Genomic DNA, 54427 nt, shown 5'->3' with positions numbered 1-54427 from the left:
CGACGCCCCACCGGAACCCCGGTGGGAACAGCAGGTCCGGGTCGGTCATCCCCGGCCCGCCGGGTGCCAGGAGGCGACGCTCGGGAACGGCTGCCCGGGCACCGGGTCCACGCCCACGGTGTCGCGGTAGAACAGCAGGCCCGGGCTCAGGCACACCGGCAGGAACCAGCCCAGTTCGACGACGCGCCGGATGATCTGCCGGTCGAGCGCGGGGCGGGCGGCGTCGTCGGCCGCGGCGGCGCGCCGGTCGAGGCTTTCCAGCTCGGGATCGCTGCTGCGGAACGGGTTCATCCCGATCGCGTCCTTCAGCCAGAGCCCGCGGCCCATGAAGTACGCGGGCAGCACACCCCAGCCCATGCTGGAGGCGGGGAACCGGGTGAGCTCGGTGTTGGCGGACGCGGGGTCCTTGGCCGTGATCCGCAGGGTGACGCCGACCTGCTGCAGGTCCGACGCGATCGCCTGGGCCAGGTCGCCGGGGAAGGCGGGGGTCGACGGGATGACCACCGGCAGCGCGAACCCGCCGGCGTGCCCGGCCGCGGTCAGCAGCTGCCGCGCCTTGCCGGGATCGTGGGTGTAGAAGGGTTGTTCGAGGTAGCCGTCCTCACCGGGCGCCGAGGGCTGGTCGACGGGGATGCCGTACTCGCCGAGCAGGGCGCCGGTGATCTTGGCCCGGTCGACGGCGAAGTTCAGCGCCTGCCGCACCCGCACGTCGGCCAGTGGCGGACACAGGGTGCCCTCCCGGTCGTTGAGCTGCAGGCCCATCACGATCGCCGGGCTGGACGCGATCTCGAACCCCGCGGCCTTCGCGCCGCCGGCGATGGCGTAGCTGCCGGCGACGACGTCGACCTGGCCCGTCTTGAGCGCGGCGAGGGCGGTGTTCTCGTTGGGCAGCACCTTGACGGTGATCTTGTCGTAGAACCGGCCGGCCGCGTTCCAGTACCTCGGGTTGGGGCCGTAGGTGTAGTGGTCTCCGGTGACGGTCTCGCCGGGCAGCAGGACGTAGGGCCCGGCGCCCGCGGTGCCGGTCGCGAGCCCGGCCGGGGAGGCCGTCCCGGCCGGGCTGATCACGTCGCCGGCGAGGAAGTCCTGGGTGAACAGCGACGGCAGCAGCGGGTGCGGCTGGTTCAGCGTCAGCCGCAGCACGAGTGGTCCCTGGACGGTCATCGTCGCGATCGGGGCGAGGAAGGCGGCCGCCTGCCCCGCGGCCCGGCGGAAGTGCTCGATGCTCGCCTTGAGCCCTTCGGCGGTCAGCGGGCTGCCGTCGCTGAAGGTCACGCCCTCGCGCAGGGTGATTTCGAAGGCGGTGTTGCCGGTGCCCAGGTAGCGCCACGCCGTGGCGAGCCGCGGCTGGTAGCTGCCGTCGGCCGCCCGGTAGATGAGCGGGTCGTAGGCGGGTTGCAGGAAGAACTGCGACTCCCCGCCCGCTTTCGCCGGGTCGAGGCTGGTCGGTGGCCAGTACTGGCCGATGCGCAGCGTGCGGTCCGCGGCCGGGGCGCCGGACGGCCCGCCGCACGCGGCGGCGGCCAGACCGGCGGCGAACAGCAGGCCGCCGACGGTGAAGTCGCGGCGGGAAAGGACGGCTGGGGAGGACATGGGAGACCTTTCGCTGGGGCCGGGGCGGTTCAGCCGCGCCAGTGCCGGTCGAGCAGGAAAACACCGTCCTGGGCAACTTTTCCGTAGGCGTCGAGGGTGTTCGCGGTCGCGGTGACCGTGACGTCGACGGTGATGTGGGCGCCGGTCGCGGTGTCGACGGTGCCGGTGATGTGGCCGGTGACGGTGGACGCGGCCGGGTCGAGCCGGTGCGCGGTGGCGGTGAGCTCCTGGTCGACGGCCAGGGTGTGCCGCCCGCCGGGCACGTCCTCCGGGCGGATCCGGTGGCGGCCGGCCAGGCGCAGCGAAACCGTGTCGTGCAGGAGGTCTTCGGTGACCTCCCAGGACGCGGCCTGCTCGCCGGGCCCGCCGGGGTCGTCGTCGAGCTGCTCTTCGAGGCCGGCGAGCGCGGGCTCGGCCGGTTCCGGGATGGCGCAGGCGTGTCCGCGCGCCGGGTCGGCGTACGGGAGGGTGAGCGTCCGCGCCACCGGCCAGCCCCCGGGCGGCTCCTGTGGCCAGACCCGGGGGAAGTCGCCGGGGGCGACGACGACGCGGAGCCGGTGTCCCGCGGCGACTTCGTAGGCGGTCGGGGTCAGCGGCACGGTGAGCTCTTCCTCGCTGTCGCAGGCGATTCCGGCGCAGATCAGCACCGACCGCCCGGCCGGGTCGACGTCGGTGAGCTTCACCGACACCCGCGGCCACGGCCGGGTCAGCGTCACCGACGGCCGTCCGGCGATCAGCCGCGGCCGGGGCAGCGGCGGCGAGGTGTAGCCGAGGCTGCGGCTGTCGTCGCCGTGCTGGTCCAGCGGCAGCCCGAACTGCCCGGCGGGGGTCGCCCACAACCCGGACTGCAGGCCGGTGGCGGGGTCCGCGGCCGGCGGCGCGGACCGCTGCCAGCCGGTGAGGTCCTCGGTCCGGACGCCGCCTTCCGGCGGCCAGGAATCGAAGGCGAGCCAGCGCGGCCGTTCACCCTGGACGTAGACGCGCACGTCGGGGACGTCGTCGCCGTCGTCCACGCCGAGCAGCCACCGGTCCCACCAGGACCGGGCGATCTCGAGGAAGTCGATCGGCGTGACCGGGCACTCCTGCGGCATGACGTGCATCCACGGCCCGGCGAGCAACGCCTTGGTACCGCGCAGTTCTTCGTACGCGCGGATCGCCCCGTCGACGAACAGGTCCCGCCAGCCCGCGACGCACAGCGCGGGGACTTCGACGGCCGGGACGTCGATCCGCCGCCGGGGCCACACGGGGGAGCCGGGGCCGTTGCGGAACAGGTCCAGCACGTACGGCGCGAACGTCAGGCGCCGGTGCCAGCGGGCCTGCTCGTTCGGGTCGGCGAAGTCGTCCACCGGCGGCAGCAGCTGGTTGAACAGCGTGCTCACCGACCACGACGCCAGCGGGGCGAACGCGCCCCGCGCGCCGCCGGGGTGGACGAATTCGCGGCCGGGGTCGGTCGGGCCTTCCAGTGCGATGATCGCCTTGAGCGCGTCCGGGCGCCGGGCGGCGGCGCGCAGGGTCGTGATGGCCCCGTAGGAACCGCCCCACATGCCGACCGCGCCGGTGCACCAGGACTGGCCGGCGCCCCAGCGGATGGCGTCGAGCGCGTCGTCGGCCTCACTCGCGTCGAACGGCGGCCGCGGGACCCCGTCGGAGGAGCCGGTGCCGAGCAGGTCGACCAGCAGCGACGCGTAGCCGCGCTCGGCGAACCAGCGCTCGGTAGGCGAGCCGTTCAGCGCCGCGATGTCCCGCCGGTACGGCAGGACGGTGACCAGCAGCGGGAACGGCCCCGGCCCGTCGGGCAGGAACAGGTTGGCCGAAAGCGTGACTCCCGGCTCGGGCGTGGGGATCCGGACGTCGCGCCGGAGCACGACTTCGTGGCGCCGGTCAGTGTCCGTGCGTGCAGGCATCGCCGCCTCCGCTTTCGCCGGAATCAGTGGGTACTAGATCGAATACCTCAGTACCGGATTCCGTACGTTAGACACAGACGCCGCGACGACGCAAGCCCTCGTGGAGAGGAGAACGGTTACTGAACGCCCTGGTTGGTCAGCGCGGCGAGCACCAGCGCCCCCAGTTCGGTGTACGCGTCGGCCATCGACAGTCCCGAGCGGTCGAGCAGCTCGCCGTGCTGGATGCCGTCGATGAGCAGGCTGACCGCCGCGCCGACGAAGTCCGCGTTGACCGCCCGGAACGCGCCGGAGGCGACACCGTCCTGAATGGACTCCCGGACGCGGTGCGCGGCGGCGAGCGAATGGCGGGCGTAGAGCTCGGCGGTCGCTTCGAAGGTGAGCAGGTCCGCGTAGCACTCCGGCGACATCCGCCGCAGCTCGGAACCCAGGCCGGCGAGGTATTCGGCAATGCGCTGCGGCGGGTCGGTGATCGGCCCGACCTTCTCTTCGACCCGGGCGGCCGCCTCCTGGAAGAAGTGGCGGACGGCCACCACGACGAGCTGTTCCTTGCTGCCGGCCACCGCGTACAGCGTCGACTTCGAGCACTGCAGCCTGCTGGCCAGGTCGTCGACGGTCAGCCGGGCGAAGCCTTCGTCCAGGAAAAGCCGTTCCAGGCGCAGGATCAGCTCCTCGCGCTTGGCGTCGGACATGCGCCGGCTTCGTGCCGTGCGCGCTCCCGGTGGCGTCATCCAAGGTGGCTTCGCGGTCATGGTTCCGTAGCCTCGCACACGCCCGGGTTCGAAGCGGCGCGCGGTACTACCGTACCGCATCGAGTACCCTCATGGGAGAAGACCGAAGCGGCGGGCGGTGACCACGGCTTCCATCCGGCTGCGGGCGACGAGCTTGCGCATCGCGCTGCGCAGGTAGCTCTTCACCGTTTCCGCGGTGATCCCGAGATCCTCCGCGATCTGGTGGTTGGTCCAGCCGAGGGCGGCGCAGGCGAGCACGTCGAGCTCCCGCGCCGACAGCGCCGGGCCGGTGCCGGTCCGCGCCGGCCGGCCGGCGACGGCGGCGAGCGTTTCGCAGACCGCGCCGACGCGCCCGCGCAAGACCGGGTCGGTGACGTCCTGGGTGAGGATCCGGAGCTCGGCGTAGGCGGCACGGACCAGTTCCCAGTGTGGCCGGTGGCAGTCGGTCGCGTCGTAGCGGTCGAGCCAGGCCAGCCGCCGGGTCACCTCGTCGCGCACGGCGAGGCTCTGCTCGAGCTCCCGCGCGGCCTCCACGACGGACTGGACCACGCGGTCGCCCAGTGGCATCGAGCTGCGCAGCGCGCCGTAGAGCACGCCGCGCACGGTCCGCGTCACCACGACCGGCACGGCCACCATCGCCCGCAGCCCCTCGGCGATGATGATGTGGTCGTAGTGGTGGCTGATCCCGGGGGAGCGCACGTAGTCGTCGACGACGACGGGGCGCCGCTGCGCCACCGCCTTCCCGCCGAGCCCGCGCCCGTACTCGAGGCTGACGCCGCGGAGCGCACCGGTGTTCGGGCCCGCGATCTGGCTCAGCTTCACCTGCCGCCCGGCGCCGACCTCGCCGCCGAAGGTGAGCGGCAGGCCGGTCGCGTCGCGCATCCGGGCGAGTGCGCGGTAGATCTCCGGGCGGTCGTCGGCTGTGGCGTTCGGGTTCACGCCTGCCTCCTCGCACAACGTCGCGAACGCCGGCCCCTCCCCTCAGGCGGGGGTAGCTGGGACCTCGGCGCGATGGGACATTCGTGCCACGGTACGGCACTTCGGCGGCATCGCGTAGGTCCAGGAGGTCCCCATGACGAGCATCCACCGCCATGTCGAGGATCCGGTTTCGCGGTTCGACCGCCGGTGGCCGGCCGGACAGTGCACCCTCGGGATGTCCACATCGGGCACGACCGGGCCGTTCGCGGCACCCGTCTGCCCGTGGCCGGTCTGCCTCCCGCCGGAGCTGCCGATGACACCGGGCGGCGAGCTGCAGCGGTACGCGCAGCGGCGCTCCCGATAGCCCGGCGGTGCCGGCGACCCGGGTGACCCCCGGGTGACTTTCCCCTGCCCGCGCGCGGTTCCCGGCGCGCGGGCCCGCTCCCGGCGTTTCCGGGAGCCCCGTCTCCCGCGCCGGTCCACGTCCGGCGCGGGGGCAGGAGAGCGGTCTGCTCTCCTGCGCACACCTGGCGTCCCCGGGCCGGTCGCACCGGCGCGCCCGAGCACGCCCGGGGACGCCAGGACCTCGCATCCCACACCCCTGGAGGCAACGATGCCCAGGTCCGTCGAAGACCGGCAAACCCAGACCCGCGCCGCGGAACCGCCGCCCGCGCGGGTGTCCCGGCGCAAGTTCGTCCTCGGCGCGGCCGCGGGGCTGTCCGCGCTCGCCGTCGCCCGGCCCTGGACCGCGAACGCGGCCTCGGTGGCCGACAGCGGGGCGCGCGTGATCGCGGAACGGCGGTTGAGCCCGACCATGCTCGACCTGACCGTCGATTCGCCGGCGCTGGCGGCCACGGCGATGGTGCGGCTGCTGCACCCGGCGGACTGGACACCGGGGTCCGCCCGGACCTGGCCGGTCCTGTACCTGCTGCACGGCGCGGGCGACGACTACACGTCGTGGACGCGTTCGACCGACGTCGCCACCTTCACCCGCGGCGCCGAGATGCTGGTGGTGATGCCCTCGGGCGGCCGGGACGGGTTCTACTCGGACTGGTACAACCGGGGCGCGGGCGGCCCGCCGCGCTGGGAGACCTTCCACCTGACCGAATTGCGCCAGATCCTCGAACGCGGCTACGGCGCCGGCCCGGTGCGGTCGATCGCGGGCCTGTCGATGGGCGGCCTGGGCGCGCTGGCCTACGCGGGACGGCACCCGGGCATGTTCGCCGCGGCGGCGTCCTACAGCGGGGTGGTGCACACGAGGTACCAGGGCGCCCGCGGGCCGAGCCTGATCCAGGGCGTGCTCGTCAAGGACGGCTACGACCCCACGGCGCTGTGGGGCGACCCGAACCTGAACGCGGACGTCTGGGCCGCGCACAACCCCTACGACCTGGCCCGCGACCTCACCGGCATTCCGCTGTACCTGGCGTGCGGCAACGGCACGCCCGGCGTCCTCGACCCGCCGGGCACGCCGCCGGACCTGTTCATCGAGCCGCTGTGCGCGGAGATGAACACCGCGCTGGCCCGCCGGCTGCGCGAGGTCGGCGCCACGGTGACGACGGACTTCTACGGCCCGGGCACGCACAACTGGCCGTGGTGGCAGCGTTCCCTGCACCTGTCGTTCCCGTTGCTGACACAACCACTGCGCCTCGGCGGCTGATGCCGGCAGCGCGTTACCCCCTCACCCCCGGGTGAGGGGGTCCGCTCGTCGAGCGGATCTCTGTCTTCGTCGAGTGGATAGCTTGTGTGGCAAGGGATCCCGCACGATCAAAGCCACCTCGCACCCGACCACGGGAGAACGTCATGAAAGCACGGACCGCGCTGGCAACCGCGGTACTGATCGGTGTCCTGCTCCCGGCCGCCCCGGCGGCCGCGGCCCCACCGCCCCGCGCCGGCGTGTCGACGGAGGACCGTGAGTACCTGAACCGCGCCCACCAGAACAACTTGTTCGAGATCATCACGGGCCACCTGACCGACCGCGCGAGTTGTGCGAAGGTACGTCAGCTCGGCCCGCGGTTCGCGGCCCACCACACGGCACTGGACGCCGACCTGGTGGGCGTCGCGACGCGTGAGGGAGTGCCGCTGTATTCGGTCCCGGAGCCGTTGACGCGGATAGCCGACCTGGCGGCGCGTTCCGGCCCGGACTTCGACAAGGCATGGCTGCACGACCAGCTGGCGGCACACGTCTCGGCGATCGAGTCGAGCGAGCGGGAAACGCGCCAGGGGTGGTCACCGGAGGTGAAGGACCTGGCGGCTCGCTCGGTGCCGGTGCTGCGTCATCACCTGGAGGAGGTGGTGTCGGCGCTGGAAGCCTGCCCGTGACGAACTCCGGAGCAGCGGCAGCCGGCCGGCTTGGTGCGCACCAAGCCGGCCGGCCGGCGCCCGGACTGACCGGCCCCCCGCCCCCCCACCACCCGTCCCCTCCCGGCCCCGGGCGGGCCGCCCCCCCCCCCCCCCCCCCGGCCGGCGCCCGGACTGACCGGCCTCCCGGCGCCCGGAGTGATCGACTCGGCGAACGGGGCGTGAACAACCGTCGATCCGGCCCGGCGTGGCGGCTTCGGCCTGGCACGCTGACGGCGGCCGGGCACGGATCCCACCACCGGAGGTTGTCTTGACCACACCCATGTCCCGTCGCCGGGCGCTGGGACTCGGCGGCGCCGGGGCGGCGGCCGTGCTGCTGGGCACCGGCGGCTGGAACGCCGCCGGCGCGTTCGCCGCGCCCCGGGGCGGCGGCCTGTTCACCCTCGGCGTCGCGTCCGGCGACCCGGCACCGGACGGGGTCGTGCTGTGGACGCGGCTCGCCGCCGACCCGTTCGCGGTCGACGGCACGGGCGGCATGCCGGCCACCCCGGTGCGGGTCGAGTACGAGGTCGCGCTGGACGACAGGTTCCGGCGCGTGGTGCGCCGCGGTTCGGTGGTCGCCACCCCGGAGCTGGGCCACTCGGTGCACCCGGAGATCCACGGCCTGGCGCCGAACCACGAGTACTTCTACCGGTTCCGCACGGGCGGGGAGATCTCGCCGGTCGGCCGGACGCGGACCATGCCCCCGGCGTGGTCCGACCCCCGCGAGCTGAACTTCGCCTTCGCGTCGTGCCAGGCGTGGCAGGACGGCTACTTCACGGCGTACGACCACATCGCGGCCGAGGACGTGGCCTTCGTCGTCCACCTGGGCGACTACCTGTACGAGTCCGGGGTGGGCACGAACCGGCGTGGCGTGGTGACCGATTCCCGCTTCCACAGCGAGGCGATGGACCTCGCGCGCTACCGGCTGCAGTACTCGTTGTACAAGACGGAAGCGCCGCTGCGGAACGCCCACGCGGCCCACCCGTTCATCACCACCTTCGACGACCACGAGGTGGAGGACAACTGGGCCGGCGACCTCTCGAAGGCCGACACCGAGCCGGACCAGGACCCGGCGGTGTTCCGCCAACGCCGGGCGGCGGCGTTCCAGGCCATGTACGAGAACCTGCCGCTCCGCCACGCGCAGCTGCCGGACGGCCCGGACATCCACATCTACCGCAGGCTGAACTACGGCCGCCTGGCCGACCTCACGATGGTCGACACCCGCCAGTACCGCGACGACCAGCCCTGTGGTGACGGCAACGGCACCGGCTGCGCCGAGCGGTTCGCCGAGAACCGGACGATCCTCGGCGACCGCCAGCGGAACTGGCTGTTCGACGGCTTCTCCCGATCGAGGGCGCGGTGGCAGATCCTGGGCAACCAGGCCCCGATCGGCCAGACCGACCGGGACCCGGGCCCGGCGGTCGACGTCTGGTACGACCCGTGGGACGGCTATGTCGCCGACCGCAACCGGCTCCTGGCGGCGGTCCAGGACCGGGGCGTGCGCAACCTGGTGGTCATCACGGGTGACCGGCACCAGAACTACGCGTGGGACCTCAAGCGCGACTACGCCGACCCGACCTCCCCCACGGTGGCGTCGGAGTTCGTGGGCACGTCGATCACCAGCGGCGGCGACGGCGCGGACACGACCGAAGAGGCGCAGCGGTTCCTCGCCGCCAACCCGCACATGAAGTTCATCAACACCCAGCGCGGCTACGTACGGGTGAACGTGAACCGGGAGCGCTGGCAGAGCGACTTCCGGGTGCTGCCGTACGTGCAGAAGCCGGGCGCACCGGTCGCCACCCGGGCGAGCTTCGTGGTGGAGGACCGGGTCCCGGGCGTCCAGTACGCGTGAAAGTGACCCGTGACCCGGCTTGGGGTTGCCCCGCTTCGTCGCGACTTGCGCCGGGCTGCTCGGCTTCCGGTCAGCCAAGGGTGATTTCCTTGCCGATGCTCGGGACGCCGTCGGCGTCGAGGGCGTACAGGAGGTAGCGGCCCGGCGGTGCGACGCCGCGGGACGCGGGGACGGTGATCCGGTAACCGGTCGGGCTCACCTTCGCCGGGGTCAGCGGGACGCGTCGCTGGTCGGTGTCGACGGTGTGCGTCGCCGAGCCGACCCGCATGAGCGCGACGGCGGTGATCGCGCGGTCGGTGCCGATGGTCAGCGTCGCGCCGGTTGCCGCCGTCGCGGGTGCGGAGGTGATGGCCGGGCGGGGTCGGGGCGTGCCGTCGGGGTGGAGCAAGTATGGCGGGGTGAACACCTGGCCGTCGAAGTGGTTGGTCGCGCAGTTGCCGCAGAGCCCGCCGCCGCCGGAGAAGACGCGGCCGTCGGGCAGGAGGTTGGCCACCGAGTGGTAGGTGCGCGGCACCGCCATCGGGGCGAGCCGGGTGAACCGGCCGGTGGCCGGGTTCCACAGTTCCGGGGTCAGGACGGCGGTCTGGTCGCTGAAGGGCACCGCGCGGGCTTGGCCGCCGATGACGACGACGGTGCCGTCGGGGAGGACGACGCTGGTGGCGAACGCCCGCGCGAACGCCATGTCGCCCACGCGCGTCACCTTCGGCGTGCCAATGCTGATGTCGATGGTGTGGGCGCGGCTGGTGGCGTCGGAATTCTCGTAGGCGGGGGCGCCGCCGACGGTGAGGATCTTGCCGATGTCGTACATGACGGCGTTGCCGTTCATGGTGTCCGCGCTGTCGCCGCGCGCTCCGGCGTCGGTCACCGCGCCCGGCCCGGTCGTGGCCACCCAGTGCATCTTCCGGCTGGGCCCGGCGTGGAAGACGCGGCCGCCGTCGGCGGCGAACAGCCAGGCGTGGTTGTCGGCGCGGAAGACGCCGCGCGGGTCGGCGGTGAAGAACGGCTCCGGCGCCACTCCGGGCAGCTTGCGCCAGCTGTCGGCGGCGGGGGAGTAGATCTCGCCGGTCTTGCCGCCGCGCCCGCCGCTCCAGGATCCGCCGACGGTGAAGACTTCGCCGGTGGAGAGGGTCACCTGCGACTGGTAGCCGCGGGCGGTGTTCATCGGCGCCGCCGCGGTCCAGGAGTTCGTCGCCGGGTCGTAGATGCTGGCCTGCTTGGCGTCGCTGCCGCCGGTGACCAGGACCCGCCCGTCGGCGAGGATCGAGAGGCCGGGGCAGAACATGTCGTGGCCGGTGTCGTCCACGCGGCGCTGGGTGACCTCGCCGGTGGTCAGGTCCATGATCGCGGTCTGGGTGTAGCCGTGGGCGCCGCCGTAGTTGTCGGCGGCGTAGGCCGACCAGGTCAGCAGCTTGTTGCCGGGCAGCAGCGCGGAGGCGACCGGGACGATCGGGAAGCCGATGGTCGCGCCCCACCGGCCGGTCTTGCCCGCGTCGGGAGCGGCGGCGGCGGACAGGACGTCGATCTCGGCCGCGGCGGTCGAGGGGCCGCGGCCGCCGGCCTCGGTGAGCGCGGTCAGGCGGACGTGGCGGGCCGCCACTTCGGGGAACCGAGCGGTTTTCACCGAGGTGTCGTCGGGCCAGGCCCCCGCGGCCGCGGGGGTGAACGTGGTGCCGTCGGTGCTCGTCTCGACCCGGTACCGGCCGATGGTGCCGTCGGGTTTGTCGCCGGGTGGCCGCACCTGGACGCCCGTGACCACGTTGGTGGCCCGCATGTCCAGGGTGATCGCGTGCGGCAGCGGGGTGGCCGGCTTCGAGCGCCAGGTGGTGCCGGGGTCACCGTCGAGCACGTTCGCGGCCGGGCCCGAGGCGTCCTGGTCCGACGCGGTCGCGGTCCAGCCGGTGCGCGGCAGCGGACCGGCGTTGGCCGGCCCCGGGGCCGGGCCGTAGGCGTGGAACTCCACCGCCGAGGCGGTCTGCGTGGTGGTGACGCGGATGTGGCGGGCGAAGGTGTCCAGCGCGACGGCCTGGGGTGCGCCGTCGTCGGCCCAGGTGCCGGTGGCGGCGGTGGTGAAGGTCGTTCCGTCGGTACTGGTGGCCACGGTGAAGCCGCCGGCGCGCGCGGCGGCAGCCGGGGTGAGGACGACCGCCGTGACCCGGTGTTCCTGCTGGGTGTCGACGGTGAACGAGGTGCCACGCCAGGCGGTGGCGAGGTCGTTGTCCAGCAGCGCGCCCGCGTTCGACGTCCAGCCCAGGCGCGAGAGCGGCGCCGGGGTGCCGGGGAGCGGGCCGAGCAGCGAGATCTCCGCGGCCGAGGTGAACGGGCCACGCGCGCCGGCCTCGGTGAGCGCGGTCAGCCGGACGTAGCGGGCGGTGGCGACGCGGCTGAACGCGGCGTCCTGCACGGCGTTCGTGTCGGGCCAGGCACCGGAGGAGACGTCGGTGAAGTCCGAGCCGTCGGCGGAGACGGCGACCCGGTACTCGCCGATCCGGCCGTTGGCTCCCGTGGGCCGGGGCCGGTAGCGCAGGCCGCCGACCGGGGTGGGCCGCTTGAGGTCGAGGGTGAGGTGGTGCGGGAGCGGGGTCGCGGTGCTGTACCGGGAGTGCCAGATCGTCTTCGGGTCACCGTCCAGGACGTTCGACGCCACATCGCGTCCTCGTACCGTCTCTTCGTCACTGGCGGCCGCGGTCCAGCCGGCGCGGTCCAGCACGGCGACCGGCACCGGCGCGCCGGGGTCGCCGAGCACGTCGAGTTCGGCGACCCCGGCGTGGGTACTGGAGGTGCCGGCCACGGAAAGCACGGTGAGCCGGCCGAAGCGCGTCCCGGTGACGGCGAAGGACATCGTCTTGGGCGTGGCGTCGTCGGCGAGGGTACCGGCGGCCACGGGGGCGCCCCAGGTCGTGCCGTCGAGGCTGAGGTGGACTTCGTAGCGGTCGATCGCGCCACCGGGTCTCGGCGTGGCGACCAGGCCCGAAACCGTGCGGGTGGCGCGCATGTCCACAGTGACCGATTGCGGCAGCGCGCCGGTGGACTCCCAGCCGGTGCCGGTGTCGCCGTCGAGCAGGGAAGCGGGCGAGCCGCTCGTGGCGGCGGCCGTCCAGCCCGCCCGGGGCAGCTTGGCGGCCGCCGCGATCATGGCCTGGGCGCCGGCCACCACGTGCCCACTGTGAGCGTCGTGGCTGCCCGCCTCATCGTGTCTTCCCACCAAAAGCGAGGCGACGACGACGCCTGCCAGAACCGGACCACCGAACCGCCACATCAATCGCACGACGCGGACATCGCCGTCCATGATCAAGGTGTTTCACCGGACCAGGCCACCCGGCGAGGGTTACTCCGAAAGGCGGCGCGCCGCGTCGGCGTTTGTCCGAAGAGGACAAAGCGCGGTCCGCCGGTGCGGCCGAGAGACAGCCGGCGGCAACGCCCACGACGCCGGCCGGGGGTACTTCCGGGGCCTGCCCGTCGGGCGAGTCCGCGGCGGGCTGCCGACCGGCCGGACACGACCAGCCAGGTGGCCGGACGTTCCGGCCGCCGGACCGATGCGACCCGGGCCACGGTCTCCCTACGGTCGGACGGGACCGCAAGTCCCGGTACCTGGAGGAGATCCCGTGCGACGCACCATCGCAACCTTGATCGTGGCGAGCGGGCTGGCCGTCGCCGGCTGTGCCGGGCAGCCCGCGAAACCACAGCCGACGAGCCCGGCGAAGTCCAGCAGCGCCGCTCCGCGCCAGGTGATGAGCTTCGGGGAGGAGCGGGTCGGCAAGCGGGGTGTGATCACCGTCGGGAAGCCGGTGGCGTACGACCTGCCCGCCGACCCGGCCCGGCCGAAGGACCTGACGCGTGGCCTGCGGTTCGAGTTCGTCGTCAAGAACACCTCGAAGCAGGCCTTGCAGGCTGCGGCCTTCACGTTGGCTCCGACGGTCGGCGGCGCTCCGGCGGCTCTCGTCACCGACCCGGCCCAGAACATCGGGAACAAGCTCTCCGCCGATGTGCTGCCCGGTGCCGAACGCAAGCTCGGCATCGTGCTGGCGGTTCCGGCCAAGCCGGCCGAAGTCATGGTGAAGGTGACGTTCGAGGGAACCAATCCCCTCTACTGGACCGGCACGGTGTGAGCCTGCCCGGCGATGTGGGGCTCGCCAGGCGCCTCCTGCTGCCCACGGTTGCCGATGGCCCGTGGCACGCGAACCCGAGCGCGCGCACGGGGGTGGCGTACCGGCGCAGCGGCGGGCGGTGGTGGCGAGGCCAGCTCGCCGCCGGGCGGACGGCTCCAGCCCGGCCCACTCGATGCCGGGACCGAGGTGGGTGAAGTTCGCACCCTGCCCGGCGCCGATCGCGGCGCCATCCAGGTCGGGATCGTCGTGCGGCGCCTGCCGGTCCGGTCGTGCCGCCGTTACGCCGGGCCCTCCTGGAGGGCGCGGACCTCGATCCGTGAGCCGAGGACGGCGGAGATCCGCTCGGCCCAGGCGAGCACCTTCTCCTCGTCCGGGGCCTCGACGATCCAGAAGCCGCCGACGTATTCGGGGGCCTCTGCGAACGGACCCGGCTTGCGCGTCGGGTTGGCGCCGGTGGCGTCGACGGTGACCGCTGTCGACGGAGGCTGCAGACCTCCGGCGGCGATGAAGGCACCGGCTTCCTTCAGCTCGGTGTTGAACTTGTCGACGGCGGCCATCATGGCCTCCAGTTCGGCCGGGTCGAACTCCTGCATCGACTCCATCGTCGGCTCTTCGGCCGCGTCGTGCGGGATGGTGAGGAAGTACTGCGTCACGAGAATGCTCGCTTTCTGGTTGTTCGTACCGGTCAGCACCGGGACGGCGCGGATCGACACGAGGACTGCGGGCCGAGCACGGCGACATCGCTGCCGTGTTCGGCGAACCACCGGGCGGCCGCGGGACAAGCGATCTCCTCAGCCGATTCGAGGAGACGCCGGCCGCTGGCGCTGAGGCCGAAGCGGCCGCCGTTGCCTTCCACCCAGCCGAGTTTTTCGAGCGGCCGCGTCGCGCGGACCGTCTGCGACGGGCTCTCGGCCATCGTCGCGGCGAGCTCGCTCCGGGAAATGCCGCCGTCCGCGGCGCCGATCGCGCGCAGGCGCCGCATGTCCGCGAAGTCGATTCCGATCCGGGCGAGGGCACTGTCGACGTGGGACGAGAGGTGGGCAGCCGCCCGGACGAGGGCGAGAGCGGGCTGGAGTGTCATCGACGCCTGCCCCGCCGGATCTTCATGTCGTCCACGCAGGTGAAGCTGACGTCCACGATCCTTCCTTCCAGCCCCCGTTGGCGCAGCCCGGCCTCGGCCAGCTCACCAGCCTCCAGCTGGGCGGCGAGGTCGGCGTCGTCCGGAGTGTCCTCGTGGACTTCGAGGAGGTAGCGGAACTGGTAGCCGACCAGCTCCGGCGCGTACAGGAAAGTGCCCTCCGGCGTGAACCGGGAAGCGAACATGCCGTGCGCGTCCTGCTCCGCACGAAGTCTCTGCCGTTGAGAATCGCGGAGGTTCTCGAACCGGCCCCGGACCGTGACGCGATACGTGCGGCTCATGGGAACTCGATGCTTCGCGTCGCCGCCTCGAACAGCGCCACGATCTCGTCGGTCAGCGCCTCGACATCCACGTCGGTTCCGCACATCCGTGCCGCGGCGCTGTCCAGCACGGTTCGCACCGCGAACGCCATCGTCTTCGCGTCGAAGGTCCGCATCTCGCCGTTACGCTGACCTTCTTCGAACAGCTCGATGAGATCACCGAGAGAGGCGGCCGCCCGCTCGTTGTAGAACCCCCGATCTGCACGCCCGAGGTACTCGACCACGGCTATGAGGGCACTCGTGGCTTCCGGGCGTTTCGCGCAGTAGCTCAGGAAGCCGCGTATGTACGCCGCCAGCCGATCGCCGCCGGAGCCCGGTGCGGCGAGGGTCCTTTCGAGTTGCGGGGCAAGTTCTCCGGCGACGGTCTCGGCCACTGCCAACGCGAGGTCGTCCTTGCCGGAGTAGTTGCCGTGCACGGCGCCTCTCGTGAATCCCGCGTGTTCGGCGACGGCGTTGAGTGAGGTGCCGGCGACACCGGAGCGCGCGAACAGCGTTATCGCCGACGCGACCAACCGCCGCCGCGTCTCCTCTTGGCTCTCCTTACGCGTCAGCCTGATCACGGCTGGCTTCGACGTCGTCATGGCATGAGGATACATGGCTGTATCTGAGTGACAACCTGTATCCCGATGAGGCCGCCCGGCGAGCAGCGCGGTTGCACACGGATCCGGGCACCAACATCACGATTTCTTCACTCTTGAGCGTCTGTCCCGCGAGCGGGGCGATACTGCCGGTGAGGGGAGTACTTCGCAAGAGTCTGCCCGGTCAGTACGGACATCCCACTGGTGTCCCCGGGAGGCCGCCCCCGCGGGTGAAGGAGACCTCGAACAGTGCGTTCGAGGAGGTCCTGATGCTCGTGTCAGCCGTCGCGCCGTCTTCCGAAGCCGGGTCCGTCGGTTCGCCCGGGTTGTGGCTGACGTCCGTCGCCGTGCTCGTCGGCTTGCTCGTCGCCGACTTCGTGGTCACCCGCCGGCCGCACGAGGTCTCGATGCGCGAAGCGGTGGGCTGGTCAGCCGGCTACCTCACCCTGCCGGTGCTGTTCGGGCTTTGGCTGTGGGCCGGCTTCGGTGGCGGCCCGGCGTTGGAGTTCATCACCGGGTTCGTCGTGGAGAAATCCCTGTCGGTGGACAACCTGTTCGTCTTCATGCTGCTGCTCACCGCCTTCGCCGTTCCCGCGGCTGTGCAGCAGCGCGTGCTGCTGTACGGGATCGTCGGCGCACTGCTCCTGCGGGGCGTCCTCATCGCGGCCGGGGCGGCATTGCTGGCCGCGGGCACGTGGGCGTTCCTGGTGTTCGGAATGATCCTGTTCGGCTCGGCCGTGAAGATCCTGCACGGCGCGGCGGCCGACACCGATTCCGGTCCCGACACCTCTCGGATGCGCTCGGTCCGCTTGCTGCGCAAGCTGATGCCGGTCACCGGCGACTACCACGGGCCGCGCCTGATCGTCCGCCACCGCGGGCGGCGCGCGCTCACCCCACTGGCGATCGTGGTGGTGGCCGTGTTCGCCACCGACATCGTGTTCGCCGTCGATTCGGTGCCCGCGGTCTACGGCGTCACCGAGGACCCCTACCTGGTGTTCGCCACCAACGCGTTCGCGCTGCTCGGCCTCCGCGCCCTGTACTTCGTGCTGCACTCGGTGCTGACGAAGCTGCGCCACCTCAACCACGGCCTGGCGATCATCCTCGCGTTCATCGGCGTGAAGCTGGTGCTGCACTGGGCCCATGGAATCTGGCCAGGAGTACCCGCCGTGCCCACCCCGGTTTCGCTCGCGGTGATCGTCGCCGTCCTCGCCACCGTCACCGTCACCAGCCTCCGCCCCCGCCGGCAGGACACTCCGCACGCCGCAGCGCGACGCGGCGACGGCACCCCCGCGGCGCGGGACTGACGGCCATGCTCACCGACCTGCTTCTCAACGCCCTCGTCGAACTGGGTGCCACGGTGCTCGTCGTGACCGCGCTGGTGATCGCGTGCGGGGCGATGATCCCGCCACGGCCACCACGCGGACCGAACCCCTGACCGCCCGACCGAATCCGGACGGCACGCGTCCGGTGCGGTGCTGGGCGGAACCCCGCCTCAGGCAGCCCGGCTCCGCAGGCCTGCCAGGATCAGGTACGGATCATTCATCCTCGGGCGTCGGGATCGATCGCGTCACCCGCAGCGCCGGCGGCGGCATCAAGGGCATCCGCCCCTTGCGCGCTCACCGCATCGACGACACCCTGCCCGGATTCCGCGACCTCGGTGGCGGACTGGGCGACCTGGCCGGCCGCCTCGCCGATCGGCACATCGACGCCGACCACCTCGCTGACTTTCTCACTCGCTCCGCCCAGCAACTCCGCGGCTTTGTCCTTGATCATGTCGAACAAGCTCATCAGATGTCCTTCGCAGATCGAATGGGGACAGCAAGTGACGGCACGCTCACCAACTGCGGCGAGTCAGCCTCTCAGCCTACAGGTAAACCGGACTTATCGGGCGCCAGTGGGCGATGGTGGACCGGGCTCGCAGGCGGTGACCGCCGGCGACGTGCGTCATTTGCGATCTTTGCGTGTTCCCGGCCTTGCCCGAACGGTTCGGAAGCTGAGCGCGGATAACGGAAAGATTCCATCCCCGTCACGGAAAAGTGTCCGTTGTGCCACGTCGCTCCCGGAACCAGCACGGTGGAGTCCCGTGATCACGGGGGCGATGTGACCAGGCGACGAGCTGCGGTGCCGATCCTGCCGGCCCTGGCGGCGGGCCTGGTGCTCGCCGCTTGCGCGCCGGCCGAGCCGGAACCGCCGGTGCCCGAACCGGTCGTGACGACCGTGGAGTTCGAGCACCGGCTCGCCGAACACCTGTCCCGTTTCACGGCCGCGGTGCTGGAACCCGACGCCCAGGTGGCGCCCGCGGCGCACGCCCGCGTCACCGGCTGCGCCGGCGGGCCGGACTGGGGTGTGGTGCCGCGGGCGGAGACCACGGTGAGCGCGGGCGCTGATACCGAGAAGTTCCTCGAAGACCTGCAGTCCTGGCTGGGCGGTAACGGCTTCGCGGACACGTTCGAGAACGAAGACCGCCGCCGGGAGCCCGACGGCACGCGCGCGGTCACCGGCGCCGGCGGGGACGGCACCGCGGTTCGCGTGCAGATGGCCCGCGACAGCGCGCGGTTCACCATCACCCTGACCGGACCGTGCACCTGGCCGCCGGAGCGGCCTGGCGGCCCGCCGGGAACCGGCGTGCTCGCCCCGTTGCCGCCGCCTGCCGGGCCGGCCTCGCTCGACGACTCGACCGACCTGAACCCCAAGGTGTGCCGGTCGCCGAAGCTGTACGTCCTCAACGCCGGCGCGCCGGCGTACGCCGGTCCCGGCCCGCACCCCATGGTCCTGGTGGCCTACACCGGCCGCACCAACTACCGGGAGGAGGAGTTCGCGCACGACGAAATCCTCCTGCCCAAGAGCATGGCGGCCCCGTTCACGGCGGAGAGCCGCCCCGCGAAGTCCGCGCACCTCGTCGTCTGCGTGCACGTCGAGATCACCGGTGACACCGGCCGTGACGTGACCTGCCCCTACACCTCGGAGCTCGCGGGATCGGGCAGCGGTGTCCCGATCACCTTCGACCTCCACGACAGCGTCTACCGGGTCACGGTCCGGGAGGCGCGCACCGGTGCGAAGGTCGCGGAGTTCACTCTCCCCGGAACCCGGGGCGGCGACGGTGCTTGCCCGTTCCAGTTGAACGTCCGCGGACCCGGCCTCGCGCTCGGCGTCGACGAGTCCGAATTGGAGCGTCGGCTGCGCCCGGTGTTCGACGGCCGCCCGTGAGGCGTAAAAAGCGGCGCTTGTTCGGCCTCCTCGCCAGGGTCAGCCGGCAGGCCCCGTCGGCGACAACCAGGCCGTTCAGGCTGTCCCGGCTGGTCACCACCACCACTGAGCCCGGCGAGCCGGGAAGCAGCGGACGGACCTGGCCCGCGCTGTTCGCGTTGTCGAGCACCAGCAGCATCCGCCGCCCCGCCGGCAATGACCGGAACAACCCGGAGCGCGCCTCGACCCCGGCAGGAATCGCCTCCCCGGGCACCCCCAAGGCACGAAGGAATCCGTCCAGCACTTCAGGGCGTGGCACTCGCGCGGCCTGTTCCCAGTGGTGGATCAGCTCCCGGCCGGCGGCCATCACCCTGCGTGAAGCAGGCGTCGGGGGCGTCGAGCGCGACCCGGCTCCGTGACCGATGCCGGGTGGGTCCCGCTGCACGCGAGAGTCAAAGCTGCCGCCGGGGTCGCAGCGGTCGACCAGCCCCGCGCCGGTCACGAGGATCGACCTCTCCGCGGTACTCGCCGTCACCGGGCTCCGGCCGCCTGCGCTGCTGGCAGTAGTTGCGCTCGGCTGGCCGGTTAGGCCTGGCTGCCACCTCCTGGCTGTTCATTCGGTTGTGCGTCCTCGGGGAGCGGCGCTGGTGGTACCCGTTGTGTTGGCCGTTGCCGCCTACCTCATCGGCACCACCGCCGGCGTCACCCTCCGCACCCCCTTGGTCAGGGTCGTCGGTACGTCGGCAGCGCCACCACGTCAGGTTGGGTTCAGTGCCCCACGCGGCCGGTGTCGTACGCCCACATCGCGATCTCGACCCTGTTTCGGGCGCCGATTTTGGTCAGCAGGCTGGCGACGTGGGTCTTGGCGGTCGTCAAGCCGATGAAGAGCTCGGCGGCGATCTCGGCGTTCGTGCTGCCGCGGGCGACCAGCGTCAGCACCTCCTCCTCGCGTTCGGTGAGCGGCTCGATCGGTTGGGTCCGTCGGCTCGACGGTTCCCTGGCGGCGAGGGTGGCCAGCAGTCGCCGGGTGATGTTCGGCGCGATGAGGGCATCGCCGACGGCGGCGGCATGGACGGCCTGGACGAGCAGCTTCGTCCCGGCGTCCTTGAGCAGAAAGCCTCGGGCGCCGGCCCGGAGCGCACCGTGGACGTACTCGTCGAGGTCGAACGTCGTGATCACCACGACCGCGATCGGGTCCGGGACGCCCCGCCCGGCGAGGAGCTTGGTCACCTCGATGCCGTCGAGCCCGGGCATCTGGATGTCGACCAGGCACACGTCGGGGCGGAGCCGATGCGCCAGCTCGACGGCGGTGTGGCCGTCTGCGGCCTGGCCGACGACCTCGATGCCGGGCTGCGCGTCAAGGATCATCGACAGGCCGGTGCGCACCAGATCTTGGTCGTCGGCCACCAGGACGCGCACCGTCATCGGCGTACCTTGGTCGGCAGTTCGGCGTCGACCGCCCACCCGCCCCCGGGCGCCGGCCCGGCACGCAGCGTGCCGCCGAGCAACTGCACACGCTCGGTCATCCCCAGCAGCCCGAAGCCGTGGTTCACCGAGCGTGCCGGGTCGATCTGTCCGTCGTCGGTCACGCGTAGTTGCAGCCTTCCCGCGCCCTCAACGACCCGGATCTCCACACGCGAGGCGTTGCTGGCGTGCCGCAGGGCGTTGGTCAGCGCCTCCTGCGCCAGCCGGTAGACCGCCGCGTCGACCTGGAGCGGAAGTTCGTCCAGGTCATCCGGCAACTCCACGTCGACGACCGGGACCGGGGCGCGTCTGGCGAGGGACACCAGGTCGGCAACGCCGGGCTGGGGGGCGTACCCCGCGGGCGCTCCGTCGCGCAGCACGCGGACCGTCGCCCGCATCTCCGCGAGCGTCCGCGACGCTTCCCCTTCGATCGCCGCCAGCACCTCGAGTGCCGCCTCAGGTCGCTGCCCGGCCATCGCCCGGCCCGCCTGCGCCTGCACAGCGATCGCCGAGACGTGGTGGGCGACGATGTCGTGCAACTCGCGCGCGAGACCGACCCGCTCCTGGCCGCGGATCTGGTCCAGCTCCCGGCGCCGGCTCTCGGCGCGGTAGCGGAACGCTGCTCCGCCCGCCGCCGCCGCCGTGAGGATGGCGAACCCGCCGAAGATCTCGGTCGGCCCGATGTGGTCGGGGACCATACCGATTCCCGCGGCGACCGCCACCACCGCCAGCCCGATCACGATCTCGCGCCCTGAACCCCAGCGGACCAGCGCGTAGACGAGCGCCAGGAGGTAGATCATCGTGTCGAGGCCCACGCTCGGGGCCCCGCTCAGCAGACTCGCCAGTCCCAACGCCATCGCGGTGCCGAAGCCCACCACGACACAGGCCAGCGGGTGGGTACGCCGCCACAGCAGCACCGGCGCGAGTCCGACCGCCACGATCGTCGCGAACGGCCGCCAGGCGACGTCGTCCCGGAGGACTCCCTCGAGCAGCGCCGTCACCATCAACGCCCCGACCAGCACCCAGTCGCGCGACACCCGTCCGGGAGGGTCCGTGGCGCGGGGCTCGGCCCACAGCGAGCGCAGGGCGTTGGTGGTCACGCACCCAGCCTAGGGACCGCCGAGGCGTTGGGGACCGACCGAAAGAACGAGACGCCGCTCCTCCCCATGGCCGGGGCGGGTCCGGCCTCGACGACGATGTGCCCGCCGCCGGGCTCGGCGATCGTTGGCCCACCGGTCCTCACTACGACAACGGAGCCCACGATGAGAACACGTCAACCCACCACGACCGCACTGGAAGAGCAGCGGATCCCGGTGAGAGCCAAGCTCGCCGCAGCGTGGACGAGCCTCGTGCTCCTGTACGCCTACGTGGACATTCTCGGCTTCTTCAACCCCGGCGTCATCAAAGACATCGAGGCCGGCGTCGTCTTCGAGTTCGACATCAGCCAGGCGTTGTTCATCGTCTTCCTCGCGCTCATGGCGATCCCGATCTTCATGGTCGTGCTGTCGATGACCCTGCCCGCCCGGGCGAACCGCACCACGAACCTCATCGTGGCCTCGATACAGGTCCCCTTCGCGGCGTTCGCCGCGGTGGGGGAGTCCTGGAGGTACTTCTACGGCCTCGGCGTCGCACTGGAGTTGATCGTTCTCGTCCTCATCCTGCGGTATGCCTGGACCTGGCCCCGCACCGCACCGGCGGCGGCCATGGCGACCAGCCCGGACCGTGAGACCGTTCGCGCCCAGTAGCAAGCGTGAACCCACGCTCAGTCCCCGTCCTGTTCGGAGCCGGCTGCCTCGGTGCCGCGGCGTGGGACTCCTGGCGATGGGACACCAATACCACTGACCTGCCGGTAGGGCCTTCCACGGCCTCTATCGGCAGGTCAGGTCATCGGATGCGCACACAGGCCCACCGCATCGTCGACGCCGACCGCCAGCGCGGCAACGTCGCCGTCCGCGTCACTGGCACCCGCGCACACCCTTCGCTTCACCGCGCTCCTCTTCGGACCACAGCACCGCCCCGCGGTCCATTCCCGGTTCCCGGTTCATTCTGCGGCGAGCTCGGTCAGCGGGTCGGTGTGCCGGGGCGTCCAGCCCAGCTCGCGCTGTGCCTTGGCGGAGGTGAGCTGCTGGTCGAGGGCGAAGGCGTCGGCGATCGGGCCCATCCGCTCGCGGGCCTGCTCGAGGGTGAGGGAGACGGTCTTCCCGCCGAGCGCCGCGCGGCCGATGTAGCCCGAACCGCCCGTGAGGAAAATCTTCATCCCTGTCCTTTCACCCGGAATTCCTTCTTCCGCCAGCTTGATCCCGGCATCCGCGGTGCGTCCAAGACCCGTTTCGCGCTGTGACGCCGCTTCGGCATCACAGACCTGCGAAGAGCTGCACTTCGGGCGGGCCGCCGCGCGGCCGCACATCGCCCAGCCCGCGCTGTCGCGCCAGATCCGGGGCCTCGAAGACGAGCTCAAGACGCCCCTGTTCGTCCGCGACCGCCGCACCACCGCCCTCACCGCGGCCGAGGCGAAGCCGGTGCTCACCGTCGGGTTCATGCCGGGCATCGTGGTCACCCCGGCCGTGCGGGCGCCGGCCGGGCACCGGCCGGACGTCGGCGTCCGGCTGCTGCGCACCGGCTGGCACGACCAGGTCGCGGTCCTGCACGACGGCCGTTCCGTCGCGCATGCTTCTCAGCCCGTCGGCGCGGTGGAAGAACGAGGAAGCCCAGATCAGCAAGCGGCCGACGGACTTCTCCTCCGGGCGCGCGACCACCACGAGGTAGGGCTCCCGCGGGTTCATCCCGAGCCGGCGTGCCCGGCGATCCAGCTGCGCCGGCGGGATGGGCAGCCGGGCGAGTACGTCGTCCAGGAGTTCGTCCCGGTCCGGCCGCCCGCCGGTGCCCGGGCGCCACGCTGGACCACCAAGGCCACCGCCACCGCTTGGGCGACCATCCGCAGTGTTCCCGGTCGATCTGCTCGGTGGCATCGGGACGGGCACCATGGTGCCGAGGCCCTCGTTCCCGGCGACGATCGGGATCGCCGGCCTGGCGTCGGCCATGACCACCGGCTCCCGCGCGGTGTGCGCGGCCATCGCCGCGGTGGCCACCGCCGTCTCCGCGTGAGGAATGCGTAGCCAGGTCGGACCGGGACCAAGGCCGGGCGCGAGAACGTGGCGGCGCCAACACCACCACGTTGAATCTGCTCACTGCTACCAGCGGTGAGCCACAGCCTGCCGGCAGTTCCCTCGCCGGGGGTCAAGCCTTCAGGTCGACGCGGAGGCCGTCGTGGGCGAGTTCGAAAGCTGCCTCGTCGGCGTGGGCGAGCATGTCGGTGGACATGTGGGTGAGGACTACGCGTTTTCCGGTCAGCTCGTGACGGTGGGCGACCAGGTCGGCGTGCCGCAGGTGGAAGGGGACCGCCTTGTCCCAGAAGTAGGACTCGGCGATGAACAGATCGGTCCCAGCCGCGACGTCGGCCAGGCTGTCCGTCCAGGCCGTGTCGCCGGTGTAGCCGATCACGACACCGGCGAGTTCGAGGCGCAGGCCGAGGAACGGGCCGCCTGCCATACCGTGGTTCACTTCCCAGCCGCGTGCGGACACGACACCCACCACCGCCGGATGCCCGCCGGGGCGGAGTTCGACGACTTCGACGGGGAACCGGCGGCGTGCGGTCGAGGAGCCGGGGAACATGATCTCCATGGCTTCGGTCAGCCAGCCGGTGGTTCCCGGTGGGCCCACGACGGTCAGAGGAGCTGTGCGGCGGGTGAACTGGCCGTCGAGGATGAGGTGTGGCACGCCGCCGAAGTGGTCGACGTGGCGGTGGGAGACGAACACGGCCGCGACGTCACCCGGATCCAGCCCCTGCCGTTTCAGGGCGACGAGGCTGGTCGCGCCGCAGTCCAGCAGCACTGGTGGTGAGCCGGCCGCTTGGACGTGGATGCAGGCCTGCAACCGGCCGCCGCTGCCGAAGGCGTCCCCCGAGCCGGCGAACGTCACGCGGACCGTGCCCGCGCCTGGAGCGGTCATCGTCGCCTCCTCGTCGTCCACGAGTCAGGTGCCGGATTCGATCTGACCACACATCGCCGTGGTCTGCCCAGCCGATCACCACGGATCCGCGCGAGTTGCGGTCGCCCGGCGGCACGGCGTCGTACACGCACATCGACGGTTGCTGCCGCGCAATGGCTCTCGCGGCCAGGACCAGCGCGGTCGCGGTGTTCCCGCGAAGCGCACGGAAGCCATCAGGACATCGCGATCCTCGTGGAGCAGGCGAACCGGACGGCTCGCCAGACTGTCCGAGGTGGACAGAGCTGGGTCATGCGATGGCCTCCTTGTCGACGATGGCTCGCAGGGCCTCGATCAGGACTGCCGCCTGCTGGGGTGGGCGGACGGCGACTCGGAAGTGGTTCGGCGTGAGGCCGGGAAAGGTGTCTCCACGGCGCACCGCGACACCGGCCGCGCGCAGGCCGGCCCGGACCCGGTGCCCGTCGGAAATCTCCAGCAGCAGGAACGGCCCGTGAGCCGGCAGGCAGACGCGCACGCCGGGCAGCGAAGCCAATTCCGTTGCCAGCGTGTGCCGGTGATCGGCGGTGACTTCGGCCGCGGCCCGGGCTTCGGCAACCGCGAACGGCTCGCAGCAGGCCCGCACGGCTTCCAGCGTCAGCGTTCCGACCGGCCAATGCGGGCGCCCGGCCGCCAACCGGCCCAGCAGGCCGGCAGCCCCCAGCGCGTAGCCGGCGCGCAGGCCGGCCAGCGCCCAGGTCTTCGTCAGGCTTCGCAAGACGAGCAGGCCCGGCGTCGCCCGGTCACCGGCCAGCGACTCAGGTTCCCCCGGAACCGCGTCTGCGAACGCCTCGTCGACGACGAGCACCCGTCCGGGCCGGGCGAGCAGGCGCACGGTCTCGGCGGCATGCAGCACGGAGGTGGGGTTGGTCGGGTTGCCGAGCACGACCAGGTCCGCATCGGCCGGAATCAGCTCCGGCCGCAGCCGGTAGCCCTCCTCCGCGCGCAGCATCACCCGGGAGACCGGCACGCCCGCGTCGGCGAGCAGCAGGTCGGGCTCGGTGAACGAGGGATGGCACACGGCGGCCAGCTTCGGCCGCAGCGCGGCAAGAAGCGCAAAGCCTTCCTCGGCGCCGTTGAGCACCAGGACTTCGTCGGCGGAACGGCCGTGACGCCTCGCAACGGCCTGACGCGCCCCGAGATCGTCTTCGGCCGAAGGGTAACCGCCGAGGCGGGCGAGTGCGGCGGCGAGCCTGTCGCGAAGCCACGGTGGCGGTGCGTCGCCGCGGACGTTGACGGCGAAATTCACCAGGCCTGGTGCGGCGTCCACGTCCCCGTGGTGGCGCAGCATCGCCCGCTCGCCAAGTGCCCGGTCCGGCTTCATGACTTGACGGTGACCGGGAAGGTGACCTGCTCACGCTGCCCGCCGCTGGTGAGTGCCACGGTGAGTTCGAACGCTCCGCCCATGACGAACAAATCCCCGCCGGCGCGGAACCGCCAGGGGCCGGTGCGGACCGCGGTCACCGCGGGCGCTGCGTGGGAGTGAGCGACCATGAACGGTTCGAGCGTGACCGAGTCCGGATCGGGCGCACCGGTCCGGCCGGAAATTTCGATGTCGGCGGTGCGTGAGCCGGTCTTGGCCGCGTCGATTTCGATCTTCACCGTATAGCGCTGGGTGTCGCCCTGCAGCGTCACCGCATCGGACCCGCCGCCGAAACCGACGGTGAAGAACAAGCCCACGGCGAGCACCAGGACGGTCACCGGAATCAGGATGAAGAGCCCCTTCGGTTTCACGGCACCTCCACCTGGAACGGCACGGTGTGCACCCGGTAGCCACGCTGGGTCTGCAGCCAGAGCCAATACCGGCCCGGTCTCGGGAAGCTGAACACGAACCGCAGCTTCGGGCCGATGTTCGCGACGGTCTCGTCGGGTGGCAGGGCGGCCGAATTGGCCATCGCGCTCATCGAATCGAATTCGTGGACGTGCCCGAAGACCGCGGTACCGCTGTCCCCGGGCCCGAGGAGCAGGAGGTGTGCCGCCATGTCCAGCCAGGGCTGGAGGTCCCGAACCGGTCCCGTGGCGTCGGAGACGTCCGCGGTCACCGTGATCGGGGTACCGGCCGCGGGTGGCTGTGACGGGGCGAGTGAGAAGGTCAAGCCGTCGGCTTCCCGCCTGCCGAAGCCTGGTGCCGGAGCGACTGAGGTCACCACGGCGGGGTCGGGTTCGGCTTCCGCCTGACCGGGTGCCTCCGGGGACACCGCCAGCCGGGTGGTGATGAGCTGCGTGCCGCTGCCGTCGCGCTGGAGCTCGCTGTAGACGGTGTAGGCGCCGGCATGGGGAAGAGTGAGCCGGACCAGGTATTCACCGGGGCCGACGCGGGCCGGGTGCACGTGGGCGAAGGTGGCGCGGTCGTCGCTCACCGCGGCGAGATGGATCAGCGCGGCGTGTTGGGGACGCAGATCGTCGAGCACGCGACCGGTCGCGCCATCGTAGAGGGACAAACGCAGGTCGAACGGCTGTCCGGCCGAAGGAACAGCGGGATCGGTCCGGGTGGCCGCGTTGGCGTAGGACGGAGCCAGCTCAGGGCTGGTGGCCGGCAGCGCAGCCGAGATCCCGGCGGCCTGCCGGGCGGCCGCCACACTCGCCGGGTCCACGCCGTTCACCGGTGCCGGGGAAAGCACCCGCGCGGTGATCGCGACGGCCACCGACGCGGCCGCGGCGGAAGTGAGGCCGAGCGTGAGCCAGCGCCGCCGGGATCGAGCCGCGCGCGAGACCGCGAACGCGGCGAACACGAAGGCGCCCGCGGCAGCCCAGCCGACGTTGGACGTGAGCTGCCAAGCCGGCGTCGCCGGCGGCACGACCAGGAACGGGATCAGCGCGCGATTGCGGCCGTCGTCGGCGGTCAGTTCCCATTGCCCGGGGCCGCCCACCACGATGGTCGCCGTGCGCTTGCCGGGCGGGCCGGAAATGTCCAGCGAGGTTTCGGTGGTGGTGGTTCCGTCGGCGATGTTGCGCGCACTCAGGGCCAGCCTTGCCGCCGGTTGCCCGGCATGCGTGACGACGTCGATTTTCTGGTCTCCAGGAGTGCTGGTGACCGGCTGCATCGTGAACGTCAGTTCGTGCCCGCCGAGGGACACGACGATCCGTTCGCCGCTTCCCGGCGAACCGGTGAAATGGGCGTGGGCCACTTGCGGCAGGGAGAAAACGAGGAAGACGACCGCGACCACGGACGTGATCCGAGCCGCCGCCCCGCAGCTGCGCACGCGCATTCCCCCATTCGCTCCCACAGGCATCCTTTTCGGTGCTGCCGCCGAATGTCAAGAGCCGGTCCGTGGTTCACTTCCGCGTCGGTTCTGGCACGCTGGGGTTCATGGTGGAGATGATCGCCGCGAGGGGTTTGGCGCGCAGGTTCAAGACCAAAGCGGGCCTGGTGGACGCGGTGCGGGGGATCGATTTGACCGTGGGAGCGGGCGAGATCGTCGGACTGCTCGGACCGAACGGCGCGGGAAAGACGACAACCCTCCGCATGCTGGCCACGCTTCTCACACCGAGCGCGGGCACGGCGATCGTGGCAGGCAACGACCTCCGGAAGTCCCGGGCGGTCCGGCGCAACATCGGCTACGTCGCTCAGGTCGGTGGCCTGCCGAGCCCGGGAACCGTGCTGGGGGAGGAGCTCCTCACCCAAGCCCGGTTGCACGGGATGTCCCGCCCGGACGCCGAAGCGAGTGTCCTCGACATCGCCGGGCGGCTTGATCTCGCCGGTCTGCGCAAACGTGCGCTGGTCGAGCTTTCCGGTGGTCAGCGGCGCCGGTTCGACATCGCGCTGGGGCTGCTGCACTCTCCCCGGTTGCTGTTCCTGGACGAGCCGACCACCGGTCTCGATCCGCAGAGCCGGGCGAACCTCTGGCAGCACATCCGCGAATTGCGGGACGACCACGGGGTGACCGTCCTGCTGACGACGCACTACCTCGAGGAGGCCGATGCCCTTTCCGACCGGGTCATGGTCATGGACGACGGCCGGATCATCGCCGACGACAAACCGGATGCGCTCAAGGCCCGGGTCTCGGGTGACGTCATCACCATCGGCGTGCCCCAACCGGATGTCGCGGCCCGCTCCGAGGCGGCAGTGCGGGAAGCGGCGGCAGTCCGGCACTTCACGGTGACCGATACGGCCTTGATCGTGACCGTGGAGGACGGGACGACGGCGTTGCCTCCGTTGCTGCGGGTACTGGAGTCGGCCGGCGTCCGGCCCGCGTCGATCGCCGTCACCCGGCCCACGCTCGACGACGTGTTCCTGTCCCTCACCGGTCGTTCCCTGCGCGAAGGAGACCAGTAGCCCGTGCTCACCGAGATCTCCGTCGTCTTCCTGCGGCAGACGCGCATCATGCTGCGCAATCCGGTCTGGGTGATGTTCGGGCTGACCCAGCCGGTCCTCTATCTCGCCCTCTTCGGCCCATTGCTCACCGGGGTGTCCGGGAGCGGCGTCGGTGGAGCACGTTCTTGGCAGGTCCTCGTGCCCGGCCTGCTCCTGTGGCTGGTCATCCTCGGCGCCGGGTTCGCCGGATTCGGTATCCTGCGTGAGATGCGCGAAGGTGTCATCGACCGCCAGCGGGTCACGCCGGCGTGGCGGCTGTCCTTGATCGCCGGCCGTAGTTTGAGCAACACGGCCACCATCGCGGTCCAGTCGGTCGTGCTGGTGGTGGCGGCGATTCCGTTCGGGTTGCGGGCGTCCTGGCCCGGGGTGGTGCTGGCACTTCTGCTGTTCTGTGTGCTCGCCATGGGTATTTCGATCGCCTCCTACGCTGCGGGTATCGCCTTGAAGAGCGAAGACTCCTTCTCACCTGTCGTGCAGGGACTGTCGATGCCGTTGTTGCTGCTGTCCGGCCTCCTGTTGCCGATGTCGGTGGCGCCGGCCTGGCTGCGCACCCTCTCCCGGGTCAATCCGCTGACCTACGGGCTCGACGCCACCCGTGCCCTGTTCCGGGGGGAGCTGACCAGCGTGGACGCCTGGGTCGGTTCACTGGTGACGGTCGTGGTGGCCGCGGCGCTGGCTTGGTGGGGGCTGTGGACGTTCCAACGGCACAGCGCCTGACTCTGGCGCACCGGGCCGGAGCCCGCGCCGGGACCGGGTCGGCGATCGCACACCACGGTGAGGTGCTGCAAGGCGTTTTCGACGACGGCGACGGGCTGCCTGTGCACGCCCTGGTCACACTTCCGCTTCCCGGCTTGCGTTCCGTCTCGGTGTTCTCCCCGGACCGCGGCCGGGACCTCCGCGTCCGGCCGGCTTGGAAGGTCAAAGCTCTCGCCGCGGCGCAGGCCGCCCTGCGCCGGCTCGGCTGCGACGGCGGGGGTGACCTCGAGGTCCGGAGCTCCATCGCGGCCGAGCGCGGGCTCGGTTCCTCGACGGCGGATGTGGTGAGCGCGATCGAAGCGGTTGCCGCTGCCCTCGGCCGCCGGATCGAGGCCGAGGATATCGCTCGTCTCGCGGTCGCGGCCGAGCGTGCGTCCGATGGGGTGATGTTCGGCGATCGGACCGTGCTTTTCGCGAGCCGCGAGGGGCGTGTACTCGAGGACTTGGGCAAGCCGTTGCCGCGTCTGGAAGTCGTCAGCCTCGATATCGGGGAAGGCGTGGACACCCTTGCGCTGGAACCGATCCGGTACACCCGTGCGGAGACGGAGACTTTCGCGGATCTGCGGTCGTTGCTGCGCAAGGCGGTCGGCGACGGATCGGCGGAGCTGGTGGCGAAGGTGGCGACCGGCAGCGCGGAGATCAACCAGCGATACCGGCCGCATCCGTGCTTCGCCCTGGCGGCGGAAGTCGCCGGACACTCCGGCGCGCTGGGGATCCAGGTGGCCCACACCGGAACGGTGATCGGGTTGCTCTACGACCCCGACGCGCGGGGCTTGCCTTGTTCGCTCGGCATCGCCGCCGAGCTCATCGAGCGGGCGGGAGCAGGCCCGCCACGCCGTTACGGCCTACCCGGCCTGCCTCTGGAGGCGCTGCGATGACGCCGTCGTTCACCGTCTCGATTTCGACGATCCTGCTCCGCCACGGCGAAACGCCGCTGTCCGGACAGCGGTACAGTGGCCGCGGGGACCCCGGGTTGACTGGCCGAGGCAGGGAGCAGGCGGCCGCCGCCGCGTCACGGCTGGCTCGGGAACCCGGCCTCGCGGCGGTGATCAGCTCTCCGCTCAGCCGGGCGCGGGACACCGCCGAAGCGGTGGCGGCCGCGGCCGGCGTGCCGCTGTGTCTGGAAGACGATCTGGTCGAGACGGACTTCGGCTGTTTCGAGGGGCTGACGTTCGAGGAGGCCCAGGAGCGATGGCGGGACGACCACACCGCGTGGCTGGACCGGTCCTTCACCGAAGCACCACCCGGCGGGGAGAGCGTGGCCGACGTGGCGCGGAGGGTGTCGAGGGCGCTAGCTCGGCTGCGTACCGAATACGCGGGTGAGACCGTCGTCCTGGTCAGTCACGTGACACCGATCAAGCTCATGGTGTGCTCCGCGCTCGGGGTGGCGGCCGAGGATTCGTTCTTCCGGCTTCGGATCGACACGGGTGGCCTGACCCGCATCGATTGGTACGGTGCGGATTCCGCCGTCGTCGCCTGGGTGAACGACACGTCACATCTGCGACGAACCGTTGGTTGACCTCTTTTCGTCGCGCGAAGGCAGCCGCCGGCCCCGTCCGGTCTTGGCCTGGGGCACCAGGATCGTGGTGAGGTAGGGCGAAGTGGCTTCGTCGACTGCGGTCGCCGGGCGGATGTCCTGGTCCGGCAGGCCGACGTGGGAACCGTAGACGGCTCCGTCGATCCGGCCGGCGGATCGGAGCACGTCGAGGACCGGCCCCACCCGGGCACCGCCTTTGTAGACGACGACGTTGTCGAACTGCTCCACCGCCGAATGCAGAGCGGCGAGGTCACCGGTCACCGGAAGCAGCACCAGTGACTCGTCGCCCTCGCACAGCACGGTGCCGCTGCCGGCCGCCAGCTCCTGCATGGCGGTGATGCCGGGCACCGTGGCGATCTCGACGTCCGGTCGGAACCCGAGCACGGTTTCGGCCAGATAGGTGAACGTGGAGTAGATGTTCGGGTCGCCGATCGTGGCGAACGCGACCGTCCTGGCACCGTTTTCGAAGGCGTCGACCACGGTCTTCCCCGCCGCGTCCCAGGCCCGTTCCCGGCGCGCGCTGTCGTGCCGCTCGTTGAGGGCGAAGGTGAGCCGCCGGATTCGTTCGGCGGAAACGTACTCCAGCACGGTTCGTTCGGCCCGGCCGCGGCTCGAACCTTCCATGGCGGGCACCACCACCACATCGGCCTGCTGGAGCACCCGGACTCCCTTGACCGTGAGCAATTCGGGATCACCCGGTCCGACGCCGACACCGACCAGCAGTTCACCGCTCATGCGCATGCCTCCACGAATCGCCGGACCCCGTCCGGGTTGCCGGCCCAGTGGGTGTGCAGGTAGGACGCGTGGATCGCGCCGTCCACGAACCCTTCTGCGCCGTGCTCCGCATGCTCCCACGCCGGCCGGTTCCCGGCGGACGGCGCGCACAACGTCCGGTGGAATTCGTGACCGTGTACCACAGTTCCGGCTTCGGCGAGGCACGAGTCGGCCGCGGCGACGACGCGCCGGTAGCCGAGAGTCAGCCTTCGGTGCATCCGCGCCGCGGTCGGCAGCAGCCCGCACATCGGCCGCTCGTCCAGCGAATCGGCGAGGTAGAGCAGCCCGGCGCACTCCGCCGCGATCGCCCCGCCTGCCCGGGCGAACCGGCGCACATCGGTTCTGAGCGCGGTGTTGCCGGACAGGCGTTCGGCGTGGACCTCCGGAAAGCCCCCGCCGATGACCAGACCGGCGGTCCCGTCCGGCAACGCCGGGTCGTACAGGGGATCCAGCGGGACCACTTCGGCGCCGCAGGCGGAGAGTAGTTCCGCGGTTTCGGCGTAGGAGAACGTGAACGCCTCGCCGCCGGCGACGGCGATCCGTGGCCGCCCCGGCGCCGGCGTGCCGATCGCCGCTTCGGGCTGCCACGGCAGCCCGGCCAGGGGAGGCGCGGTGCCGGCCAGCGCGAGTACCGCGTCCAGGTCGACGGATTCGGTGATCAGCCCGGCGAGGTTCCGGACGGTTTCGAGCGCGGGATCCGCCCGCTCGGCGACGGGGATCAGCCCGAGGTGCCGTGACGGCGTCGCGATATCGGCGTGCCGCCGGACCACGCCGAGGACCGGCATGCCGAAGCCGCGCAGCGCGGCGGTGAGAATCGCCTCGTGCCGGTCGGACCCGACCCGGTTCAGGATGACGCCCCCGACGCGAGTGTGCTCGTCGAACTCGCGGAAGCCCGCGACCAGTGCGGCGACGGACGCGCCCTGGGACGCTCCGTCGACCACGAGGACGACCGGTGCCTGCAACAGTTTCGCTACGTGGGCTGTAGAGGCGAAGCCCGGGCGCGCAGCCATGCCGTCGAACAGGCCCATCACCCCCTCGATCACCGCGATGTCCGCCTGCCGCGGAGTCAGCACGCCGTGCAGGAACAACGGCACGATCAGGGGTTCGCCGACCAGGAACGGGTCCAGGTTGCGGCCGGGGCGGCCGGCGGCGACGCCGTGGTAGCCCGGGTCGATGTAGTCGGGGCCTACCTTGTGCGGTGAGACCGCCAGGCCGCGAGCCGTCAGCGCGGCGATGAGGCCGGTGGTGATGGTCGTCTTGCCTTGCCCGCTCGCTGGTGCGGCGACGACGATGCGGGGGACCTGGCGCGGCTCGGACGTCATGACAGCCCTGGTGCGACCCGGTTCGTCCGGGCCATGCCGACGATGCCGGCGCTCGCCACGGCGACGACGGCGGCGCTGGAGGACACGGCGCGGGCCAGCGTCACCGCGCGGGCGATGTCGGCGGTCTCCGGGTGCCTGCCCCCACCGAGGACCGGCCGGTCTTCGGTGCGGTGCGCGTAAACCGTTCGCCCGCCCAGCCGGACGCCCAACGCACCGGCGAAGGCCGCTTCGCAGACACCGGCATTCGGGCTCGGATGAGCGGCGGCGTCCCGGCGCCAAGCCGCGAGAGCAGTTCTGGGACTGCCACCCACGAGTGGCGCACAGGCGGCGACGAGCAGGGCGGTCAGGCGGGCGGGAGCGAGATTCGCCAGGTCGTCGAGCCGCGCGGCCGCGGTGCCGAACTTCTCGTATCGATCCGTGTGGTGCCCGACCATGGCGTCGAGGGTGTTGGCCGCCCGGTAGCCCAGCAATCCCGGTACACCGCCCACCGCGCCCCAGAACAGCGCACCGACAACCGCGTCGGACGTGTTCTCCGCCACCGATTCGACCACCGCGGCGGCGATTCCGCCGGCGTCCAGCGCGGAAGGGTCACGCCCGACCAGCCGGGGGAGCAAAGCGCGCGCCCCGGCCAGATCTCCGGCCCGCAGCGCGGTCGCGATCAGGTCCGCGTCGCGCGCCAGGCTGGTCCCGCCGAGCACCGTCCAGGTCGCCACGGCGGTGAGCAGGCTGCGTGGCCGGCCCAGCCATTCGGCGAGCAGGCCGACGCCCGCCACCGAGGCGACGAGAGTCATCGTGTAGGCGAGGCCACGACCGCGTCGCGGTGCCCACATCCGCTTTTCCAGCGCGATGGCCGCGTTCCCGAATCCGGCGACCGGATGGAAGCGGGCCGGATCGCCCAGCAGGCGGTCCGCGACCACACCGAGCCCGATTCCCAGCGCACGACCGGTCCAGCGTGCCCGTCTGCCCAACGCCCCAGCCCCCTAGATCCTGACGATCTCTCCCGCGATGGGACCAGACGGCCGCGCCCGGCGTCAATCGGCGATCCGAGCGATCTTCCGCGGACGAGCGCGCCGGTACACTGTGCGGACGGCAACGGACCACCGCGAAGGTGCAGGAGGAGATGGCGCATGTCCATCGTGCTCAGCAAAATCTACACTCGTGCGGGTGACGACGGGACGACAGCGCTGGGGGACATGTCGCGGACGTCGAAAACCGATGCTCGCCTGGACGCGTATGCGGCGGTGGACGAGGCGAACGCCGCGCTCGGCCTCGTTCTCGCCCTCGGTGCTCCGGACGAGGAGATCACCGCGGTCATCCGGTGGATGCAGAACGACCTGTTCGACGTCGGCTCGGACCTGTGCCGGCCGATCGCCGAAGGTGAAGACGGCAAGTCGCGGGTGAGCGAGAGCTACGTGAAACGGCTCGAAGCCGCGATCGACCGGCTCAACGAGGAGCTGCCCGCGTTGCGGTCCTTCATCCTGCCCGGGGGAACGCCGGCCGCGGCGCTGCTGCACGCCGCCCGCGTCACGGTCCGCGATGCCGAGCGGCGGGCGTGGGTGCTGATCGAGTCGGTCGGCGCGGCCGGAGCGAACAAGACGACCGCGCAGTACCTGAACCGCTGTGCGGATCTCTTGTTCGTGCTCGCGCGGCTGGCCAACAAGGAAACCGGCGACGTCACCTGGGAGCCGGGCGGCAATCAGTGAGGTCGACTTCCCGGTCCGCCGGGGAGTCCGAAGTGGACAGCAAGGCGGCGACCTCGGCGGCAGGCCGGTCGCCCGCGTGGCCGCCGTGGCACACGAGGGCAACCGCATGTCCTTGCCGGGCCAGCGCGACCGCGTCGGGCGCTCCGCCGGCGACCACCCGCGTCGCCGGATGCACAGCGGCGAGCGGGTGTCCGCCATCGCACACGACGATCGACGACCGGCGCAGTTCTCCCGCGGGCGACCAGCCGCGGTCGAGCAGGGTCAGCCGTCCTCGTGGCGCATGTCTGGCCACGGCGACGGTGACCGCTCCGTCGTGCCGTTTCGGAACGATCAATTGCGCTTCCCGGCCGATGAGGGCGGCCGCCTCCGCGACACTGGGCGTGCCGACGGCGGCGGCGACGTAGGCCGAGGGATTCGGCACCGGGATCCGGGCCAGAACCTTGGCGGGATAGGCGATCAGCGGCCAGTTCCGCTCGCGCGCGGCCGTGGCCACGCCGGTGTCGTCGGCCTTGACCTCCGCTGTCGCCAGCGCGCGGACGCTGCCGGCGGCCAGGTCCGCTTCGGACAGGGCGACGTCGATCATCGCGAGGATGCGGCCGGTCGGCGTGTCCCGGACGGCACCGATGCCGACGACGAGGCTGGGCGGGCGGATCACCGCCGGCTCGTCGCCGAGCCGGTCGGTCACCACCACTTCCGGGCCGGCGCCGATGGACAGGGGCGGCAGCGGCCAGACCAAAGCGGAACGGAGCCGAACGGGATCGCCGTCGAGCAGCGCGGCGAAATCTCCCTCGATCGGCCAACCGCAATCAGGTAGCCTCGTCATGCTCGCACCATCCGTTTTCGGGCCCTCGGGGGAGTATGGCAGAGGACGGTCTCTACGACACGGCCCAGCTGGCTCGGCTCTTCGCAGGCAGCTTCCGGTTTTCGCAGGGCAGGCCGCGGTTGCAGGTGGACATCCTCGCGTTCCTGGTGGCGCGCTACGGAAACCGGATGGCCCGCGACCGGCTTGCGGAAGCCGCCGAACGGGCGACGTCGACCCTCCTGCGGGTCGCGGGAAATCACCGGCTGCACGAACCCGTCGTGATCGCCGATGCCCGCGCGCTCATCCGCCACCAGTCGGCGGAATGGGATTCCCTCCTCGCGGCGAGCCCTCCCCGGGAACCGGGAATTCGCACTCTCGCCACCGGAATGGCGCAGGCGGATGTGGACTACCTGTCACGGAATTCGGGCCGTCCACGTGCGGGAGCGGTGGACAGCAACGGTTCCGGCTGGATGGACGGGTGGACCGGGCTGCTGGCGTACCATTCCGTCCTCGGCCGGTCCACCGGTATGGCCGAATTCGACAGCCTTTTCGCGGCGATCCGCGCGTCGGTGCTGAGTTCCGCCGCCGCCATGACGCCCCCGATCGTCGAAGCGCTCCGGCTGCACTTCCGGCACCATCCCGAAGATGCTGCGCGGATCCCGGATTCCCCGCACGTGATCCGGGCCGGGCTGGGGTGGCCGGAGGTGAACTCGTGCTGGACGGCCGACGGCCTTGGCGCCTAGTGTACTTGTCCGAAGCCGATCTCCCATTGTCCACGCGAAGTGTGCGTGTCCGGGTGGTGGATCCAAGGGGGCTGCATGGAGACGGACATGCCTTACCTGTCGGGACTGCGGCTGGCAGGGCGGCGCGTGGTCGTCGTCGGCGGCGGGCGGATCGCCATGCGCCGGTTGCCGCGCCTGATCGAGTCCGGTGCGCAGATCACCGTGATTTCCCCGGAAGTGAGCAGCGCCATCGAAGGAATGGTGCGGCTCGGCGAGGTGGAATGGATTCCGCGCGGGTACCGCGCCGGTGATCTCTACGGGGCCTGGTACGTGCTGGCTGTCACGGATGTCCCCAAGGTCAACCAGAAGGTCGCCGGCGACGCCGAGGCGGCGCGGATCTTCTGCGTGCGCGCGGATCAAGCCGATGGCGGGACCGCCCACACCCCGGCGGTGGCTCGCCACGCCGGAGCCAGCGTCGGCGTGCTCGGCGGCGGCGACCCCCGCCGCGCCGCAGGCCTGCGCGACTCGATCCTGCGCTGGCTGCGTGGCGGCAAGCTCACCGACGTCCGGCACCGCGCCCGGACCGGGGGAGTGGCCCTGGTCGGCGGCGGGCCCGGCGATCCGGATCTGATCACCGTGCGCGGCAGGCAGCTGCTCGCCGAAGCGGACGTCGTGATCACCGACCGCCTGGCGCCGCGTGCGCTGCTCGAGGAGCTGGCGCCGGATGCGGAGGTCATCGACGCCAGCAAGCTGCCCCGAGGGCGTTTCCTGGCGCAGGAGGAGATCAACCGGCTGCTGATCGAGCACGGCAAAGCCGGCCGGGCCGTCGTCCGGCTCAAGGGCGGCGATTCCTACGTCTTCGGCCGGGGCATGGAGGAGATGCAGGCGTGCGCCGCCGCGGGCGTGGACTGCGTTCTCGTGCCCGGGGTGACCAGCGCCATCGGTGTGCCCGCGAGCGCCGGGATCCCGGTGACACATCGCGGAGTGGCGCACGACTTCACCGTCATCTCCGGGCATCTGCCTCCGGACGACCCGGGTTCGCTGGTCGACTGGACGGCGGTCGCCCGTCTGCGCGGCACTGTCGTGATGCTCATGGCCGTCAAGCACCTGCCCGCCATCGCGGCCGAGCTGATCCGGCACGGCCGGGACGCGGAGACGCCGGCCGCCGCGATCCAGGAGGGCACCACCAGCCGCCAGCGCACGGTGATCTCCACCCTGGGCAAGCTGGCGGACGACATGGCCACCGCCGACATCCGCCCGCCGGCCATCATCGTGATCGGTGCGGTCGCGGCCTTCGGGAAGGCGTCGTGACTCCGGCCGTGCTGCGCGCCCCGCGGCTCGCGATCGCCGACCTGACCGGGGCCGGCGTGGAACTGGCCGGGCTGCTCACCGGATTCCTGCGTGCCTGGCACATCCCCGTCGACGTGTACGCCGATCGGGACGTGCCCACCCCGGCCGGAGCGGATCCGATGCCGCCGGAGGCGACCGGGTCGCTGACCGGTCTCGCCACGACGTCCTGGCGGCCGGTGGCCGCCAACACCGTCGGCCTCGGGGGAGACGTGACGGTGCTCCTCGGCCGTCTGTCCGGTGAACTGCCCCGTGCAGCAGCGAGAACGTCGACTCCGCTGATCCTGGCGGTCGCCGAGGGACAGGCCCGCAGCCAGGTCGAGGCGGCCTTGGCGGCGGACGTCGACTGGGCGGGCGTGCTGGTGGGGCCGGGCGCCGGCGCCGCGGAGGACCCGGGCGAGCTGGCCACGTGGCTGGCCGATCGGGGCCTGAAGTATCTGGGGCGCCTCAACGAGGTTCCCGCCGAACGGGCTTCGATGGATGCCGACGCCTGGGACGAGGCTGGCCGGAGCGTGGACGTCGACGCGCTGCTGCTGACGGCGAACGCGGCTCCGCACCTCGTCGCGGAAGTGCCCGGAGGTCCGGCGGCGGTGCCGGCCGGTGGCGGCCGCCCGAAACTGCGGGGGTCTCGTCCAGGCCGGGTGCTGATGGTCGCCGGGACGCACAGCTCGGCGGGCAAGAGCTTCCTGGTCGCGGCACTGGCGAGGCACTTCGCCGACCGGGGCTTGCGGGTCGCGCCCTTCAAGGGCCAGAACATGTCGAACAACGCCCGGGTGGTCGACGGCGGTGAGATCGGCGTGGCCCAGTACGTCCAGGCGCTGGCGGCGGACGCCCGGCCGGACGTCCGCATGAATCCGGTGCTGCTGAAACCGCAGGCGCAGGGAAGCGCTGTCATCGTGAACGGGAAACCGGCGCCGGAGCTGACCGCGCTGCCGTGGCGTATCCGCAAGCCGCTGTTGTGGCCACTGGTCCGCGATGCGCTGACCGACCTGCGCGCCGAGTACGACCTCGTCATCGTCGAGGGCGCGGGAAGCCCGGCCGACATGTACCTCTACCACAACGACATCGTGAACATGCGGATCGCCCGGTACGCCGCGGCGCCGACCGTTCTGGTCACCGACGCCGGCCGGGGCGGAGCGACTTCACACTGCTACGGCAGCTGGCTGATGCTGCCGCCCGCCGAGCGCGAGCTGCTCGGCGGCTGGATCTTCAACCTGTTCTACCGCAACGGCAATCCCGCCCTGATGCAGCCGGGCATCGACCACCTGGTGCGGCTGACCGGGGTGCCCTCGCTGGGCATGCTGCCGGAACTGGATCACCGGTTGCCGGACGAGGACTTGCACAGCGGCGCAGGCACCGCCCGAGGCGCCGGCCGGACGATTGCGGTCGTGCGCTACCCGCAGATCTCCAACTTCGACGAATTCACGGTGCTGCAGGACCTTCCCGGGGTCCGGCTGGTCTGGGCCCGCGACGCTGCCGCCGTGCGGACCGCCGACCTGGTCGTGCTGCCCGGGTCCCGTGACGTCCCGGCCGACCTCGGCTGGATGCGCGATCGAGGTGTCGACCGGGCGATCGTCGATGCCGCTGCCGACGGCCGCCCGATACTGGGTATCTGCGGCGGGCTCCAGATGCTGGGGCAGGACGTCGTCGATCCGTTCGGCATCGAGGGCGCCGCGGCCGGCCTGGATCTGCTGCCGTTGCGCACCACGCTGCGGCCGGAGAAGGTGCAGGTCCGGACCGGAACCCGGTTCGCCGACACCGTGCCCGCGGGCGACTGGGCCGAGGTGGCCGGGCTGCCGGTGACCGGGTACGAGATCCGGCACGGGCGCACCGAACGCACCGGGCCGGTCGCCGAGGTGCTGCCGGACGGCCGTGGCTTCGCCGCGGGCAACATCCTCGCCGTTTACGTGCACGGCCTGTTCGAGAACCCCGGGGTGGTGCAGGCGCTGTTCGGCGTGGCCACGGACTACCGCGTCGAGCTGGAACGCAGCGTGGACGTGGTGGTGGCCGCGCTTCGGGAGCATCTGGACATGGCCGCGATCGAAGCGCTCGTGACCTGAGCGCTTCACCCGCCGAGCGGGTTGAACCCGGCGGGCAGCTCGAGCCGGTTGGCGCTCATGAAACCGCGGTCGGCGAGCAGTTCGCGGGTCGGGCCGTCGCCGACGATCTGCCCGTGGTTCAACACGATCGAGCGCGGGCACAGCTCGAGGGCGAACGGAAGGTCGTGCGTGACCACGAGGGTCGTCATGCCGAGCTGCTTGACCAGATCCACGAATTCCCGGCGGCCGGCCGGATCGAGGTTGGACGTGGGCTCGTCGAGGACGAGCACTTCCGGGTGCATGGCCAGCACGGTCGCCACCGCGGCTCGCCGCCGTTCTCCGACCGAAAGCCGGTTCGGCGGCCGATCCGCGGCGTCCGCCAGCCCTACGTAGGAAAGCGCTTCGGTGACGCGCTCGGCCAGCGCCGCGCCGGTCAGCCCGAGATGCGCCGGCCCGTAGGCGACATCACGGCCGATCGTGGGGGTGAACAGCTGGTCGTCCGGGTCCTGGAAGACCAGCCCGACCCGGCGGCGGATCTCCTGCACCGTTTTCGGGGTCAGCTCCAGGCCGCCGACGTGGATCGTGCCGTTGTCCGGCCGCAGCACGCCGTTGAGCTGCAGCACCAGTGACGTCTTCCCCGCACCGTTGGGGCCGAGCAGTGCCACCCGCTCGCGGCGGTGGACGGTCAGGCCGACACCGGAAAGCGCTTGCCGGCCGTCCGGGTAGGAGAACGTCAGGTCTCGCACCTCGACGGCGGGCGCGTCCTCCCGCTCCGCCGTCTGCCCGATGAACCGGCCACGCCGTACCGGAGCCGGTTCCTTCAGCGCCGCCGAGGGAGCCGGCGTGGGCACCCGGATCGCTCGCCGGACCCGGCGGGAGCCCCGTGCCGGGCCGTCCCCGTGCGGCGTGAGCGAGATCGGTTGCCCGACTTTGGCTTCGTAACCGGGCAGCTGGACCCGGTACACGCAGAGGTCGCAGTTCATCCGCACGTCGCCGCCGGTCGCTTCCCGATAGCGCTCGAGCAGGACCGGCACCCACCTCGGGTCGGGACCGAGGTGGGCGGCCAGCCGGACGTCGACCTCGGGGTGGTTTCCGGCCCAGTCTCCGGCCTGCTGCCGGATCCGGTGCAGCAGCAGGCCGGAGAAGAGGAACAGCGGGCTTACCACGACCGTGGTGGCGCCGAGCAGCCGGCACCGCTCCATGGCCTCGGGGACCCGGGGGGTGGCCACCCCGACGAAACCCGGTTCGATGGAGCCGAGGCCGCGGTTGTCGGACAGCAGCCTGCCGATCTTCCACAGGTCGGCACACGCATCCGGATCGGAGGAGCCGCGGCCGATGAGCGCGACACCGAGCCCGGCCGGGTCGACGTCGTCGGCCGCCGCGCGGATCCGCTCCTCGGCCACGGCCAGCATCGCCGGGTGCACACCAGGGTCCCTGGCGAGCCGCAGCCGCACTCCCGGGTGGCGGATCCTGGCTCGGGCCAGCGCGGCCGGGCCGTCGTTCTTCAGGTGTCCGGCGGCCAGCAGCACCATCGGGACCAGGACGATGTCGGTGGCACCGTCGGCGACCAGCTGGTCGACCGCGTCGTCGACGGACGGCTCGGCGAGTTCGATGAAGCCGGCGCCGACGGTCAGCTCAGGTGCGCCGGCGCGCACGAGCTTGACCAGCTCGCGGAATTCCTCGACGCCATCGATGTCGCGGCTGCCGTGGCCGAGGATGAGCAGTGCCGGGCGGTCGTTCACGTCATCACCGCGGCTGTAATGCTGCCGGCCCCGGCGAGCGCCGGCAGGATCGCCGCGGCCAGCCACACCCGCACTGCCGGGAGGGTGCCGGTCGACGCCGGGGGCAGGCGGCCGTCGAATCCCCGCGACAGCATGGCCACGTGCACCCTCTCGCCGCGTTCCAAGGTGCGCAGGAACATCGCCCCCAGGCAGCCGGCGACATCTTTGACGTGCCAGAGCCAGCGCGGATTTCCGCCCCGGCAGGCCCGCGCGGTGCGCAACCGGTTGAGTTCGGCCACCAGCAGCTCCAGATAGCGCACCATGAACGACGCGATCACCGTGAGGACGCGCGGCATCCGAAGTTGCTCGAAGCCGGTGATGATCTCGGGCAGGGATGTCGTCGCGGCGAGGACACCGGTGGCCAGCAGGCCGAACGTGGCCTTCAGGATGATCATGGCCGCCGCCTGCAGGCCGTTCAGCGACAGCGGAAGGCCGAGGACCCGGATTTCGGGTCCGCCGCCGGTGAACGGCAACAGCACCGTGAACAACAGGAACGGCACTTCGACGACGAGACGGCGAACCAGGGTCAGGATCGGCAACCGGGCCAGTGCCACCGCGACAGCCAGCACGAAGGCGTACCAGAGGAACGGCCAGAAGATACGGGAAGGTGTGAAGGCGACCGCGACGATGAACAAGACCGTGGCCACGATCTTGGGCGCCGGCGCCATCCTGTGGACGGGCGTGTCCGCCGGGATGACGAGATCTCCGCCGCCCTGGTGGGCGCTACCGCTCATCGGGCCCGGATCGTTGTTCGGGAGCCGCGACCGGCGCCTTGCGGAGTGGCCGCGCCAGCCACACCAGGTCCGGGCGCGCCGCGTACACCGCGCGGACGAGCAAGCCGGTCACCACGCCTTCCACCAGCGCGACCACGGAATAGGCGACCAGTGTGCTGGTGACCACGGTGCCGAGCGGGATGCCTGCCGCGCCGCCGATCGCGTATTCACCGCTGAACAGCAGGGCGGCGGAGGCGACCGAGACCACCGCGGCACCCCCGGCCGCGATCGCGACGGCCCACGGGCGACGGGGAAGCAGCCTGCGGAGCCCGGCGGCGAGCGGGTGGCCCACGAGGGCGGGAACCAGAGCGAGGTTGACGATGTTCACCCCGAGCGCGCTGACTCCGCCGTCGCCGATGAAGACGGCTTGGATGAGCGTGACGAGCGCGCACACGAGCGCGCCCAGGTAGGGGCCGAGGAGCGTGACCGCGAGTGTGCCGCCCAGCAAATGGGAATCGGTGCCCGCCGCGATGGGGACGAGCGGAGCGGTCATCAGCAGGAACCAGGCGCCGGCCAGGCCGGCGGCGGGCAACCGGCCGCCCACCAGGTCGCCGGCGGTCCGCCGCACGCAGATGGCCACGCCGGCACAGGCGACCACGGCGCCGGCCGCGGAGGTGGGCAGATTGACGAAGCCGTCAGGAATGTTCACGGGTGGTCCTCCCCAGGCTTTCAGTATGCCAAGCCAGGTCCAGGCCCGCGACGGTGCCGATGACGACGGTCAGCGGCGCCGGCAGCCGCGCGTCCGGCGGATCGGCCAGCGTGCCACGGACCGTGCGCTGACGGTCCCGGGTGGCCGCGCTGACGGCGGTGATCGGGGTGTCGGGCGGAAGGCCCCCGGCGAGCAGTTCGGCCACGATCTCCCGGAGAGCGGCCCGGCCGGTGAGGAGCACGATGGTGCCACCGACCGCCGCGACCGCGCGCCAGTCGACCGGGCCCGGGTAGGCGGGATCGTCGTTGGCGGCGACGACGGTCAACGTCCGTGCCAGCTGGCGCACCATGACCGGGACACCGGCGTACGCGGGGGCGGCGACCGCGGCGGAGATGCCGGGCACTACCTCGAACGGAATCCCGGCGGCGGCGAGCGCGAGCGACTCCTCGCTGCCGCGGGACACCACGAACGGATCACCCGCCTTGAGCCGGACGACGGATTCACCCGACCGGCCCAGTTCCACCAGGAAGGCGTTCACCTCGTCCTGGCTCAGTGCCGGGCGACCCCGGCTCTTGCCGACGATGTGCTTGTGCGCGGCGGCGGGTGCCAGCGCGACGATCTCCGCCATCGACGGCCGGTCGTAGACGACGTGTTCGGCGGCACCGAGCAGCTTGGCCGCGCGGACAGTCAGCAGGTCCGCGGCTCCGGGACCGGTTCCGACGAGGTAGACCGTCACCTGGTTTCGCCTCGCAGCGCGCGATCGGTCACCATCCAGCCGTCGTGCAGCGAGGTGCTCGCCGCGCCGACGATCAGCACGGTGTTCATGCCGATGCCGTCCGCGGACAGCTCGCCGAGCGTCGTCACCGCGGCCTGTTCGCCGTCCCGCGCGGCGTTGGTCACCACGCCGACCGGGGTCGATCCGGGCCGGGATTCCAGCAGCACCTCGCGTGCCCGGCCGAGCTGCCAAGGTCGCGCTGCCGACCGGACGTTGTAGAGCGCCAGCACCACGCCGGAGCCGGCCAGCGCGCGCAACCGCCGTTCCACCAGTTCCCACGGCGCGAGCACGTCGGAAAGGGTCAGGCAGGCGAAATCGCGCGCCAGAGGCGCGCCGAGCAGTGCGGCCGCGGCGACCGCGGCGGTCACGCCGGGCAGGATCCGCACGGCGGGCCGTTTTCCGGCGGGCAGTCCGGCGGTCAGCTGCAAGGCGAGCGAAGCCATTCCGTAGACCCCGATGTCGCCCGTGGACACGAGCGCGACCCGGGCGCCGGCCGAAGCCCTGCGCACGGCGACGTCCGCGCGTTCCGCTTCCTCGCCCATCCGGCCGGCGACCAGTTCCTGATCCGGTGTGGTGATGTCGGCGCACAGCTTCAGGTAGTACTCGTACCCGACGACGACATCGGCCTCGCGCACCGCCGTGGCCGCAGCCGGTGTGCGGTGTTCGGGACCGCCGGGACCGAGACCGACCAGCGCGAGCTCGCCGGTCACGGGCGGCGGCGTTTCGCTGCGGGAATCGGCCGTCCGACCGTGCTGCCCTCGGTGGATCGCCGCCGGCAGCCGTGCGAGTAGGCCGGGTCGTAGACACGGCTGCGCGGAACTCCGCCGTTCGGGCGCTTGAGCGCGGCGCCGACCAGGACGAGTGCCACGGTCCGGATCCCGTTGCCGGACAGTGCTTCCGGCAGCCGGTCCACGGTCGTGTCGATCACCAGCTGATCCGGCCAGGACGCCTTCGCCACGACCACCGCGGGGGTGTCCGGCGGATAGCCGCGCCCGTCGTCGATGAGCTCGGCCCGGAGCTGCTCCGGGCGCGCCGCGGAGAGGTACACGGCCATGGTGGCACCGGTCCTGGCGAGCTCGGGAATGCTTTCCCCCGGCCGCATCGAGCCCGCGGTCCGGCCGCCGCCGAGCCGTGTGAGCACCACGCTCTGCGAGATCGTCGGGACGGTCAGCTCGACGCCCGCGGCCGCGCACGCGGCGGCGAGAGAGCCGACGCCGGGAACGATTTCCCATTCGCGGCCGGTGCTTTCGCACCACTCGATCTGCTCGGTGATGGAGCTGAATACCGAAACGTCACCGGAATGCAGGCGCACGATTCGCGCGTCGGGGTGAGCGGCGTAGACCCGGAGGACGTCGTCCAGCGTCATCCCCGCGGAGTCGTGGATCACGGCGGCCGGGTTGCACTCTGCGACGACGTCCTCGGTGACGAGCGAGGACGCCCAGATCACCACGTCCGCGACGGCAAGCCGGCGAACGGCCCGGACCGTGAGCAGATCGGCGGCGCCGGGGCCGCCGCCGACGAAGGAAATCACGTCCGGCTCCGGCCGGGTGAGCGCAGTGCCACGGTCTCCGAAAACTCCCCCGGCGCCACTTCGGAACTGTGATACTGACTCAACGCACGGCACTCCAGTATGTTCGGTGGACACGGACGCGAACTTCGTGGAAGGATGCTCAATGCTACCAAGGGAAAGTCCTCCATGGGAAGATCATGACGAAGTCGTTCCCCTGGCTTCCTTCTACGACGTCGTCGCCCGGCGACGGGACGTCCGGGCCGAATTCACCGGAGAGCCGATCGACGGGGGAGTGCTGCGGCGGATCCTTTCGGCGGCCCACGCCGCGCCGAGCGTCGGGCTCAGCCAGCCGTGGGATTTCATCCTCGTGCGGGATCGTGGGATCAGGACGGAATTCCGTGAGCACGTGCTGCAGGAGCGCGAGGTCTTCCGTGGCCAATTGGCCGGCGAGGAAGCGAAACGCTTCGCCGGTATCAGGATCGAGGGCATCCTCGACTCCTCGATCGGTGTGGTCGTCACCTATGACGCCGACCGCGGTGCCCCGGCGGTGCTCGGCAGGCACGCGATCGCCGACGCGGGCCTGTATTCGGTGTGCTTGGCCATCCAGAACCTGTGGCTGGCGGCGACCGCCGAAGACATCGGCGTCGGCTGGGTGAGTTTCTACCGCGAGGAAAAGCTGCGCGCATTGCTCGGAATCCCCGAGCGCTTGCGCCCGATCGCGTGGCTCTGCCTGGGGCCGGTCACGCACCTGCAGCAGGTGCCCGATCTCGAGCGGCACAAGTGGCGGACCCGGATGCCGCTGGAGAAGGTCGTGCACAGTGACCGGTACGGCCGATCGGGGGAGCGGATCGAATGACCACAGTGGACTCTTTGTGCGCGGCCGTCGCCGCGGCCGTGCCGGACGAGCAGGCGGCCGAGCAGGCACGTAAGCAGCAGGACAGGCTGACCAAACCGCCCGGTTCCCTCGCCCGGCTGGAAGAACTGTCGGTGTGGCTGAGCGGGGTGCGCGGCCTGTGCCCGCCGGGCCCGGTGACGGCTCCGCGGGTCGTCGTGTTCGCCGGCGACCACGGCGTCGCCCGAGCCGGTGTTTCTGCCTACCCGGCCGAGGTGACGGCGCAGATGGTCGGCGCCGTCCGGGCCGGGATCGCAGCCGTTTCCGTGGTGGCGGCGGAGGTCGGCGCTTCGGTGCGCGTCGAGGACCTGGCCGTGGACGCCGACACTCCTCCGGAGGTCTCGCGGTACAAGGTGCGCCGCGGCAGCGGCCGGATCGATCTCGAGAACGCGTTGTCGCGCGAAGAAGCCGAGCGGGCGCTGCTCGCGGGTGCTGCGATCGCCGCGGAGGAGATCGCGGCCGGTGCCGACCTGCTGATCGCCGGGGAGGTCGGGATCGGCAACACGACGCCGTCCGCCGCGCTCGTCGCCCGGCTCGCCGGAGCGGATCCCGGCCTGGTCACCGGGCCTGGGACGGGCCTGGACGCCGAGGGGGTGGCCAGGAAGACCGCGGTCGTGCGGGCCGCCGTGCGGCGGGCCGGTGAACTGACCGATCCGGTCGACGTCCTGGCGGCGATCGGCGGGGCGGACCTGGCCGCGATCGCCGGCTTCCTGCTCGGTGCGGCGGCCGGACGGACACCGGCGGTCCTGGACGGGGTCATCGTCGGCGCGGCCGCGCTCGTGGCGCACGCGATGGCGCCGTCGGCGGTCCGGTGGTGGCTGGCCGGTCACCGGTCGAGCGAACCGGCGCACGACGTGGCGTTGCGCCGGCTGGGGCTGGAGCCCGTCCTCGATCTGGGCCTGCATCTCGGGGAAGGCAGTGGCGCGGTGGCGGTGGTGCCGTTGTTGCGCGTGGCGTCGGCGATCCTCGGGAACATGAGAACGTTCGAGGAGGCCGGGGTTTCCGACCGGCCGGAGGGGTAGCCCGGCGATGGGATTTTCGGGGGACGGGGACGAGCCGGAACAGCCGGTCGCACCCCGGGGCTGGGGCGCGGCCGTGCGGGTGGCGGCCGCCGTCAACACGGTGCTGCCGCTGGGATACCGGCCACCGGACCGCTCGCTCGCTCGTCGTACGGCGATCGTGACTCCGGTCGTGGGCGCTGGGCTCGGTTTGCTCGCGGCCGGCGTGCTGTCCGGACTCACCCGGCTCGGGGCCGCGCCGATGCTGGCCGGCACGGTCACCGTTGCCGTGGTCGTGCTGGCCACCCGGGGTCTGCACCTCGACGGTCTCGCGGACACGGCGGACGCGCTGGGCAGCTACCAGCCGCCGGAGCGCGCGCTGGCGATCATGAAATCGCCCGAGGTGGGACCGATGGGCGTGGCCGCTCTCATCCTGGTCCTCGGCGTGCAGGCGACGGGTTTCGCGCAGCTCGCCGGCGCCGGCCGGTGGACGGCCGCGGGGCTGGCCGTCACTGTCGGCATGGTCGCGATGACGTGGGCGTGCCGCCGGGGGATACCGCCGGCCCGGCCGACCGGCTTCGGGGCATTGTGGGCCGATTCGGTGCCGGTGCCGGTGGCGGCGGGCTGGTTCGCCGCAGCCGCCGCGCTCGGCGTGCTCGCCGTCCCAGGCCGGCCGTGGCAGGGGCCGTTGGCCGTCTTGGCCGCGTGGGCCGCCACGGAGCTGCTGGGCCGGCACGCCCGCCGCCGGCTCGGCGGCAGCACCGGTGACGTGCTCGGGGCGGCCGGGGAGATCGCGATGGGCCTTTCCGTTCTGGTGCTGGCACTGGGGGCGTGGTGAGCACGGATCCCATCGACATCGTCGGGATCGGCGCCGACGGCTGGTCCGGGTTGTCGCCGGCCGCCCGGAGCGTCGTGCTGGGAGCCGAGGTGGTGGTCGGCAGTGAGCGGCAGCTGGGCCTGCTGCCGGACGAGGTGCCCGCGCGCCGCGTCCGCCTGCCGAGCCCGCTGCGCGCCGGGCTACCCGGCCTCCTGGCCGAGCACCGGACGGCGAGGCTGTGCGTGCTCGCCAGCGGCGATCCGATGGCCCACGGCATCGGCGTCACCATCGGAGACATCGCCGGTCCGAGCCGCGTCCGCGTCGTGCCGCACCCGTCCTCGATCGCGCTGGCCTGCGCCCGGCTGGGCTGGCCGTCGGACGACGTCGAGGTCGTCAACGTCGGCGGCCGTCCCGTCGAACGCCTGGTGCGGGCGCTGGCGCCCGGACGGCGGCTGGTCGTCCTCGGTGGGGCCGGGCAGGAGATCGGAGCGCTGCTGGTGCGGCACGGCTACGGCGCGAGCCGGATGGTCATGCTGGAGGAGCTCGGCGGTCCGGCCGAAACGCTCACCGAGAGCACGGCCGCAGCCTGGGACGCGGTTCCGCAGTCGGCCCTGCACCTTTTCGCGGTGTCGTGCGCGGTCCCCGCCGCCGGTACCGCGTTGGCGACCGTCGGCGGCCTTCCGGACACGGCGTTCGAGCACGACGGGCAACTGACCAAACGTGACGTCCGGGCCGCGGCACTGGCCCGGCTCGCCCCTCAGCCGGGAGAACTGCTGTGGGACGTCGGTGCGGGCGCGGGGAGCATCGCGATCGAATGGATGCGGCACCACCCGAGCTGCCGGGCGATCGCCGTCGAGCGTGATCCCGCACGCGCCGAGCGGATCGGCCGCAACGCCGGAACCCTGGGCGTGCCCGATCTGGAAGTCGTCCTGGGCCCGGCACCCGACGCGCTGGCCGGTTTGCCCGGACCGGCTGCCGTTTTCGTCGGTGGCGGCGTCGCCGACCCCCGGATCCTCGTGGCCGCCCGGCAGGTGCTCCCGCCCGGTGGCCGGCTGGTGGCCCACGCCGTCACGGTCGAGGCCGAGCACCTGCTGGCCGGGCTGCACCGCGAGCACGGGGGCGAGTTGAGCCGCCTGGCGGTCGACCAGGCAGAGCCGCTCGGCAGGTACACCGCGTGGCGGCGGATGCGGGTGGTGACGCAGTGGACGTTCGTCCGGTTGTCCTGATCCTCGGCGGAACCACGGAGGCGCGTGAGCTCGCCACCGAGCTGCATGCCGGTGGCGACGTCCGGGTGGTCACTTCGTTGGCGGGTGTGGTCCGGGCTCCGGCGAAGCCCGCGGGCGATCTCCGGATCGGGGGGTTCGGCGGCCCGGAGGGATTGGCCGATTGGCTCGTGGCCCACGCGGTCACCGCCGTCGTCGACGCCACCCACCCCTTCGCGGCCACCATCAGCGCGAACGCCGTGTCGGCATGCCGGCGCGAAGACGTCCCGCTCATCCGGCTGGTCCGGCCGGGGTGGGTACCGGACGACGGGGACCGGTGGCACCGGGTTGGCTCCGGGCAGGCGGCCGCCGCCCTGCTCCCGGGCCTGGGAGACCGGGTGTTCCTCAGCACCGGTGGTTATCAGCTCACCGAATTCACCCGGCTGGATCTGTGGTTCCTCCTGCGCAGCATCGAACCGCCGCGAATGCCGTTGCCGCCCCGGAGCGAAGTCGTGCTCGCGCGCGGACCGTTCTCACTCGACGAGGAACGGGCGTTGCTCCGGCGGCACCGGATCGACGTCCTCGTGACCAAGGATGCGGGCGGCCCGCGGCCGGCGGCGAAGCTGACGGCGGCGCGCGAGCTGGGGCTGCCGGTGGTGATGATCGACCGACCCGCCCTGCCGGCGGCCGCCGAAGCCGGCGATGTCGCGTCGGCTGTCCGCGCGGTGCGCGAAGTCACGGGTTGAGTGCCCGCTCACTCGCGGGGGCTCGCGATGGCGTTGACCGAGGCCGCGGTGATCGCACTCCCGCCGCGGCGTCCACGCACCGTCAGGAACGGCACGCCGTGGGATTCCGACGCCAGCTCCGCCTTCGACTCGGCAGCGCCGACGAAACCGACCGGCAAGCCGAGCACGGCCGCCGGCCGGACACCTTCCTCCAGCATTTCCAGCAGCCGGAACAAGGCCGTGGGCGCGTTGCCGATCGCCACCACCGCGCCGTCGAGCCGCTCGCGCCACAGCTCCATGGCGGCCGCGGTCCGGGTAGTCCCCAGGCGCTCGGCCAGCGCCGCGACGCCGGGCGCGGTCAGCGTGCACACGACGTCGTTGTCCGCGGGCAGACGCGGCCGCGAGATGCCGGAGGCCACCATCCGGCTGTCGCAGAAGATCGGGGCACCGCCGGCCAGCGCCGCGCGAGCGGATGCCACCACGTCCGGGCTGAACACCAGGTCTTCGACCAGATCCACCATGCCGCAGGCGTGCACCATCCGGGCCGCGATCCCGGCGATGTCGTCGGGGAACCGGCCCAGATCGGCCTCCGCGCGGATGATCTCGAAGGACCGGCGGGTGATCGCGGCGCCGTCCTTGATGTGGTCGATGGCCATTCCGGTCCTCCCTGGAAACGTCACTTGAGCTGCATCGGAATACCGGCGACGACGAGCCATGCCTCGTCGGACACGGCGGCAATCCGCCGGTTGAGGGTGCCGAGCTCGTCCCGGAACAACCGGCCCATCCGGTGCGCCGGGACGACACCCCAGCCGGTCTCGTTCGTCACGGCGATCGCGGGCGCCGAAGCGGCCGACCACGCCTCGACCAGCCGGTCGGTCCAGGAAGCCAGACGCTGCCACGGTTCGCTGCCGGTCGGCGCGTCCCAGACGTCGCAGCGGCTCATCGCCTCGGTCAGCCACAAGGTCAGGCAGTCGACCAGCAGGATGGTGTCCGTGCGGGCCAGCAGCGGGCCGAGATCGAGGGTTTCCACCGTGGTCCAGGAAGCCGGGCGACGGCGGCGGTGCGCCGCGACCCGCTCCGCCCACTCGGGATCGTCGGGGGACGGCGCAGGCCCGGTGGCCACGTAGGTCACCGGAAGCCCGGCCCCGGCGGCCCGTTGCTCCGCCCAGTGGGACTTGCCCGACCGGGCGGCGCCGGTGACGAACACCCGGCTCACGTGTCGCTCCGCAGCAGCGAATACACCAGGAGGTCGTGCCAGCGGCCGGCGCGGAACTCGGCGTGGCGCAACCGGCCCTCGCACTTGAACCCGGCGCGCTCGAGCATCCGCTGGGACCGCAGGTTCTCCGCGTCCGGCAAGCCTTCGATGCGGTCCGCGGGGAAGTTCTCGAACAGGTACCGGGTCAGTTCGACCGTCGCCGCGGTACCGATTCCGCGATCCCGGAACTCGGGCACCAGGCCCATCCCGTACCGCCACGCCCACGAGCCTGCCGCGCCGCCGTAGTACTGCTGGTACCAGGTCAGGTATCCGGCCAGTTCGTCGCCGGCTACGACGCCGAGGAACCCGCCGCTCGGGCTCAGGCCGCCGTCTTCGGCGAGCCGCCGTCCGAGCGCGGCCGTGCTTCCGAACCCGTACCAGGCGAACTCGCCCGCTTGGGCGCGATCGGTGAAAATCCTTTCCAGCACGGCCAGATCCGGCTCGACGAGCGGCCTGAGCGTGACGGATTTCGTCGACGGGCTCTCGGTCATTCTCACTCCGATGACGAGGTACGGGACAGGTAGAAGTCGACCAGGGAGCCGACCGGCTTCCGTTCGGGGGACAGTTCGACCGGGCGATCTGCTGTGGCGGTCAAGACTTCGTGGAAGCGCTCGCGGGGAATGTCCTCCGCACCGTGTTTCGCGTAGTGCGGGCTGGTCATGTGCACGTCGATCAGCACGCCGCCGGCCTCTGCCAGGCGCGCGGCCAAGTCGAGGGTGGCGACGTGTCCGGCGTTCGGGGCCGCGGTGAATCCGGACTCGACGCTGAACACCCCTCCGACCAGCACACCGAAGAGACCGCCGACCAGGTCGTCGTCCGACCAGATTTCCAGCGAATGCACGATTCCGGCCTCGGCCAGTTCGTGATAGGCCGCCGCGACTTCCGGCGAGATCCAGCTTTCCCCGGCGCGCCCCGGTCCGCAGCGGCCAATGACCGCGGTGGTGGCCCGGTCGATCGTCGCCGTCCAGCCGGCCTGCCGGAGATAGGGACGGAGCCGCCGGCTCATTCGCGCCCGGCCGGTGAAGAGCACGCCGCGGGGATCGGGAGCCCACCAGGGCAGCGCGAAGTCCGTCGCGGATCCGACAGTCCGGATGCGCCCGGCCTCGAGGTCGGCGCCCCACTGCTCGGCGTGCCAGGCCCGCCAATGATCCGTCGCGGGCGGCCACGGGAAGAACCCGGCCCGGAACGCGGCGTGCAGCGTCTCCGGTTTCAGGTCCGCGCCGACGAATGCGGGGCGATCACCCGGGCAGTCCGCCCAATGTGGTAATTCCACGCAGCTCCCCAGTTGCTTCCGCCGTCCTTGCGGATCTTCAAATAGTGTAGTGGGCATGGGAATGACCTCGGTAGGACTTCCGCAGATCCACCGGTTCGGAGCACCGGAAGAGGTCTCGGCCGCACGCTGGAACGCCGCCGCGGGCAAGGGGCTTTACCTGAGCCACGAATGGTTGTCCTCGATGCACGACCGCCGCGGGCGGCCGGCCGCGTACCTGCTGGCGGAGCGGGACGGCGAGCCGGTTGGAGCCGCGGTGCTGGTCTTGGCGGACCGGCCGGGGTTCGTTCTCCAGGAACCGGTCGGACTGGTGCTGGACGAACAGCTGCGCGCGACCGATCACGCGGACCTGCCGGCGGGGGAGGCGAGCCGGATGACCGCACTGCGCGACCGGCTCGCGCCGATGGCTGCCGAGTGTTACCCCGCGGCCGTCTGCGTCGGGCCGGTCGGCTTGACGGCGGGCTTGCACATCGGCGGAAGCCACGAGATCGCCGCCGCGCTGGTGGACGCCGTCGACGAGGTGGCGGCCGAGTGGCAGGCGGTCACCAGCGCCTTCCTCCACGTCGACGACGGAGGCAACGCGGTGGAAAAGGCACTCACGGCCCGGGGCTACTTGCCCGCGACGCCGTCGTCGCGGGCGGTACTGCCGGTGCGCTGGCGGGATCTGCCGGGTTATCTCGGGACGTTCCCCTCCCTCAGACGCAAGGTGATCCGCAAGGAGCTGCAGGTCTACGACGCGGCCGGCATGCGCACCGAAATCGTGCCCGCCGACCGGCTCCGGCCGGTCACCGGGCGGCTCGCCGTGCTAGCTGCTCTCGTGCAGGAGAAGTACGGGAACGGCTACGACGAGGAGGCTTCCCGCGGCACGCTGGATTTCCTGGTGGGCCGCTGCCCCGATTTGACGTCCGCGATCCTGGCCGAATCGCCGTCGGGCGAGATCGTCGCCTTCCACCTCTTCTATCGCTATGGGGGACGGCTCTACTCAGCGTTCGCCGGGCAGGACTATTCGGAAACGGCCCGCCGGTCGTTCGCGCATTTCCGCGTCCTGTACTACGAGCCGGCGCTGATCGCGGCCGCCGAGGGGCGTGAACTGGTCGACTACGGGCTCGGACCTCGGCTGGACCACCTCGTGCGCGGCGGGGTGAGCAAGCGGGCGGCCAGCTGGTTTCGGTTCGGCGCGCTGCCGCGCGAGCCGGTGGCGGAGCTGCTCTCCCTCATCACATCGGCGCAGGACCGGCGGCTCGAGCGGCTGCCGGGCGGCGGCTGACCACGGCTGTCAGCCACGGCGCAGCAGGTAGGTGTCCATGACCCAGCCGGTGCGTTCACGAAGCTCGGCACGGGCGTCGGCGATCTCGCCGATCACCTCGGTGAGCGGTCCCTCACGCAGCACCTCCTCCGGAGTGCCGATGTTGGCGCCCCAGTAGATGCGCACCTCGGGGTCGTCGATCGCTTGACAGGCCAGCGCGTCGTCCAGCATCACGGCGGTGGTGCCGTCGGGGAGCTCCGCGTCCGCACTGAGCCGGCGCCCGGTCGTGATGGCCACCGGCTCGCCGATTCCGTTGAGCGGAATGCGATGCCGTGCGGTGAGCGCCTGCAGGCTCGTGATGCCGGGCACGACTTCCCAGCCGAACTCGACGTTGCCGCGGTCCAGGATGTTGCGCACCACCCGGATGGTGCTGTCGTACAACGACGGGTCGCCGACGACCAGGAAGGCCGCGCAGCCGTCCTCCGCGACGTCGTCCAGCAGGACCGTCTCGAGTGCTTCCGCGCGCTTGACGTGCCAGTCGCGCACCGCGGCCTCGTACTCGGCCATCGAAAGGCCGTCCGACCTCCGCGGCCGCCGCGGATCGGGCACCTCGACGATCCGGTACGGGCGGTCGCGCAGGTGCCGGCGGCAGATCTCCTCCCGCAGTTCGACGAGCGGACGGCTCTCCTTGCCCTTGTCCAGCACCATGATCACGTCGACCCGGTTGAGGGCGCGCACCGCTTGCAGCGTGATCATCTCCGGGTCGCCCGCGCCGATCCCGATCACCAGCACCGTTCGCACGCCAGGCCTCCCCATGATCGGTTCGAGAAATCCACTATGCCCCAGCACTCCGGTTCGCGCACCCGGCCATCCGTGTTGCTGGTGGCGGGATCCCGTCCTCGTCTAGAGTGCAGGTAGCGGGGCGGTGCCGCGGCATCTGGAGGTGGGGAACGGATGAGAGCCGTCATCGACGCCGGCCGCTGTCAGGGGCACGGCCGTTGCCACGCGCTGGCACCGCAGGTCTTCGGCGAAGACGACGAGGGCTACGG

Annotated in this window: 60 protein-coding genes and 1 pseudogene (2 of these 61 only partly in view); 26 read left to right on the top strand and 35 right to left on the bottom strand. The window is 71.8% G+C overall.

Features of this window, described 5'->3' with window-relative positions; genetic code table 11:
* The 5 genes from I4Q55_RS38960 to I4Q55_RS38940 form a co-directional block, all read right to left on the bottom strand.
* Positions 1 to 49: the 5' end (the start) of a GH1 family beta-glucosidase gene (locus I4Q55_RS38960; protein WP_206795479.1), read on the bottom strand. 1304 nt of this gene lie to the left of the window's left edge; 49 of the gene's 1353 nt are visible here — the first part of the coding sequence; the start codon lies at positions 47 to 49; its stop codon lies beyond the left edge, outside the window.
* Complete coding sequence (locus I4Q55_RS38955) at positions 46 to 1593, bottom strand: ABC transporter substrate-binding protein (protein WP_206795478.1); 1548 nt, start codon at positions 1591 to 1593, stop codon at positions 46 to 48. Before I4Q55_RS38955 ends, I4Q55_RS38960 begins: the two co-directional genes overlap by 4 nt.
* Before the next feature lie 29 nt (positions 1594 to 1622).
* A complete protein-coding gene (locus I4Q55_RS38950) occupies positions 1623 to 3497 on the bottom strand; it encodes a CocE/NonD family hydrolase (RefSeq protein ID WP_206795477.1) in 1875 nt (624 codons plus the stop codon).
* A gap of 116 nt (positions 3498 to 3613) precedes the next feature.
* Complete coding sequence (locus tag I4Q55_RS38945) at positions 3614 to 4186, bottom strand: TetR/AcrR family transcriptional regulator (protein WP_167384709.1); 573 nt, start codon at positions 4184 to 4186, stop codon at positions 3614 to 3616.
* A 129-nt stretch (positions 4187 to 4315) separates the two neighbouring features.
* Positions 4316 to 5164, bottom strand: a complete 849-nt coding sequence (locus I4Q55_RS38940) for a helix-turn-helix transcriptional regulator (protein WP_206795475.1) — start codon at positions 5162 to 5164, stop codon at positions 4316 to 4318.
* Positions 5165 to 5297: 133 nt separating this feature from the next.
* On the opposite strand from I4Q55_RS38940, the gene I4Q55_RS38935 reads away from it, so the two are divergent.
* From I4Q55_RS38935 to I4Q55_RS38920, 4 genes are all read left to right on the top strand, one after another.
* The gene (locus I4Q55_RS38935) at positions 5298 to 5507 is read left to right on the top strand and encodes a hypothetical protein (RefSeq protein WP_206795474.1); all 210 of its coding nucleotides are present in this window, start codon (positions 5298 to 5300) and stop codon (positions 5505 to 5507) included.
* 249 nt (positions 5508 to 5756) lie between these two features.
* Positions 5757 to 6800: an alpha/beta hydrolase family protein gene (locus I4Q55_RS38930; RefSeq protein WP_206795473.1), complete on the top strand. Its 1044-nt coding sequence runs from the start codon at positions 5757 to 5759 to the stop codon at positions 6798 to 6800.
* Positions 6801 to 6943: 143 nt separating this feature from the next.
* On the top strand, positions 6944 to 7462 hold the full coding sequence (locus I4Q55_RS38925) for a DUF4142 domain-containing protein (RefSeq protein ID WP_206795471.1): 519 nt from the start codon (positions 6944 to 6946) through the stop codon (positions 7460 to 7462).
* 301 nt (positions 7463 to 7763) lie between these two features.
* The gene (locus I4Q55_RS38920) at positions 7764 to 9335 is read left to right on the top strand and encodes an alkaline phosphatase (RefSeq protein WP_206795524.1); all 1572 of its coding nucleotides are present in this window, start codon (positions 7764 to 7766) and stop codon (positions 9333 to 9335) included.
* 70 nt (positions 9336 to 9405) lie between these two features.
* Here the strand turns inward: I4Q55_RS38920 and I4Q55_RS38915 are convergent, their stop codons facing one another.
* Positions 9406 to 12489, bottom strand: a complete 3084-nt coding sequence (locus I4Q55_RS38915) for a discoidin domain-containing protein (protein ID WP_206795469.1) — start codon at positions 12487 to 12489, stop codon at positions 9406 to 9408.
* A 448-nt stretch (positions 12490 to 12937) separates the two neighbouring features.
* On the opposite strand from I4Q55_RS38915, the gene I4Q55_RS38910 reads away from it, so the two are divergent.
* Positions 12938 to 13441 carry a hypothetical protein gene (locus I4Q55_RS38910; protein ID WP_206795468.1) on the top strand — a complete coding sequence of 168 codons (504 nt, stop codon included), beginning with the start codon at positions 12938 to 12940 and terminating at the stop codon, positions 13439 to 13441.
* A 278-nt stretch (positions 13442 to 13719) separates the two neighbouring features.
* Here I4Q55_RS38910 and I4Q55_RS38905 read toward each other — a convergent pair whose 3' ends face one another.
* From I4Q55_RS38905 to I4Q55_RS38890, 4 genes are read right to left on the bottom strand one after another with little or no spacing between them, the layout of a single operon-like run.
* A complete protein-coding gene (locus I4Q55_RS38905; RefSeq protein WP_307793431.1) occupies positions 13720 to 14154 on the bottom strand; it encodes a YciI family protein in 435 nt (144 codons plus the stop codon).
* Positions 14127 to 14522, bottom strand: coding sequence for a hypothetical protein (locus tag I4Q55_RS38900; RefSeq protein WP_206795467.1), 396 nt, complete (start codon positions 14520 to 14522; stop codon positions 14127 to 14129). The genes I4Q55_RS38905 and I4Q55_RS38900 overlap by 28 nt, the downstream gene beginning before the upstream one ends.
* On the bottom strand, positions 14519 to 14860 hold the full coding sequence (locus I4Q55_RS38895) for a DUF6204 family protein (protein WP_206795466.1): 342 nt from the start codon (positions 14858 to 14860) through the stop codon (positions 14519 to 14521). The genes I4Q55_RS38900 and I4Q55_RS38895 overlap by 4 nt, the downstream gene beginning before the upstream one ends.
* The gene (locus I4Q55_RS38890; protein WP_206795465.1) at positions 14857 to 15480 is read right to left on the bottom strand and encodes a TetR/AcrR family transcriptional regulator; all 624 of its coding nucleotides are present in this window, start codon (positions 15478 to 15480) and stop codon (positions 14857 to 14859) included. The genes I4Q55_RS38895 and I4Q55_RS38890 overlap by 4 nt, the downstream gene beginning before the upstream one ends.
* Positions 15481 to 15746: 266 nt before the next feature.
* Between I4Q55_RS38890 and I4Q55_RS38885 the strand changes: the two genes are divergently transcribed.
* A complete protein-coding gene (locus tag I4Q55_RS38885) occupies positions 15747 to 16781 on the top strand; it encodes a TerC/Alx family metal homeostasis membrane protein (protein ID WP_206795464.1) in 1035 nt (344 codons plus the stop codon).
* A gap of 5 nt (positions 16782 to 16786) precedes the next feature.
* Positions 16787 to 16912, top strand: a complete 126-nt coding sequence (locus tag I4Q55_RS50405) for a hypothetical protein (RefSeq protein WP_277992059.1) — start codon at positions 16787 to 16789, stop codon at positions 16910 to 16912.
* A gap of 104 nt (positions 16913 to 17016) precedes the next feature.
* Here I4Q55_RS50405 and I4Q55_RS38880 read toward each other — a convergent pair whose 3' ends face one another.
* A complete protein-coding gene (locus tag I4Q55_RS38880; RefSeq protein WP_206795462.1) occupies positions 17017 to 17265 on the bottom strand; it encodes a hypothetical protein in 249 nt (82 codons plus the stop codon).
* Positions 17266 to 17598: 333 nt separating this feature from the next.
* On the opposite strand from I4Q55_RS38880, the gene I4Q55_RS38875 reads away from it, so the two are divergent.
* Entirely contained in the window at positions 17599 to 18684 is a 1086-nt protein-coding gene (locus I4Q55_RS38875; RefSeq protein WP_206795461.1) for a hypothetical protein, read from the top strand.
* Between the two features lie 747 nt (positions 18685 to 19431).
* Here the strand turns inward: I4Q55_RS38875 and I4Q55_RS38870 are convergent.
* Together I4Q55_RS38870 and I4Q55_RS38865 are read right to left on the bottom strand one after the other, a co-directional pair.
* The gene (locus tag I4Q55_RS38870) at positions 19432 to 20088 is read right to left on the bottom strand and encodes a response regulator transcription factor (protein WP_206795460.1); all 657 of its coding nucleotides are present in this window, start codon (positions 20086 to 20088) and stop codon (positions 19432 to 19434) included.
* Positions 20085 to 21227 carry a sensor histidine kinase gene (locus I4Q55_RS38865; RefSeq protein ID WP_206795459.1) on the bottom strand — a complete coding sequence of 381 codons (1143 nt, stop codon included), beginning with the start codon at positions 21225 to 21227 and terminating at the stop codon, positions 20085 to 20087. The genes I4Q55_RS38870 and I4Q55_RS38865 overlap by 4 nt, the downstream gene beginning before the upstream one ends.
* Positions 21228 to 21389: 162 nt before the next feature.
* Here I4Q55_RS38865 and I4Q55_RS38860 point away from each other — a divergent pair, with 162 nt between their 5' ends.
* Complete coding sequence (locus tag I4Q55_RS38860; protein ID WP_206795458.1) at positions 21390 to 21872, top strand: DUF6326 family protein; 483 nt, start codon at positions 21390 to 21392, stop codon at positions 21870 to 21872.
* Between the two features lie 296 nt (positions 21873 to 22168).
* On the opposite strand, the gene I4Q55_RS38855 is transcribed toward I4Q55_RS38860, so the two are convergent.
* Entirely contained in the window at positions 22169 to 22384 is a 216-nt protein-coding gene (locus tag I4Q55_RS38855) for a hypothetical protein (protein WP_242547518.1), read from the bottom strand.
* On the opposite strand from I4Q55_RS38855, the pseudogene I4Q55_RS50795 reads away from it, so the two are divergent.
* Positions 22368 to 22574 (top strand): annotated as a pseudogene (locus I4Q55_RS50795) (LysR family transcriptional regulator); the annotation flags it as partial. The gene I4Q55_RS38855 and the pseudogene I4Q55_RS50795 overlap by 17 nt on opposite strands.
* Here the strand turns inward: I4Q55_RS50795 and I4Q55_RS51115 are convergent.
* Positions 22482 to 22910, bottom strand: coding sequence for a hypothetical protein (locus tag I4Q55_RS51115; protein WP_374194520.1), 429 nt, complete (start codon positions 22908 to 22910; stop codon positions 22482 to 22484). The pseudogene I4Q55_RS50795 and the gene I4Q55_RS51115 sit on opposite strands and share 93 nt — an antisense overlap.
* Positions 22907 to 23062, bottom strand: a complete 156-nt coding sequence (locus I4Q55_RS38845) for a hypothetical protein (RefSeq protein WP_206795531.1) — start codon at positions 23060 to 23062, stop codon at positions 22907 to 22909. The genes I4Q55_RS51115 and I4Q55_RS38845 overlap by 4 nt, the downstream gene beginning before the upstream one ends.
* Before the next feature lie 47 nt (positions 23063 to 23109).
* Here I4Q55_RS38845 and I4Q55_RS50400 point away from each other — a divergent pair, with 47 nt between their 5' ends.
* Positions 23110 to 23232, top strand: a complete 123-nt coding sequence (locus I4Q55_RS50400) for a hypothetical protein (protein ID WP_277992069.1) — start codon at positions 23110 to 23112, stop codon at positions 23230 to 23232.
* Positions 23233 to 23364: 132 nt separating this feature from the next.
* On the opposite strand, the gene I4Q55_RS38840 is transcribed toward I4Q55_RS50400, so the two are convergent.
* The 4 genes from I4Q55_RS38840 to I4Q55_RS38825 form a co-directional block, all read right to left on the bottom strand.
* Complete coding sequence (locus I4Q55_RS38840; RefSeq protein WP_206795457.1) at positions 23365 to 24135, bottom strand: MBL fold metallo-hydrolase; 771 nt, start codon at positions 24133 to 24135, stop codon at positions 23365 to 23367.
* 286 nt (positions 24136 to 24421) lie between these two features.
* Positions 24422 to 25492 (bottom strand): Rv2231c family pyridoxal phosphate-dependent protein CobC, encoded by a 1071-nt coding sequence (gene cobC, locus I4Q55_RS38835; protein ID WP_206795456.1) that lies wholly within the window; start codon positions 25490 to 25492, stop codon positions 24422 to 24424.
* A complete protein-coding gene (locus tag I4Q55_RS38830; RefSeq protein ID WP_206795455.1) occupies positions 25489 to 25902 on the bottom strand; it encodes a hypothetical protein in 414 nt (137 codons plus the stop codon). The genes cobC and I4Q55_RS38830 overlap by 4 nt, the downstream gene beginning before the upstream one ends.
* Positions 25899 to 27377 (bottom strand): hypothetical protein, encoded by a 1479-nt coding sequence (locus I4Q55_RS38825; RefSeq protein WP_206795454.1) that lies wholly within the window; start codon positions 27375 to 27377, stop codon positions 25899 to 25901. Before I4Q55_RS38825 ends, I4Q55_RS38830 begins: the two co-directional genes overlap by 4 nt.
* Positions 27378 to 27487: 110 nt before the next feature.
* Here I4Q55_RS38825 and I4Q55_RS38820 point away from each other — a divergent pair, with 110 nt between their 5' ends.
* Genes I4Q55_RS38820 through I4Q55_RS38805 form a run of 4 tightly spaced genes read left to right on the top strand, consistent with a single transcriptional unit; the run spans position 27488 to position 30758 of the window.
* The gene (locus I4Q55_RS38820; protein WP_206795522.1) at positions 27488 to 28444 is read left to right on the top strand and encodes an ABC transporter ATP-binding protein; all 957 of its coding nucleotides are present in this window, start codon (positions 27488 to 27490) and stop codon (positions 28442 to 28444) included.
* A gap of 3 nt (positions 28445 to 28447) precedes the next feature.
* On the top strand, positions 28448 to 29200 hold the full coding sequence (locus I4Q55_RS38815) for an ABC transporter permease (RefSeq protein ID WP_206795453.1): 753 nt from the start codon (positions 28448 to 28450) through the stop codon (positions 29198 to 29200).
* The gene (locus I4Q55_RS38810; protein ID WP_206795452.1) at positions 29173 to 30117 is read left to right on the top strand and encodes a hypothetical protein; all 945 of its coding nucleotides are present in this window, start codon (positions 29173 to 29175) and stop codon (positions 30115 to 30117) included. Before I4Q55_RS38815 ends, I4Q55_RS38810 begins: the two co-directional genes overlap by 28 nt.
* Positions 30114 to 30758: a histidine phosphatase family protein gene (locus I4Q55_RS38805; RefSeq protein ID WP_206795451.1), complete on the top strand. Its 645-nt coding sequence runs from the start codon at positions 30114 to 30116 to the stop codon at positions 30756 to 30758. Before I4Q55_RS38810 ends, I4Q55_RS38805 begins: the two co-directional genes overlap by 4 nt.
* Here the strand turns inward: I4Q55_RS38805 and cobI are convergent.
* From cobI to I4Q55_RS38790, 3 genes are read right to left on the bottom strand one after another with little or no spacing between them, the layout of a single operon-like run.
* Positions 30732 to 31511, bottom strand: a complete 780-nt coding sequence (gene cobI / locus I4Q55_RS38800; protein ID WP_206795449.1) for a precorrin-2 C(20)-methyltransferase — start codon at positions 31509 to 31511, stop codon at positions 30732 to 30734. The genes I4Q55_RS38805 and cobI overlap by 27 nt on opposite strands.
* Entirely contained in the window at positions 31508 to 32872 is a 1365-nt protein-coding gene (locus I4Q55_RS38795; protein ID WP_206795448.1) for a cobyrinate a,c-diamide synthase, read from the bottom strand. The genes cobI and I4Q55_RS38795 overlap by 4 nt, the downstream gene beginning before the upstream one ends.
* Entirely contained in the window at positions 32869 to 33840 is a 972-nt protein-coding gene (locus I4Q55_RS38790) for a cobalamin biosynthesis protein (protein ID WP_206795447.1), read from the bottom strand. The genes I4Q55_RS38795 and I4Q55_RS38790 overlap by 4 nt, the downstream gene beginning before the upstream one ends.
* 159 nt (positions 33841 to 33999) lie before the next feature.
* Here I4Q55_RS38790 and I4Q55_RS38785 point away from each other — a divergent pair, with 159 nt between their 5' ends.
* On the top strand, positions 34000 to 34575 hold the full coding sequence (locus tag I4Q55_RS38785; RefSeq protein WP_206795446.1) for a cob(I)yrinic acid a,c-diamide adenosyltransferase: 576 nt from the start codon (positions 34000 to 34002) through the stop codon (positions 34573 to 34575).
* Here I4Q55_RS38785 and I4Q55_RS38780 read toward each other — a convergent pair.
* The gene (locus I4Q55_RS38780; RefSeq protein WP_206795445.1) at positions 34547 to 35398 is read right to left on the bottom strand and encodes a cobalamin biosynthesis protein; all 852 of its coding nucleotides are present in this window, start codon (positions 35396 to 35398) and stop codon (positions 34547 to 34549) included. The genes I4Q55_RS38785 and I4Q55_RS38780 overlap by 29 nt on opposite strands.
* Positions 35399 to 35523: 125 nt before the next feature.
* Between I4Q55_RS38780 and I4Q55_RS38775 the strand changes: the two genes are divergently transcribed.
* From I4Q55_RS38775 to I4Q55_RS38765, 3 genes are all read left to right on the top strand, one after another.
* Positions 35524 to 36120, top strand: a complete 597-nt coding sequence (locus I4Q55_RS38775) for a hypothetical protein (protein WP_206795444.1) — start codon at positions 35524 to 35526, stop codon at positions 36118 to 36120.
* A gap of 87 nt (positions 36121 to 36207) precedes the next feature.
* Positions 36208 to 37410, top strand: a complete 1203-nt coding sequence (gene cobA, locus I4Q55_RS38770) for a uroporphyrinogen-III C-methyltransferase (RefSeq protein WP_242547517.1) — start codon at positions 36208 to 36210, stop codon at positions 37408 to 37410.
* A complete protein-coding gene (locus I4Q55_RS38765; protein ID WP_206795442.1) occupies positions 37407 to 39506 on the top strand; it encodes a cobyric acid synthase in 2100 nt (699 codons plus the stop codon). Before cobA (I4Q55_RS38770) ends, I4Q55_RS38765 begins: the two co-directional genes overlap by 4 nt.
* A 5-nt stretch (positions 39507 to 39511) precedes the next feature.
* On the opposite strand, the gene I4Q55_RS50790 is transcribed toward I4Q55_RS38765, so the two are convergent.
* From I4Q55_RS50790 to I4Q55_RS38735, 6 genes are read right to left on the bottom strand one after another with little or no spacing between them, the layout of a single operon-like run.
* Complete coding sequence (locus tag I4Q55_RS50790; RefSeq protein WP_206795440.1) at positions 39512 to 41227, bottom strand: CbiX/SirB N-terminal domain-containing protein; 1716 nt, start codon at positions 41225 to 41227, stop codon at positions 39512 to 39514.
* Positions 41224 to 42000, bottom strand: coding sequence for a cobalt ECF transporter T component CbiQ (gene cbiQ / locus I4Q55_RS38755; RefSeq protein WP_206795438.1), 777 nt, complete (start codon positions 41998 to 42000; stop codon positions 41224 to 41226). Before cbiQ ends, I4Q55_RS50790 begins: the two co-directional genes overlap by 4 nt.
* Positions 41990 to 42688: an energy-coupling factor ABC transporter permease gene (locus I4Q55_RS38750; RefSeq protein WP_206795436.1), complete on the bottom strand. Its 699-nt coding sequence runs from the start codon at positions 42686 to 42688 to the stop codon at positions 41990 to 41992. Before I4Q55_RS38750 ends, cbiQ begins: the two co-directional genes overlap by 11 nt.
* Entirely contained in the window at positions 42675 to 43424 is a 750-nt protein-coding gene (gene cobA / locus I4Q55_RS38745) for a uroporphyrinogen-III C-methyltransferase (RefSeq protein ID WP_206795434.1), read from the bottom strand. The genes I4Q55_RS38750 and cobA (I4Q55_RS38745) overlap by 14 nt, the downstream gene beginning before the upstream one ends.
* Positions 43421 to 44173: a precorrin-3B C(17)-methyltransferase gene (cobJ, locus tag I4Q55_RS38740; protein WP_206795432.1), complete on the bottom strand. Its 753-nt coding sequence runs from the start codon at positions 44171 to 44173 to the stop codon at positions 43421 to 43423. The genes cobA (I4Q55_RS38745) and cobJ overlap by 4 nt, the downstream gene beginning before the upstream one ends.
* Complete coding sequence (locus tag I4Q55_RS38735; RefSeq protein ID WP_206795431.1) at positions 44170 to 44994, bottom strand: cobalt-precorrin-4/precorrin-4 C(11)-methyltransferase; 825 nt, start codon at positions 44992 to 44994, stop codon at positions 44170 to 44172. Before I4Q55_RS38735 ends, cobJ begins: the two co-directional genes overlap by 4 nt.
* Positions 44995 to 45136: 142 nt before the next feature.
* Between I4Q55_RS38735 and bluB the strand changes: the two genes are divergently transcribed.
* From bluB to I4Q55_RS38710, 5 genes are read left to right on the top strand one after another with little or no spacing between them, the layout of a single operon-like run.
* A complete protein-coding gene (bluB, locus tag I4Q55_RS38730; protein ID WP_206795521.1) occupies positions 45137 to 45829 on the top strand; it encodes a 5,6-dimethylbenzimidazole synthase in 693 nt (230 codons plus the stop codon).
* Positions 45826 to 46887, top strand: a complete 1062-nt coding sequence (gene cobT / locus I4Q55_RS38725) for a nicotinate-nucleotide--dimethylbenzimidazole phosphoribosyltransferase (protein WP_206795430.1) — start codon at positions 45826 to 45828, stop codon at positions 46885 to 46887. Before bluB ends, cobT begins: the two co-directional genes overlap by 4 nt.
* 7 nt (positions 46888 to 46894) lie before the next feature.
* A complete protein-coding gene (locus tag I4Q55_RS38720; protein WP_242547516.1) occupies positions 46895 to 47701 on the top strand; it encodes an adenosylcobinamide-GDP ribazoletransferase in 807 nt (268 codons plus the stop codon).
* Entirely contained in the window at positions 47698 to 48906 is a 1209-nt protein-coding gene (cbiE, locus tag I4Q55_RS38715) for a precorrin-6y C5,15-methyltransferase (decarboxylating) subunit CbiE (RefSeq protein WP_307793430.1), read from the top strand. Before I4Q55_RS38720 ends, cbiE begins: the two co-directional genes overlap by 4 nt.
* Positions 48882 to 49628, top strand: coding sequence for a cobalt-precorrin-6A reductase (locus tag I4Q55_RS38710; RefSeq protein WP_206795428.1), 747 nt, complete (start codon positions 48882 to 48884; stop codon positions 49626 to 49628). Before cbiE ends, I4Q55_RS38710 begins: the two co-directional genes overlap by 25 nt.
* A gap of 8 nt (positions 49629 to 49636) precedes the next feature.
* On the opposite strand, the gene I4Q55_RS38705 is transcribed toward I4Q55_RS38710, so the two are convergent.
* From I4Q55_RS38705 to I4Q55_RS38690, 4 genes are read right to left on the bottom strand one after another with little or no spacing between them, the layout of a single operon-like run.
* Positions 49637 to 50263: a precorrin-8X methylmutase gene (locus tag I4Q55_RS38705; protein WP_206795427.1), complete on the bottom strand. Its 627-nt coding sequence runs from the start codon at positions 50261 to 50263 to the stop codon at positions 49637 to 49639.
* A gap of 20 nt (positions 50264 to 50283) precedes the next feature.
* Positions 50284 to 50823 (bottom strand): bifunctional adenosylcobinamide kinase/adenosylcobinamide-phosphate guanylyltransferase, encoded by a 540-nt coding sequence (gene cobU, locus I4Q55_RS38700; RefSeq protein WP_206795426.1) that lies wholly within the window; start codon positions 50821 to 50823, stop codon positions 50284 to 50286.
* A complete protein-coding gene (locus I4Q55_RS38695) occupies positions 50820 to 51353 on the bottom strand; it encodes a GNAT family N-acetyltransferase (RefSeq protein WP_206795425.1) in 534 nt (177 codons plus the stop codon). The genes cobU and I4Q55_RS38695 overlap by 4 nt, the downstream gene beginning before the upstream one ends.
* 2 nt (positions 51354 to 51355) lie before the next feature.
* Complete coding sequence (locus I4Q55_RS38690; protein ID WP_206795424.1) at positions 51356 to 52282, bottom strand: leucyl/phenylalanyl-tRNA--protein transferase; 927 nt, start codon at positions 52280 to 52282, stop codon at positions 51356 to 51358.
* 34 nt (positions 52283 to 52316) lie between these two features.
* On the opposite strand from I4Q55_RS38690, the gene I4Q55_RS38685 reads away from it, so the two are divergent.
* A complete protein-coding gene (locus tag I4Q55_RS38685) occupies positions 52317 to 53399 on the top strand; it encodes a GNAT family N-acetyltransferase (protein ID WP_206795423.1) in 1083 nt (360 codons plus the stop codon).
* Positions 53400 to 53408: 9 nt separating this feature from the next.
* On the opposite strand, the gene cobF is transcribed toward I4Q55_RS38685, so the two are convergent.
* Positions 53409 to 54179 (bottom strand): precorrin-6A synthase (deacetylating), encoded by a 771-nt coding sequence (gene cobF / locus I4Q55_RS38680; RefSeq protein ID WP_206795422.1) that lies wholly within the window; start codon positions 54177 to 54179, stop codon positions 53409 to 53411.
* 153 nt (positions 54180 to 54332) lie between these two features.
* On the opposite strand from cobF, the gene I4Q55_RS38675 reads away from it, so the two are divergent.
* Positions 54333 to 54427, top strand: partial view of a ferredoxin gene (locus I4Q55_RS38675; protein WP_206795421.1) — the start only. 100 nt of this gene lie beyond the right edge of the window; the window shows 95 of its 195 coding nt (coding positions 1–95); the start codon lies at positions 54333 to 54335; the stop codon falls past the right edge of the window.

This window comes from Amycolatopsis sp. MtRt-6, assembly GCF_017308975.1.
In the GTDB taxonomy this organism is placed as follows: Bacteria; Actinomycetota; Actinomycetes; order Mycobacteriales; family Pseudonocardiaceae; genus Amycolatopsis.
The sequence above is the reverse complement of the archived record's forward strand: the minus strand, read 5'-3'. Positions and strand labels throughout refer to the sequence as shown.

Coding starts and splice junctions, on each gene's coding strand:
- I4Q55_RS38955 (WP_206795478.1), bottom strand. CDS start 1,593: ATGTCCTCCCCAGCCGTCCTTTCCCGCCGCGACTTCACCGTCGGCGGC.
- I4Q55_RS38950 (WP_206795477.1), bottom strand. CDS start 3,497: ATGCCTGCACGCACGGACACTGACCGGCGCCACGAAGTCGTGCTCCGG.
- I4Q55_RS38945 (WP_167384709.1), bottom strand. CDS start 4,186: ATGTCCGACGCCAAGCGCGAGGAGCTGATCCTGCGCCTGGAACGGCTT.
- I4Q55_RS38935 (WP_206795474.1), top strand. CDS start 5,298: ATGACGAGCATCCACCGCCATGTCGAGGATCCGGTTTCGCGGTTCGAC.
- I4Q55_RS38930 (WP_206795473.1), top strand. CDS start 5,757: ATGCCCAGGTCCGTCGAAGACCGGCAAACCCAGACCCGCGCCGCGGAA.
- I4Q55_RS38925 (WP_206795471.1), top strand. CDS start 6,944: ATGAAAGCACGGACCGCGCTGGCAACCGCGGTACTGATCGGTGTCCTG.
- I4Q55_RS38920 (WP_206795524.1), top strand. CDS start 7,764: ATGTCCCGTCGCCGGGCGCTGGGACTCGGCGGCGCCGGGGCGGCGGCC.
- I4Q55_RS38900 (WP_206795467.1), bottom strand. CDS start 14,522: ATGACACTCCAGCCCGCTCTCGCCCTCGTCCGGGCGGCTGCCCACCTC.
- I4Q55_RS38895 (WP_206795466.1), bottom strand. CDS start 14,860: ATGAGCCGCACGTATCGCGTCACGGTCCGGGGCCGGTTCGAGAACCTC.
- I4Q55_RS38890 (WP_206795465.1), bottom strand. CDS start 15,480: ATGACGACGTCGAAGCCAGCCGTGATCAGGCTGACGCGTAAGGAGAGC.
- I4Q55_RS38885 (WP_206795464.1), top strand. CDS start 15,747: ATGCTCGTGTCAGCCGTCGCGCCGTCTTCCGAAGCCGGGTCCGTCGGT.
- I4Q55_RS50405 (WP_277992059.1), top strand. CDS start 16,787: ATGCTCACCGACCTGCTTCTCAACGCCCTCGTCGAACTGGGTGCCACG.
- I4Q55_RS38880 (WP_206795462.1), bottom strand. CDS start 17,265: ATGAGCTTGTTCGACATGATCAAGGACAAAGCCGCGGAGTTGCTGGGC.
- I4Q55_RS38870 (WP_206795460.1), bottom strand. CDS start 20,088: ATGACGGTGCGCGTCCTGGTGGCCGACGACCAAGATCTGGTGCGCACC.
- I4Q55_RS38860 (WP_206795458.1), top strand. CDS start 21,390: ATGAGAACACGTCAACCCACCACGACCGCACTGGAAGAGCAGCGGATC.
- I4Q55_RS38855 (WP_242547518.1), bottom strand. CDS start 22,384: ATGAAGATTTTCCTCACGGGCGGTTCGGGCTACATCGGCCGCGCGGCG.
- I4Q55_RS51115 (WP_374194520.1), bottom strand. CDS start 22,910: ATGAACCCGCGGGAGCCCTACCTCGTGGTGGTCGCGCGCCCGGAGGAG.
- I4Q55_RS38845 (WP_206795531.1), bottom strand. CDS start 23,062: ATGGTCGCCCAAGCGGTGGCGGTGGCCTTGGTGGTCCAGCGTGGCGCC.
- I4Q55_RS50400 (WP_277992069.1), top strand. CDS start 23,110: ATGGTGCCGAGGCCCTCGTTCCCGGCGACGATCGGGATCGCCGGCCTG.
- I4Q55_RS38840 (WP_206795457.1), bottom strand. CDS start 24,135: ATGACCGCTCCAGGCGCGGGCACGGTCCGCGTGACGTTCGCCGGCTCG.
- cobC (WP_206795456.1), bottom strand. CDS start 25,492: ATGAAGCCGGACCGGGCACTTGGCGAGCGGGCGATGCTGCGCCACCAC.
- I4Q55_RS38825 (WP_206795454.1), bottom strand. CDS start 27,377: ATGCGCGTGCGCAGCTGCGGGGCGGCGGCTCGGATCACGTCCGTGGTC.
- I4Q55_RS38820 (WP_206795522.1), top strand. CDS start 27,488: ATGATCGCCGCGAGGGGTTTGGCGCGCAGGTTCAAGACCAAAGCGGGC.
- I4Q55_RS38805 (WP_206795451.1), top strand. CDS start 30,114: ATGACGCCGTCGTTCACCGTCTCGATTTCGACGATCCTGCTCCGCCAC.
- cobI (WP_206795449.1), bottom strand. CDS start 31,511: ATGAGCGGTGAACTGCTGGTCGGTGTCGGCGTCGGACCGGGTGATCCC.
- I4Q55_RS38795 (WP_206795448.1), bottom strand. CDS start 32,872: ATGACGTCCGAGCCGCGCCAGGTCCCCCGCATCGTCGTCGCCGCACCA.
- I4Q55_RS38785 (WP_206795446.1), top strand. CDS start 34,000: ATGTCCATCGTGCTCAGCAAAATCTACACTCGTGCGGGTGACGACGGG.
- I4Q55_RS38780 (WP_206795445.1), bottom strand. CDS start 35,398: ATGACGAGGCTACCTGATTGCGGTTGGCCGATCGAGGGAGATTTCGCC.
- cobA (WP_242547517.1), top strand. CDS start 36,208: ATGCCTTACCTGTCGGGACTGCGGCTGGCAGGGCGGCGCGTGGTCGTC.
- cbiQ (WP_206795438.1), bottom strand. CDS start 42,000: ATGAGCGGTAGCGCCCACCAGGGCGGCGGAGATCTCGTCATCCCGGCG.
- bluB (WP_206795521.1), top strand. CDS start 45,137: ATGCTACCAAGGGAAAGTCCTCCATGGGAAGATCATGACGAAGTCGTT.
- cobT (WP_206795430.1), top strand. CDS start 45,826: ATGACCACAGTGGACTCTTTGTGCGCGGCCGTCGCCGCGGCCGTGCCG.
- I4Q55_RS38720 (WP_242547516.1), top strand. CDS start 46,895: ATGGGATTTTCGGGGGACGGGGACGAGCCGGAACAGCCGGTCGCACCC.
- I4Q55_RS38705 (WP_206795427.1), bottom strand. CDS start 50,263: ATGGCCATCGACCACATCAAGGACGGCGCCGCGATCACCCGCCGGTCC.
- I4Q55_RS38695 (WP_206795425.1), bottom strand. CDS start 51,353: ATGACCGAGAGCCCGTCGACGAAATCCGTCACGCTCAGGCCGCTCGTC.
- I4Q55_RS38685 (WP_206795423.1), top strand. CDS start 52,317: ATGCACGACCGCCGCGGGCGGCCGGCCGCGTACCTGCTGGCGGAGCGG.